The organism is Streptomyces sp. NPDC005898 (assembly GCF_040629635.1).
Classification (GTDB): Bacteria; Actinomycetota; Actinomycetes; order Streptomycetales; family Streptomycetaceae; genus Streptomyces.
This window is the reverse complement of record NZ_JBEXWC010000003.1, coordinates 168,926-223,433: the sequence shown is the minus strand read 5'-3', so window position 1 is coordinate 223,433 and position 54,508 is coordinate 168,926. Positions and strand designations below refer to the sequence as shown.

56 protein-coding genes, 1 pseudogene and 1 riboswitch (2 of these 58 cut by a window edge) are annotated in these 54,508 nt (G+C 72.3%); of the genes and pseudogenes, 23 read left to right on the top strand and 34 right to left on the bottom strand.

The window, feature by feature from the left end:
• Positions 1-788: the 3' portion of a diaminopimelate decarboxylase gene (gene lysA, locus ABZ385_RS06285; protein ID WP_358909960.1), read on the top strand. Its footprint begins 628 nt before the window's first position; only the last 788 of its 1,416 coding nucleotides appear in the window; its start codon lies beyond the left edge, outside the window; it ends in the stop codon at positions 786-788.
• 63 nt (positions 789-851) lie between these two features.
• Here the strand turns inward: lysA and purB are convergent, their stop codons facing one another.
• The 7 genes from purB to ABZ385_RS06250 all read right to left on the bottom strand — a co-directional run bounded on the left by purB (position 852) and on the right by ABZ385_RS06250 (position 9,774).
• Positions 852-2,294, bottom strand: a complete 1,443-nt coding sequence (gene purB, locus ABZ385_RS06280) for an adenylosuccinate lyase (protein WP_358584660.1) — start codon at positions 2,292-2,294, stop codon at positions 852-854.
• A 102-nt stretch (positions 2,295-2,396) separates the two neighbouring features.
• Entirely contained in the window at positions 2,397-3,176 is a 780-nt protein-coding gene (locus ABZ385_RS06275) for an SGNH/GDSL hydrolase family protein (RefSeq protein WP_358909958.1), read from the bottom strand.
• A gap of 56 nt (positions 3,177-3,232) precedes the next feature.
• On the bottom strand, positions 3,233-4,246 hold the full coding sequence (locus ABZ385_RS06270) for a hemolysin family protein (RefSeq protein ID WP_358584664.1): 1,014 nt from the start codon (positions 4,244-4,246) through the stop codon (positions 3,233-3,235).
• A complete protein-coding gene (locus tag ABZ385_RS06265; protein ID WP_358584666.1) occupies positions 4,243-5,574 on the bottom strand; it encodes a hemolysin family protein in 1,332 nt (443 codons plus the stop codon). Before ABZ385_RS06265 ends, ABZ385_RS06270 begins: the two co-directional genes overlap by 4 nt.
• A gap of 186 nt (positions 5,575-5,760) precedes the next feature.
• Positions 5,761-6,186: a GNAT family N-acetyltransferase gene (locus ABZ385_RS06260; RefSeq protein WP_358584668.1), complete on the bottom strand. Its 426-nt coding sequence runs from the start codon at positions 6,184-6,186 to the stop codon at positions 5,761-5,763.
• 137 nt (positions 6,187-6,323) lie between these two features.
• Positions 6,324-8,888, bottom strand: coding sequence for an ABC transporter permease (locus ABZ385_RS06255; protein WP_358909956.1), 2,565 nt, complete (start codon positions 8,886-8,888; stop codon positions 6,324-6,326).
• A 13-nt stretch (positions 8,889-8,901) separates the two neighbouring features.
• Positions 8,902-9,774 carry an ABC transporter ATP-binding protein gene (locus ABZ385_RS06250; RefSeq protein ID WP_358909954.1) on the bottom strand — a complete coding sequence of 291 codons (873 nt, stop codon included), beginning with the start codon at positions 9,772-9,774 and terminating at the stop codon, positions 8,902-8,904.
• A 164-nt stretch (positions 9,775-9,938) separates the two neighbouring features.
• On the opposite strand from ABZ385_RS06250, the gene ABZ385_RS06245 reads away from it, so the two are divergent.
• Both ABZ385_RS06245 and ABZ385_RS06240 read left to right on the top strand, forming a co-directional pair.
• The gene (locus ABZ385_RS06245) at positions 9,939-10,238 is read left to right on the top strand and encodes an antitoxin (protein WP_358584674.1); all 300 of its coding nucleotides are present in this window, start codon (positions 9,939-9,941) and stop codon (positions 10,236-10,238) included.
• Positions 10,239-10,242: 4 nt separating this feature from the next.
• Positions 10,243-10,614 carry a fic family toxin-antitoxin system, toxin component gene (locus tag ABZ385_RS06240; RefSeq protein ID WP_358584676.1) on the top strand — a complete coding sequence of 124 codons (372 nt, stop codon included), beginning with the start codon at positions 10,243-10,245 and terminating at the stop codon, positions 10,612-10,614.
• Between the two features lie 37 nt (positions 10,615-10,651).
• Here ABZ385_RS06240 and ABZ385_RS06235 read toward each other — a convergent pair.
• From ABZ385_RS06235 to bioB, 4 genes and pseudogenes are all read right to left on the bottom strand, one after another.
• Positions 10,652-10,774 (bottom strand): annotated as a pseudogene (locus ABZ385_RS06235) (SAM-dependent methyltransferase); the annotation flags it as partial.
• Positions 10,775-10,873: 99 nt separating this feature from the next.
• On the bottom strand, positions 10,874-11,614 hold the full coding sequence (bioD, locus tag ABZ385_RS06230; RefSeq protein WP_358909952.1) for a dethiobiotin synthase: 741 nt from the start codon (positions 11,612-11,614) through the stop codon (positions 10,874-10,876).
• 1 nt (position 11,615) lies between these two features.
• The gene (locus ABZ385_RS06225) at positions 11,616-12,896 is read right to left on the bottom strand and encodes an adenosylmethionine--8-amino-7-oxononanoate transaminase (RefSeq protein ID WP_358701116.1); all 1,281 of its coding nucleotides are present in this window, start codon (positions 12,894-12,896) and stop codon (positions 11,616-11,618) included.
• Entirely contained in the window at positions 12,889-14,109 is a 1,221-nt protein-coding gene (gene bioB, locus ABZ385_RS06220) for a biotin synthase BioB (protein ID WP_358909950.1), read from the bottom strand. Before bioB ends, ABZ385_RS06225 begins: the two co-directional genes overlap by 8 nt.
• A gap of 120 nt (positions 14,110-14,229) precedes the next feature.
• Between bioB and ABZ385_RS06215 the strand changes: the two genes are divergently transcribed.
• Entirely contained in the window at positions 14,230-15,447 is a 1,218-nt protein-coding gene (locus ABZ385_RS06215; protein WP_358909948.1) for an 8-amino-7-oxononanoate synthase, read from the top strand.
• A gap of 34 nt (positions 15,448-15,481) precedes the next feature.
• Here the strand turns inward: ABZ385_RS06215 and ABZ385_RS06210 are convergent, their stop codons facing one another.
• Both ABZ385_RS06210 and ABZ385_RS06205 read right to left on the bottom strand, forming a co-directional pair.
• Positions 15,482-15,706: a DUF397 domain-containing protein gene (locus ABZ385_RS06210; protein WP_358589419.1), complete on the bottom strand. Its 225-nt coding sequence runs from the start codon at positions 15,704-15,706 to the stop codon at positions 15,482-15,484.
• A gap of 9 nt (positions 15,707-15,715) precedes the next feature.
• Positions 15,716-16,582, bottom strand: a complete 867-nt coding sequence (locus tag ABZ385_RS06205; protein WP_358698849.1) for a helix-turn-helix transcriptional regulator — start codon at positions 16,580-16,582, stop codon at positions 15,716-15,718.
• A gap of 273 nt (positions 16,583-16,855) precedes the next feature.
• On the opposite strand from ABZ385_RS06205, the gene ABZ385_RS06200 reads away from it, so the two are divergent.
• Entirely contained in the window at positions 16,856-17,308 is a 453-nt protein-coding gene (locus tag ABZ385_RS06200; RefSeq protein ID WP_358589417.1) for an ATP-binding protein, read from the top strand.
• Positions 17,309-17,343: 35 nt separating this feature from the next.
• Here the strand turns inward: ABZ385_RS06200 and ABZ385_RS06195 are convergent, their stop codons facing one another.
• The gene (locus tag ABZ385_RS06195; protein ID WP_358909946.1) at positions 17,344-18,261 is read right to left on the bottom strand and encodes a LysR family transcriptional regulator; all 918 of its coding nucleotides are present in this window, start codon (positions 18,259-18,261) and stop codon (positions 17,344-17,346) included.
• A 117-nt stretch (positions 18,262-18,378) separates the two neighbouring features.
• Between ABZ385_RS06195 and ABZ385_RS06190 the strand changes: the two genes are divergently transcribed.
• A complete protein-coding gene (locus ABZ385_RS06190) occupies positions 18,379-18,996 on the top strand; it encodes a LysE family translocator (protein ID WP_358909944.1) in 618 nt (205 codons plus the stop codon).
• Positions 18,997-19,066: 70 nt separating this feature from the next.
• On the opposite strand, the gene ABZ385_RS06185 is transcribed toward ABZ385_RS06190, so the two are convergent.
• The 3 genes from ABZ385_RS06185 to ABZ385_RS06175 form a co-directional block, all read right to left on the bottom strand.
• Positions 19,067-19,540, bottom strand: a complete 474-nt coding sequence (locus ABZ385_RS06185; protein ID WP_358589410.1) for a C40 family peptidase — start codon at positions 19,538-19,540, stop codon at positions 19,067-19,069.
• Positions 19,541-19,543: 3 nt separating this feature from the next.
• Positions 19,544-19,720, bottom strand: a riboswitch (cyclic di-AMP (ydaO/yuaA leader).
• A 342-nt stretch (positions 19,721-20,062) separates the two neighbouring features.
• Positions 20,063-20,377, bottom strand: coding sequence for a hypothetical protein (locus ABZ385_RS06180; RefSeq protein WP_358589408.1), 315 nt, complete (start codon positions 20,375-20,377; stop codon positions 20,063-20,065).
• Between the two features lie 7 nt (positions 20,378-20,384).
• A complete protein-coding gene (locus ABZ385_RS06175; protein ID WP_358589406.1) occupies positions 20,385-21,020 on the bottom strand; it encodes an ATP-dependent Clp protease proteolytic subunit in 636 nt (211 codons plus the stop codon).
• Between the two features lie 183 nt (positions 21,021-21,203).
• Here ABZ385_RS06175 and ABZ385_RS06170 point away from each other — a divergent pair, with 183 nt between their 5' ends.
• From ABZ385_RS06170 to ABZ385_RS06140, 7 genes are all read left to right on the top strand, one after another.
• Positions 21,204-21,488 carry a type II toxin-antitoxin system Phd/YefM family antitoxin gene (locus ABZ385_RS06170; RefSeq protein ID WP_358589404.1) on the top strand — a complete coding sequence of 95 codons (285 nt, stop codon included), beginning with the start codon at positions 21,204-21,206 and terminating at the stop codon, positions 21,486-21,488.
• Positions 21,489-21,837: 349 nt separating this feature from the next.
• Entirely contained in the window at positions 21,838-22,140 is a 303-nt protein-coding gene (locus tag ABZ385_RS06165; RefSeq protein WP_358589402.1) for an urease subunit gamma, read from the top strand.
• A gap of 17 nt (positions 22,141-22,157) precedes the next feature.
• Positions 22,158-22,502: an urease subunit beta gene (locus tag ABZ385_RS06160; RefSeq protein WP_358589399.1), complete on the top strand. Its 345-nt coding sequence runs from the start codon at positions 22,158-22,160 to the stop codon at positions 22,500-22,502.
• The gene (locus tag ABZ385_RS06155) at positions 22,495-24,216 is read left to right on the top strand and encodes an urease subunit alpha (protein WP_358589397.1); all 1,722 of its coding nucleotides are present in this window, start codon (positions 22,495-22,497) and stop codon (positions 24,214-24,216) included. The genes ABZ385_RS06160 and ABZ385_RS06155 overlap by 8 nt, the downstream gene beginning before the upstream one ends.
• Before the next feature lie 31 nt (positions 24,217-24,247).
• Positions 24,248-24,922 (top strand): urease accessory UreF family protein, encoded by a 675-nt coding sequence (locus ABZ385_RS06150; RefSeq protein WP_358909943.1) that lies wholly within the window; start codon positions 24,248-24,250, stop codon positions 24,920-24,922.
• 211 nt (positions 24,923-25,133) lie between these two features.
• Positions 25,134-25,817, top strand: a complete 684-nt coding sequence (gene ureG / locus ABZ385_RS06145) for an urease accessory protein UreG (protein ID WP_358909941.1) — start codon at positions 25,134-25,136, stop codon at positions 25,815-25,817.
• Complete coding sequence (locus ABZ385_RS06140) at positions 25,799-26,611, top strand: urease accessory protein UreD (protein ID WP_358909939.1); 813 nt, start codon at positions 25,799-25,801, stop codon at positions 26,609-26,611. Before ureG ends, ABZ385_RS06140 begins: the two co-directional genes overlap by 19 nt.
• A gap of 21 nt (positions 26,612-26,632) precedes the next feature.
• On the opposite strand, the gene ABZ385_RS06135 is transcribed toward ABZ385_RS06140, so the two are convergent.
• The gene (locus tag ABZ385_RS06135; RefSeq protein WP_358589879.1) at positions 26,633-27,121 is read right to left on the bottom strand and encodes a YbaK/EbsC family protein; all 489 of its coding nucleotides are present in this window, start codon (positions 27,119-27,121) and stop codon (positions 26,633-26,635) included.
• On the bottom strand, positions 27,118-27,936 hold the full coding sequence (locus ABZ385_RS06130) for a lysophospholipid acyltransferase family protein (RefSeq protein WP_358698169.1): 819 nt from the start codon (positions 27,934-27,936) through the stop codon (positions 27,118-27,120). Before ABZ385_RS06130 ends, ABZ385_RS06135 begins: the two co-directional genes overlap by 4 nt.
• A gap of 222 nt (positions 27,937-28,158) precedes the next feature.
• Here ABZ385_RS06130 and ABZ385_RS06125 point away from each other — a divergent pair, with 222 nt between their 5' ends.
• Positions 28,159-28,557, top strand: a complete 399-nt coding sequence (locus ABZ385_RS06125) for an SSI family serine proteinase inhibitor (protein WP_358698170.1) — start codon at positions 28,159-28,161, stop codon at positions 28,555-28,557.
• A 55-nt stretch (positions 28,558-28,612) separates the two neighbouring features.
• Here ABZ385_RS06125 and ABZ385_RS06120 read toward each other — a convergent pair whose 3' ends face one another.
• The 5 genes from ABZ385_RS06120 to ABZ385_RS06100 all read right to left on the bottom strand — a co-directional run bounded on the left by ABZ385_RS06120 (position 28,613) and on the right by ABZ385_RS06100 (position 33,131).
• A complete protein-coding gene (locus ABZ385_RS06120; RefSeq protein WP_358589874.1) occupies positions 28,613-28,771 on the bottom strand; it encodes a hypothetical protein in 159 nt (52 codons plus the stop codon).
• Between the two features lie 87 nt (positions 28,772-28,858).
• Complete coding sequence (locus ABZ385_RS06115) at positions 28,859-29,809, bottom strand: cytochrome c oxidase assembly protein (protein WP_358909937.1); 951 nt, start codon at positions 29,807-29,809, stop codon at positions 28,859-28,861.
• Positions 29,810-29,915: 106 nt separating this feature from the next.
• Positions 29,916-30,941, bottom strand: coding sequence for a 6-phosphofructokinase (locus ABZ385_RS06110; RefSeq protein WP_358589870.1), 1,026 nt, complete (start codon positions 30,939-30,941; stop codon positions 29,916-29,918).
• Positions 30,942-31,121: 180 nt separating this feature from the next.
• Positions 31,122-31,850: a glutamine amidotransferase gene (locus ABZ385_RS06105; RefSeq protein WP_358589867.1), complete on the bottom strand. Its 729-nt coding sequence runs from the start codon at positions 31,848-31,850 to the stop codon at positions 31,122-31,124.
• Positions 31,851-31,892: 42 nt separating this feature from the next.
• On the bottom strand, positions 31,893-33,131 hold the full coding sequence (locus tag ABZ385_RS06100; protein WP_358589865.1) for a MurT ligase domain-containing protein: 1,239 nt from the start codon (positions 33,129-33,131) through the stop codon (positions 31,893-31,895).
• A 140-nt stretch (positions 33,132-33,271) separates the two neighbouring features.
• On the opposite strand from ABZ385_RS06100, the gene def reads away from it, so the two are divergent.
• The gene (gene def, locus ABZ385_RS06095; RefSeq protein ID WP_358909935.1) at positions 33,272-33,811 is read left to right on the top strand and encodes a peptide deformylase; all 540 of its coding nucleotides are present in this window, start codon (positions 33,272-33,274) and stop codon (positions 33,809-33,811) included.
• A 64-nt stretch (positions 33,812-33,875) separates the two neighbouring features.
• Here the strand turns inward: def and ABZ385_RS06090 are convergent, their stop codons facing one another.
• Complete coding sequence (locus ABZ385_RS06090; RefSeq protein ID WP_358587348.1) at positions 33,876-34,520, bottom strand: TetR family transcriptional regulator; 645 nt, start codon at positions 34,518-34,520, stop codon at positions 33,876-33,878.
• 166 nt (positions 34,521-34,686) lie between these two features.
• Here ABZ385_RS06090 and ABZ385_RS06085 point away from each other — a divergent pair, with 166 nt between their 5' ends.
• The gene (locus ABZ385_RS06085; protein WP_358587350.1) at positions 34,687-35,913 is read left to right on the top strand and encodes an acyl-CoA dehydrogenase family protein; all 1,227 of its coding nucleotides are present in this window, start codon (positions 34,687-34,689) and stop codon (positions 35,911-35,913) included.
• Between the two features lie 111 nt (positions 35,914-36,024).
• Here the strand turns inward: ABZ385_RS06085 and ABZ385_RS06080 are convergent, their stop codons facing one another.
• The 4 genes from ABZ385_RS06080 to ABZ385_RS06065 form a co-directional block, all read right to left on the bottom strand.
• The gene (locus tag ABZ385_RS06080; protein WP_358909933.1) at positions 36,025-36,813 is read right to left on the bottom strand and encodes a GNAT family N-acetyltransferase; all 789 of its coding nucleotides are present in this window, start codon (positions 36,811-36,813) and stop codon (positions 36,025-36,027) included.
• Positions 36,814-36,875: 62 nt separating this feature from the next.
• Entirely contained in the window at positions 36,876-37,916 is a 1,041-nt protein-coding gene (locus ABZ385_RS06075) for a PhlD (protein ID WP_358587355.1), read from the bottom strand.
• A 150-nt stretch (positions 37,917-38,066) separates the two neighbouring features.
• A complete protein-coding gene (locus ABZ385_RS06070) occupies positions 38,067-38,888 on the bottom strand; it encodes a helix-turn-helix domain-containing protein (RefSeq protein WP_358587358.1) in 822 nt (273 codons plus the stop codon).
• A 433-nt stretch (positions 38,889-39,321) separates the two neighbouring features.
• Entirely contained in the window at positions 39,322-40,209 is an 888-nt protein-coding gene (locus ABZ385_RS06065) for a Gfo/Idh/MocA family oxidoreductase (protein ID WP_358909931.1), read from the bottom strand.
• Between the two features lie 331 nt (positions 40,210-40,540).
• Between ABZ385_RS06065 and ABZ385_RS06060 the strand changes: the two genes are divergently transcribed.
• Together ABZ385_RS06060 and asnB are read left to right on the top strand one after the other, a co-directional pair.
• Positions 40,541-41,170, top strand: a complete 630-nt coding sequence (locus ABZ385_RS06060; protein WP_358910283.1) for a TetR family transcriptional regulator — start codon at positions 40,541-40,543, stop codon at positions 41,168-41,170.
• Positions 41,171-41,439: 269 nt separating this feature from the next.
• On the top strand, positions 41,440-43,281 hold the full coding sequence (gene asnB, locus ABZ385_RS06055) for an asparagine synthase (glutamine-hydrolyzing) (RefSeq protein WP_358587362.1): 1,842 nt from the start codon (positions 41,440-41,442) through the stop codon (positions 43,279-43,281).
• Positions 43,282-43,291: 10 nt separating this feature from the next.
• Here asnB and ABZ385_RS06050 read toward each other — a convergent pair whose 3' ends face one another.
• Together ABZ385_RS06050 and ABZ385_RS06045 are read right to left on the bottom strand one after the other, a co-directional pair.
• Positions 43,292-43,561, bottom strand: a complete 270-nt coding sequence (locus tag ABZ385_RS06050; RefSeq protein ID WP_358909929.1) for a hypothetical protein — start codon at positions 43,559-43,561, stop codon at positions 43,292-43,294.
• A gap of 257 nt (positions 43,562-43,818) precedes the next feature.
• Complete coding sequence (locus ABZ385_RS06045) at positions 43,819-44,574, bottom strand: sulfite exporter TauE/SafE family protein (RefSeq protein ID WP_358587366.1); 756 nt, start codon at positions 44,572-44,574, stop codon at positions 43,819-43,821.
• 197 nt (positions 44,575-44,771) lie between these two features.
• Between ABZ385_RS06045 and ABZ385_RS06040 the strand changes: the two genes are divergently transcribed.
• Positions 44,772-45,710, top strand: coding sequence for a LysR family transcriptional regulator (locus ABZ385_RS06040; RefSeq protein ID WP_358587368.1), 939 nt, complete (start codon positions 44,772-44,774; stop codon positions 45,708-45,710).
• A gap of 153 nt (positions 45,711-45,863) precedes the next feature.
• Positions 45,864-47,930, top strand: a complete 2,067-nt coding sequence (locus ABZ385_RS06035; RefSeq protein ID WP_358909927.1) for a pectinesterase family protein — start codon at positions 45,864-45,866, stop codon at positions 47,928-47,930.
• A gap of 89 nt (positions 47,931-48,019) precedes the next feature.
• Here ABZ385_RS06035 and lpdA read toward each other — a convergent pair whose 3' ends face one another.
• A complete protein-coding gene (gene lpdA, locus ABZ385_RS06030) occupies positions 48,020-49,423 on the bottom strand; it encodes a dihydrolipoyl dehydrogenase (protein ID WP_358698419.1) in 1,404 nt (467 codons plus the stop codon).
• A gap of 280 nt (positions 49,424-49,703) precedes the next feature.
• Here lpdA and ABZ385_RS06025 point away from each other — a divergent pair, with 280 nt between their 5' ends.
• The 3 genes from ABZ385_RS06025 (at position 49,704) to ABZ385_RS06015 (ending at position 53,086) form a co-directional block, all read left to right on the top strand.
• Positions 49,704-50,585 (top strand): SAM-dependent methyltransferase, encoded by an 882-nt coding sequence (locus tag ABZ385_RS06025; RefSeq protein ID WP_358909925.1) that lies wholly within the window; start codon positions 49,704-49,706, stop codon positions 50,583-50,585.
• Between the two features lie 262 nt (positions 50,586-50,847).
• Positions 50,848-51,723: a TauD/TfdA family dioxygenase gene (locus tag ABZ385_RS06020; RefSeq protein WP_358910282.1), complete on the top strand. Its 876-nt coding sequence runs from the start codon at positions 50,848-50,850 to the stop codon at positions 51,721-51,723.
• A 112-nt stretch (positions 51,724-51,835) separates the two neighbouring features.
• Complete coding sequence (locus ABZ385_RS06015; RefSeq protein ID WP_358909923.1) at positions 51,836-53,086, top strand: CoA transferase; 1,251 nt, start codon at positions 51,836-51,838, stop codon at positions 53,084-53,086.
• Positions 53,087-53,213: 127 nt separating this feature from the next.
• Here ABZ385_RS06015 and ABZ385_RS06010 read toward each other — a convergent pair whose 3' ends face one another.
• Both ABZ385_RS06010 and ABZ385_RS06005 read right to left on the bottom strand, forming a co-directional pair.
• A complete protein-coding gene (locus ABZ385_RS06010) occupies positions 53,214-53,654 on the bottom strand; it encodes an SSI family serine proteinase inhibitor (RefSeq protein WP_358587380.1) in 441 nt (146 codons plus the stop codon).
• A gap of 364 nt (positions 53,655-54,018) precedes the next feature.
• On the bottom strand, positions 54,019-54,508 hold the 3' end of the coding sequence (locus ABZ385_RS06005) for a diaminopropionate ammonia-lyase (RefSeq protein ID WP_358909921.1). It continues 641 nt past the right edge of the window; only the last 490 of its 1,131 coding nucleotides appear in the window; its start codon lies beyond the right edge, outside the window; the stop codon is at positions 54,019-54,021.

Below are 54,508 nucleotides of genomic sequence, written 5' to 3'. Positions count from 1 at the left end.
CGGACGACCAGAAGTTCGGCCTGTCCCTCACCGACGGCTCGGCGCAGCACGCCATCGCCCGCATAGTCGGCCAGCCCACGTTGGACCTGGTGGGCCTGCACTGCCATCTCGGCTCGCAGATCACCACGGAGAAGCCCTACCTGTGCGCGGTCCGCCGGCTGGTCGGGCTGATGGCGCGCATCAAGGACCAGCACGGCCTGACCCTCCCCGAACTGGACCTCGGCGGCGGCCACGGCATCGCCTACCGCCCGGGGGAGGAGTCGCTCGACATCGCCTCCCTCGCCCGCAAGGTCCGCGCCGAGCTGGTGGAGAGCTGCGCGGCGGCGGGCCTGCCCGTGCCGCGGCTCGTCGTGGAACCGGGGCGGGCGATCGCCGGGCCCGCCGGGGTGGTGCTCTACCGGGTGCTCGCGGTCAAGCGGACCGGCGGGCAGACCTTCGTCGCCGTCGACGGCGGCATGAGCGACAACCCGCGGCCCGCGCTGTACGGGGTGCGGTACGCGCCCCGCCTGGTCGGCCGGCGCACCGCGGCCGGACCGGAGGCGATGACGGTGGTCGGGCGGCACTGCGAGGCGGGCGACATCCTCGCCTCGGGCGTACCGCTCCCGGGCGACACACGGCCCGGGGACCTGCTCGCCCTGCCGGTGGCCGGGGCGTACCACCTGTCGATGGCGTCCGGCTACAACCTCGTCGGCCGGCCGCCCGTGGTCGCGGTGGCCGACGGCCACGCCCGGCTGCTCGTCCGCCGCGAATCACTGGAGGATTTCCGCAGGAGGGACGTGGGGCTGTAGCTCCCGCGAACGCGGGCGGCCCCGGGGCAGCGCACCCCGGGGCCGCCCGCGACGGTACGAGCCTCAGAGAATCGCGCCCGGCGTGTACGCCGCCGCCTCCGGGTGCTCCTTGAGCAGCGCTTCGATCTGCGCGAGGACCGCGGCGACCTGGTCGCTCGCCGCCCCCGTGAAGGACAGCTTGTCGGCCATCAGCTCGTCGAGCCGCGCGCGGTCCAGCGGGATGCGGGAGTCCGCGGCGAGCTTGTCGAGCAGTTCGTTGCGCTCGGCGCCCTGCTCGCGCATGGCGAGCGCGGCGGCGACCGCGTTCTCCTTGATGGCCTCGTGGGCCTCCTCGCGGCCGACGCCGGCGCGCACCGAGGCCATCAGGACCTTGGTGGTGGCGAGGAAGGGGAGGTAGCGGTCCAGCTCACGCGCGACGACCGCCGGGAAGGCACCGAACTCGTCGAGCACGGTCAGGAAGGTCTCCAGGAGGCCGTCGAGCGCGAAGAACGCGTCGGGCAGCGCGACCCGGCGCACGACGGAACAGGAGACGTCGCCCTCGTTCCACTGGTCGCCCGCCAGCTCGCCGGTCATCGAGGCGTAGCCGCGCAGGATGACGGTGAGGCCGTTGACGCGCTCGCAGGAGCGGGTGTTCATCTTGTGCGGCATCGCGGACGAGCCGACCTGGCCCGGCTTGAAGCCCTCGGTGACCAGCTCGTGCCCGGCCATCAGCCGGATCGTCTTGGCGAGCGAGGACGGCGCCGAGGCGACCTGCACCAGGGCGGTGACGACCTCGTAGTCCAGGGACCGCGGGTAGACCTGGCCCACCGAGGTGAACGCGCGCTCGAAGCCGAGGTGCCCGGCGATGCGGTCCTCCAGCTCGGTCAGCTTGCCCGCGTCGCCGCCGAGCAGGTCCAGCATGTCCTGGGCGGTGCCGACCGGGCCCTTGATGCCGCGCAGCGGGTAGCGGCCGAGCAGGTCGTCGAGGCGGCGGTAGGCGACGAGCAGCTCGTCGGCGCCGGTCGCGAAGCGCTTGCCCAGCGTGGTCGCCTGCGCGGCGACGTTGTGGGAGCGGCCGGCCATGACCAGCTCGGCGTACTCGCCGGCGAGCTTGCCGAGCCGCGCGAGGACCGCGACGGTGCGCGAGCGGATCAGCTCCAGGGAGAGCCGGATCTGGAGCTGCTCGACGTTCTCGGTGAGGTCGCGCGAGGTCATGCCCTTGTGCACGTGCTCGTGCCCGGCGAGGGCGTTGAACTCCTCGATGCGGGCCTTCACGTCGTGGCGCGTGACCTTCTCGCGCTCGGCGATGGAGGCCAGGTCGACCTGGTCCAGGACGCGCTCGTAGTCGGCGATGGCGGCGTCCGGGACGTCGATCCCGAGGTCCTTCTGCGCCCGCAGCACGGCGAGCCAGAGCTGACGCTCCAGCCTCACCTTCTGCTCGGGCGACCAGAGGATGGCGAGCTCGGCGGAGGCATAACGTCCCGCGAGGACGTTCGGGATACGGGGCTTTGCAGGCGCGGCAGTCACGTGTACGGATTCTACTGGGCGTTCATGCAGGCCAGCGCCACGCCCCCGTTCGTCGGAAGCTACGAGAGCCGACGGGGCAGGGCCGGGACGCGACGGGATGCGCTAGAAGAGCGGGCCGTCGTAGGGGAGCAGCTCGGGACGCTTGGGCGGGCGGCCGTCGCCGGAGGAGCGGCCGGTGAGGCGGCGGCCGATCCACGGCACGAGGTGCTGCTTGGCGAACCGCGCGTCGGCGATGCGGCGCCTGGCCCAGGTGAGCGGCACGGCGGCCGCCAGCGGCGTACGCCAGTCCTCCTCGGGCGGGTGGCCGAGGGCCTGCCACACGGCTTCGGCGACCCTGCGGTGCCCCTCGGCCGTCAGGTGCAGCCGGTCCACGTCCCACATGCGCTGGTCGCCGAGTGCCGCGGCGCCGTAGAGATCGACGACCAGCGCGTCGTGGCGGGAGGCCAGGTCGTCGATGTGGGCGAACAGCTCCTCCATGCGCGGACGGAACCGCTCCAGCACGGGGCCGTTCCGGCCGGGGCTGCGCATCAGGACGAGCTGCTTGCACGACGGGGCGAGGCGTTCGACGGCCTCCTCCAGGAGGTCGCGCACGCGGTGCATGTCGCACTTGGGGCGCAGCGTGTCGTTGAGCCCGCCCACCAGGGTCACCACGTCGGCCCGCATCGCGGCCGCCACGTCCACCTGCTCGGCGACGATCTGGCCGATCAGCTTGCCGCGCACCGCGAGGTTCGCGTACCGGAAGCCGGGGCTGTGCGCCGCCATCCGGCCGGCGAGGAGATCGGCCCAGCCGCGGTAGGTGCCGTCGGGCTGCAGGTCCGACATGCCCTCGGTGAAGGAGTCGCCGACCGCGACAAGACTGGTGTAGTTGGCATTCATCTGCATGGCGAGAGAGATCGTATCCCGCCTCCGCGGGCCGGGGCCCCGGAGGCGGGAGCGGATCAGACGGGCTGGCCGAACAGCTCCCGCAGGACGTCCTCCATGGTGACCATCCCGGCGAGCCTGCCGTCCGAGCCGAGCACCGCGGCGACATGCGTACGGCTGCCCCGCATCGCGGTCAGCACGTCGTCGAGCGGCGTGGTCTCGCGGACCTGGGCGATCTTCCGCATGTCGGGCACCCGGAACGGCAGATCCCGCGGCGCCCGGTCCAGGGCGTCCTTGACGTGCAGATAGCCGACGATGCGCCGGCCCTCGTCGACGACCGGGAAGCGGGAGAAGCCGGACTCGGCCGACAGGCTCTCCAGCTTCTCCGGAGTGACGCCCACGCGCGCGTAGACGACGTCCTCCAGCGGCAGGACCACGTCCTTGACCGGGCGGCGGCCCAGCTCCAGCGCGTCGTGCAGGCGCTCCTGCGCGCGGCCGTCGATCAGGCCCGCGTCCCCGGAGTCCTTGACCATGCGGGCCAGGTCGTCGTCCGAGAAGCTCGCCGAGACCTCGTCCTTCGCCTCGACCCGCAACAGCTTCAGCAGACCGTTGGCGAACGCGTTGATCGCGAAGATCACCGGGCGCAGCGCCCGGGCGAGCGCCACGAGCGGCGGACCGAGCAGCAGCGCGGTGCGCACCGGCTCGGCGAGCGCGATGTTCTTCGGGATCATCTCGCCGAGCAGCATGTGCAGGTACGTCGCCAGCGCCAGCGCGATGACGAACGAGATGGGGTGCACCAGGCCGTGCGGCACGCCGACCGCGTTGAACACGGGCTCCAGGAGGTGTGCGATCGCCGGCTCGGCGACGACGCCGAGGACGAGCGTGCACAGCGTGATGCCCAGCTGGGCCGCGGCCAGCAGCGCCGAGACGTGCTGAAGGCCCCACATCACGCTCTTGGCGCGCCGGTCGCCCTCCTCGGCGTGCGGTTCGATCTGGCTGCGGCGTACGGAGATCAGGGCGAACTCGGCGCCCACGAAGAAGGCGTTGACGACGAGTGTCGCGAAGCCGATCAGCAGTTGGATGACGGTCATCGGGCGTCCTCCGCCTCGTCCTCGGTCAGCGGGGCGTGCAGCAGCACGCGGGCGGCGCGGTGTCCGGCGGCGTCCGTGACGTCGAGCCGCCAGCCGCCGACCTCCACGCTGTCGCCGACGGCCGGGATGCGGCCCAACTCCGTCGCGACGAGTCCGGCGAGCGTCTCGTAGGGCCCGTCGGGCGCCCGCAGGCCGACGCGCGCGAGCTGGTCGGTGCGGGCGGCGCCGTCCGCGGAGTAGAGCGTCCTGCCGTCCTCGTCGGCCCCCGCGGTGGCGATGTCGGGCGTCTCGTGCGGATCGTGCTCGTCCCGCACCTCGCCGACGACCTCCTCGACGATGTCCTCCAGGGTGGCGACGCCGGCGGTGCCGCCGTACTCGTCGATGACCACGGCCATCGTCCGCTTGCCCGAGAGCCGGTCGAGGAGCCGGTCCACGGTCAGCGACTCCGGCACCAGCAGGGGCTCGCGCATCAGTTCGGCGACCGATACCCGCGGCCTGCGTTCGGCGGGCACGGCGAGCACGTCCTTGATGTGCGCGACGCCCACGACCGAGTCGAGGTTGCCGCGGTAGACGGGGAAGCGGGACAGGCCGGTCGCCCGGGTGGCGTTCGCGACGTCCTCGCAGGTGGCGTGGACGTCGAGGGCCATGACCTGCACGCGCGGCGTCATCACGTTCTCCGCGCTGAGGTCGGCGAGGTTCAGTGTGCGCACGAACAGCTCGGCGGTGTCCGCCTCCAGCGCGCCCTCCCGCGCCGAGTGCCGGGCCAGGGCCACCAGCTCCTTGGGGCCGCGCGCGGAGGCCAGCTCCTCGGCGGGCTCGATGCCGAAGCGGCGCACGGAACGGTTAGCCGTGTTGTTCAGATGCGCGATGAACGGCCGGAAGGCGGCGCTGAACAGCCGCTGCGGCGTCGCCACGCGCTTGGCGACGGCGAGCGGCGAGGAGATCGCCCAGTTCTTGGGGACCAGCTCGCCGATGACCATCAAGAAGACCGTCGACAGCGCCGTGCCGATGACGAGGGCCACCGAGGACGCCGCCGAGGCGGGCAGACCGAGGTCGCGCAGCGGACCCGCGATCAGCTTGGCGATCGAGGGCTCGGAGAGCATGCCGACCACGAGATTGGTGACGGTGATGCCGAGCTGGGCGCCGGAGAGCTGGAACGTCAGGTTCTTGACGGCCTTGAGCGCGCCGGCGGCGCCGCGCTCGCCACGCTCGGCGGCCCGTTCGAGTTCGCTGCGCTCGACCGTGGTGAGGGAGAACTCCGCCGCGACGAAGACACCGCATGCCACACAGAGCAGCACCGCCACGAGGAGCAGGAGCACTTCGGTCATCGGGTCACCTCCGTCCCATGATCGGGCAGGGGCGGGAGGAATGCGCGATGTCGGGTACTGGGAGGCTCGCCCATGGGCGGACGCTCACACCTTTCAGTGGAATACGAGTGATGCGCCCATGGTAAAGGATCAGCAAAGGCGCTTGCAAAGGCCGGGTGAGGCGCCTGGGGTGCCGCATGGCGGTGCTCAGTCCGTGAGGGGCTTCACCCAGCGGCTCCACTGCGGCTCGGGGGCGTAGCCGGCCGCGCGCCAGGTGTGGTGGGCGAGTGCGTTGCCGTCCAGGACCATCGCGTCGCCGCGCCGCCCGCCGAGGCGCACGAACCGCTCCTCGGCGGCGGCCAGCAGCGCCGAGCCCACGCCTTGGCGGCGGTGCTCCGGGTGCACGGCGAGGCGGTAGAGGTGGCAGCGCCAGCCGTCGAAGCCCGCGATGACCGTGCCGGCGAGCTCCCCGCCGCGTTCGGCGAGGATCAGTGCCTCGGGGTCACGGGCCACGAGGCGCTCCACTCCGGTGCTGTCGTCACTGATGCTCGTGCCCTCGGCGGCCACCTTCCAGAAGGCGAGCACCGCGTCCAGGTCCTCGGGCGCGGCAGCCCGTATGCGCAGATCGTTCATGGCTCCATCTCATCATCGGCCCCGGGACGGCGGGCACGGCTTTCCAGGATGCGGACCGAGGCGTGCTCGGTGGCGTCCTGGTACCCCCTCGACCCCGGAACTCACGCGAAACAGACCCGCGCCCGCCCCCTCGCCCCTCACTCGTGCGCGATGGCCGCCAGCACGTTCATGCGGGAGGCCCGCAGCGCGGGCAGCAGCGCCGCCACCAGGCCCACGACCACGGAGCCGACCACCACCGCGACGATCGTCGTCCACGGGAAGGCGAGTTCCGCCATGCCCTGGAGGGCGAGCACCTGCTGCGCGGCGACGCCCCAGACGAGGCCCAGCGCGAGACCGAGCAGGGCGCCGAACACCGCGATCACCACCGACTCCAGGCGGATCATCCGACGCAGCTGGCGCCGCCCGAGCCCGATGGCACGCAGCAGCCCGATCTCGCGGGTGCGCTCCACGACCGACAGCGCGAGGGTGTTGACCACGCCCAGCACCGCGATGACGATCGCGAGGCCCAGCAGCGCGTAGACGAGGTAGAGCATGACGGCGATCTGCTGGCGGACCAGCTCCTTGTAGTCGGCCTGGTCACGCACCTGGACCTGCGGATACGGGTCGAGGGTCTTCTCCAGGCGTGCGCGCAGGGTGCCGGCGTCCGTGCCGGCGGCCGTGTTGACGTACACCGCGGAGTCCTGCCCGTCGGGCACGTACTTCTCGAGCGTGCCGAGCCCGAGGAACAGTCCTCCCTCCACGCCGAACCCCTCGGGCGAGCCCTGGTCGGTGAACGCCCCCACGGTCAGCTTCGCCTCGCGCCTGCCGGGGAACGTCGCCGTCAGCACGTCACCGACGCGCACCCGGTGTTTGTGCGCGAATTCCCTGTCCATGCCGAGGTGTCCGGGCGCCAGCGCGGCCCGCGAGTTCCCCGTCGTGTAGGTGACGTGGGCGATGTCGTCGAGCCGTGGGTCGTAGCCCGCCGCGGTCGACTCGACGTGCCTGCCGTCGGGCAGCGCCAGTTCCAGGGGGCTGAAGCGCTGGCGTACGACGAGGCCCGCGCCGTCGGTGTCCTCGATCTTCCCCGTGACCTCCGGCGAGAACGGCATGAAGTTGCTGTTCTGCACCACGAAGTCCGCGCCGAGCGTCTCGTCGATCCGCCGGTCGAACGACGCGGTCATCGACGCGCTCGCCACCGAGAGGCCGCCGACCAGCGCCAGCCCCACCATCAGGGCGGCCGCCGTGGCCCCCGTTCGCCGCGGATTGCGCAGCGCGTTGCGCTGGCTCATCCGGCCGACCGAACCGAACACGGCGGGGAAGGCGCCGCCCAGCACCCGGATCACCGGGCGCACAAGGAGAGGGCCCGCGACGACGGTCGCGACCAGGGTCAAGACGATGCCGAGCCCGAGGAAGGACGCCGCCGAGGACGTCCCGTCGGCGGCCGCGCAGCCGGCCAGCGCGGCGGCCCCGGCCACCCCGACCACGCAACCGGCCACCGCCCGCACCTTCAGCGGCCGCCCCACCCCGGCGATCTCGGCGTCCGCGAGCGCCGCCATCGGCGAGACGTGGGCGGCCCGGCGCGCCGGGAGGTACGCCGCGACGAAGGTGACGCCGACCCCGACGACGTACGAGGCCACAGGGGTCGCCCAGGTGACGACCATCTCCGTCGACTTGAGGTTCATCCCGAGCAGGCCCATCAGCTCGATGAGGCCGAGGGCCAGGCCGATGCCGGCGGCCAGCCCCAGTGTCGAGCCGAGCAGTCCGAGCAGCAGCGCCTCGATGAGCACGGAACGCCGCACCTGCCTGCGGTCGGCGCCCAGCGCGCGCAGCAGGCCCAGCTCCCGGGTGCGCTGCGCGATCAGCATCGAGAAGGTGTTGACGATGAGGAAGACGCCCACGAGCACCGCGACCCCGGCGAAGCCGAGCATCACGTACTTGACGACGTCCAGGAAGCCGCCGAGCGAGGCGGCGGCGGAGTCGGCGTGCTCGTCGGCGGTCTCCAGCTCATAGCCCGAGCCGATCTCGGCGGCGATCCTGCGCTTGAGGACGTCGTCGTCGACGCCCTCGGCGGCGGTCACCGAGACGCTCGTCGCCGTGTCCGCCGTGCCGAGGAGCCGGCGTTGGGCCGTCGGGGTGTCCAGGAAGACGAGGGCGGCGCCCGGGTTGGTGGTGGTGAAGGTGGCGATGCCGACGACCTCGACCTCGAACGAGCCGGGGCGGGCGAGGATCGTGAGGGTGTCGCCGATCCCGACGCCCTTCCGGTCGGCCGTGTCCGCGTCGAGCATCGCCTGGCCGGCGCCGCGCGGGGCATGGCCCGAGGTCAGCTCCACGGGGCTGCGGTCGGTGGGGTACCAGTTGGTGGCGACGGTCGGCGCGCCGGTGGTCGAGCCCACCGATTCGTTGTCGCGGTCGACGACGGTGACGTTCTGGACGGACACGTCGATGTGGGCGTCCGCGACACCGCTGACCTTCGCGACCTTCTCCTTCAGGCCGGCCGGGACGGTCGGCGTCCGCCCGGAGGGCAGCGCCTCTTCGAGTTCGTCCTTCGGCGCGACCATCACGTCCGCCGACGTGGAGGCGAACAGCCGGTCGAAGGTACGGCTCACCGTGTCCGAGAAGATCAGGCTGCCCGCCACGAACGCGACCGACAGGATCACGGCCAGCGCGGACAGCACGAGCCGGCCCTTGTGGGCGAGGAAGCTTCTGAGCGTCGCCTTCAGCATCGCGTCCCCCGCCTCAACTCGGCCCGGACGAACCGTCGGTGGGCGCCTGCCGGGCGGCTCTGTCGTGCGCCGCGCGACTTCGCCGGCCGCCGAGGGGATCGGGCGCCTTCGCGTGCAGGGTGTCGAACCGCTTCATGCGTTCGAGCACGGCGTCGGCCGTCGGCCGCTCCATGTCGTCCACGATCCGCCCGTCGCCGAGGAAGAGCACCAGATCGGAGTGGGCCGCGGCGCCCGGGTCGTGCGTCACCATGACGACGGTCTGCCCGAGCTGGTCGACCGCCTCGCGCAGGAAGCCGAGGACCTCCAGACCGGCCCGCGAGTCGAGGTTGCCCGTCGGCTCGTCGGCGAAGATCAGCTCGGGCTTCGACGCCAGCGCCCGCGCGCAGGCCACCCGCTGCTGCTGCCCCCCGGACAGCTGCGCGGGGCGGTGCCGCAGCCGGTCGCGCAGACCCAGCGTGTCGATCACGTGCTCCAGCCACTGCCGGTCGGGCCGCTGCCCCGCGATGTCCATCGGGAGCGTCATGTTCTCCAGCGCGTCGAGCGTGGGAATGAGGTTGAACGACTGGAACATGAAGCCGACGCGGTCGCGCCGCAGCCGCGTCAGCTCCCGCTCCTTGAGCCCGGTGATCTCCGTGTCGCCGAGCCAGACCTGGCCCGCCGAGACGCTGTCGAGCCCGGCCAGGCAGTGCATCAGCGTGGACTTGCCCGAACCCGAGGGGCCCATGACGGCGGTGAAACGCTCGCGCGCGATGTCCACGTCGACCGAGTCGAGAGCGAGCACGGTCGTCTCGCCCGAGCCGTACGCCTTCGTCAGAGAGCGGGCGCGCGCGGCGGTCCCGGCGGGGCCCGAGCGGCCGGTGGACGGTGCCGAAGCAGGTGTGGACAAGGCCGCCTCCTGGGTTGTGCCCGTGCCAACTCCCTTGATTTCGCAGAGAGTAGTGGGACGGACCGGCCTCACGGTATCCCTCCGGGGTCGGGGTCCGAGACGGTTGTAGGGAGCATGGTCCCGGCGCCCTTGTCGCGCTAGCACCCCGGCGCTAGCGTGAAGGCATGGCGAAGACTCAGCTGAACGTGCGGGTGGACGAGGACACCGCCCGGGCCGCGCGCGAGCGCGCCCTGGCCCGAGGCATGAGCGTGAACCGCTACATAGAGGAACTCGTGAAACAGGACGCCGGTGAGATCGGGCACACGTTCGTCGAGGCGGCGGCCGATTTCATGAAGCAGTACGAATCCGTCTTCGCGGAGGAGTTCGGCGCCGAGCGTGAGGGCACCAGGCCGCTCCGCGAGCCCGTCCGCCCCGTGCGCACGCTCCAGGAGAGCGCGCGGCCGTTCGGTGAAGGTCGACGTTGAGCCGTTGAACGTCAGAATCGATCTTGCCTGGCTGCTGATGATCGCCGAACACAAGACGCCCGGAGACCCCCAGGTCACCGACTGGGGCGCCCTCGTCGCCGCCCTCAGCCGGTACGAGGCGGAGATATTCGGCACACCCGTCTACGAGACCCCGCACGACCGGGCCGCGGCACTCCTCCAAGTACTGCTCCACATCCCCGCGTTGGAACGCTCCAACGCCCTCTTCGCCTCCTCCGTCGCCTACGCCTACCTCGTCTCCAGCGGCCTGAAGGTCGTCACCTCGCCCGAGCAGGTGCGCGACCTCGCCCGGCTGGTGAAGGAGGAGGGCGCGAGCGTGCACGCGATCGCGGAGCGGCTGCGCCAGTGGAGCCTGTGACCCGCCCTCCCGCGGGCGCTCCGCCCCGCCCCGGACGTCAGGAGTCCGCCGGGCGGCGCGCCGTGCCGAGCACGCAGTACGAGGTGGGCAGGCGCGGCCCCTTCGCGGGCACCAGGACAGGGCGGTAGGCGCCCAGTTCGAAACCCGCCTCGCGCAGGGCACCATTCCCGTCCGCGACGGCGAGTCCCCGCGGACCTCAGGGTGCCCCCGGCCCCGGCCGACCGACACCGGCTCGACCAGGCCCGGGGCCGCCGACGTCTCAGCTCGCCGCCGCGCCCGCCCCCGGCCCCTCACGGCGGGTGAAGGACTCCGCGTCCCACGTGCCGCCCAGCGCGGGGCCGAGCCAGTTCGGTGCCGAGGTGCGGAAGGAGGGGCCGGTCAGGGAGCCGGCGCCCTCCGGGACCGCGCCCAGCAGCGGCACGGTCGCCGACGCGGGGAGGTCCGCGAGGTTGCAGCGGGACGCCAGGTCGGGGTCCGTCGGCCAACTGCCGATGACGACACCCAGGCTCTCCACACCGCGCGCCCGCAGCGCCTCCGCCGTCAGCGTCGTCGTGTTCAGCGTGCCGAGGCCCGCCGTCGTGACCACCAGGACCGGCGCGCCGAGCAGCCTCGCCGCGTCGGCCAGCGTGCCGCCCTCGTCGTCGAGGCGGACGAGCAGCCCGCCCGCCCCCTCGACCAGGACCAGGTCGTACTCGGTGGCCAGCTTCGCCGCGGCGTCCGCCACGTCGTGCGGGCGCACCGGAGCCATCCCGGCCCGCCGCGCCGCGGTGTTCGGCGCCAAGGGCTCGGGGAAACGGGCGAGTTCGAGCGTGGTGACGCCCTCGCCCGCGAGCCGTGTCACCTCTTGGGCGTCGCCGGGCTCGCCGGGCCCGACCCCGGTCTGCGCGGGCTTGAGCACGGCGACTTGGCGCCCCGCGGCCAGCGCGACCGCGGCCACCGCCGCCGTCGTCACCGTCTTGCCGATCTCCGTGCCCGTCCCGGACACCACGATCACCGTCATGTCAGCCCTCCCTGGCCGCCGCGCACACCGCGCGGGCGATCCGTGCCACGTCGTCGTCGCCGGTGATGAACGGCGGCATCGTGTAGATCAGGTCGCGGAACGGCCGCAGCCACACGCCTTCGCGCACCGCGGCCCGTGTCGCCGCCCGCATGTCCACCGCGTGGTCCAGCTGGACGACACCGATCGCCCCGAGGACCCGTACGTCCGCCACCGAGGGGTGCTCGGCGACCTCGGCCAGGCCCTCTCGCAGGCCCGACTCGATGCGCTTGACCTCGCTCTGCCAGTCCTGCCCGAGGAGCAGGTCGATCGAGGCCCCCGCCACCGCGGCGGCCAGCGGGTTGCCCATGAACGTCGGCCCGTGCGCCAGGACCGGCACCTCGCCCCGCGAGATGCCGTCCGCCACCCGCGGGGTGCACAGCGTCGCCGCCAACGACAGATAGCCGCCGGTCAGCGCCTTGCCCACGCACATCACATCGGGCGTGACACTCGCGTGGTCCGCCGCGAACAGCGCGCCCGTACGGCCGAAGCCCGTCGCGATCTCGTCGAACACCAGCAGCACGTCGTGCGCGTCGCACGCCTCGCGCAGCACCCGCAGATAGGCCGGGGAGTGGAACCGCATCCCGCCCGCGCCCTGCACCACGGGCTCGACGATCACGGCCGCCAGTTCATGGGCATGCCGCCCGATCATGTCGTGCAGGTGCGCCGCGTACGTCTCCTCGTACGCCGACGGCGGCGCGTCCGCGAACACCTGGCGGGGCAGGACGCCCTGCCAGAGCTCGTGCATGCCGCCCTCGGGGTCGCAGACGGCCATCGGCTGCCAGGTGTCCCCGTGGTAGCCGCCGCGCCAGGTCAGCACGCGCTGCTTCGCCGGCCGGCCGAGGGAACGCCAGTGCTGGAGGCACATCTTCAGGGCGACCTCGACCGCGACGGAGCCGGAGTCGCAGAGGAAGACGTGCTCCAGGCCCTCGGGAGACATGTCGACAAGGCGCTTGGCGAGCAGGACGGCGGGCTCGTGCGTGAGCCCGCCGAACATGACGTGGCTCATGCGCTCCAGCTGGCCGCGCACCGCGTCGTTGAGCACGGGGTGGTGGTAGCCGTGGATCGCCGACCACCAGGACGACATGCCGTCGACCAGCTCGGTCCCGCCGTCCGCGAGGCGCAGGCGGATGCCGCTCGCGGACTCGACGACCAGGGGCTCCTGACGGCCCGGCATCGGCCCGTAGGGGTGCCAGACGTGCTGCCGGTCGAGGGCGAGCAGCTCCGACGTGGTCAGGTCAGGCATTGGGCGCCAGGTCCGTCCCCGCGCCCCGGCGGCGTACCGCCACCAGATCCGTGCGCACCCCGCCCGGCTCGGCGACCGGCTCGGGAGCCGGCTGCGCCACCTCACCGGTCGCGGGCTCGGCGGACCCGCAGGGACCGCAGCCGCCCCCATGGGAACCGCAGCCGCCGCCCTCGTGGGACCCGCACCCCGCCGCGTCCGCGACGGCGTCCGACCGGTGCTTCGGCAGCGTCACTTCGCCCGCACCCTCGACCTCGAAACCGGCGTCCGCGATCATGTCCAGGTCCGTCTTGCCCGCCTGCCCCTCGCTGGTGAGGTAGTCGCCCAGGAAGATCGAGTTGGCGAGGTGCAGGGCGAGCGGCTGCATCGAGCGCAGATGGACCTCGCGGCCGCCCGCGATGCGCACCTCCACGTCCGGGCACACGAAGCGGACCATCGCGAGGATGCGCAGACAGCGCTGCGGCGTCAGGTGCCACTCCTTGGCCAGCGGGGTGCCCTCCATCGGGATGAGGAAGTTCACCGGCACCGAGTCCGGGTCCAGCTCGCGCAGCGAGAAGACCACGTCCACCAGGTCCTCGTCGCTCTCGCCCATGCCCGCGATCAGCCCCGAGCAGGCGGACAGGCCCGCCGCGTGCGCCTTGCGCACGGTGTCCACGCGGTCGGCGTAGGTGTGCGTCTTCGTGATGTCCGCGTACGTCGCCTCGGACGTGTTGAGGTTGTGGTTGTAGGCGTCCGCCCCCGCGCCCCGCAGCCGCTCGGCCTGACCGTCCGAGAGCAGGCCGAGGCACGCGCACACCTCGACGCCCTCGTTCTCTTCCTTGACGGCCGCGATGGTCTGCGCCACCCGGTCCACGTCCCGGTCGGTGGGCCCGCGCCCGCTGGCCACCAGGCAGACCCGCTTGGCGCCGCCCGCGACCCCGGCCGCCGCGGCCCGCGAGGCCTCGTCCGGCTTCAGCCAGGTGTACTTGAGGATCTCGGCCTTCGACCCGAGCCGCTGCGAGCAGTACGAGCAGTCCTCGGGGCACAGCCCCGACTTGAGGTTGACCAGATAGTTGAGTTTCACCCGTCGCCCGAACCACTGCCGGCGCACCTTGCCGGCGGCGGCCACTACGTCCAGGAGATCGTCGTCGGAGGTGGCCAGCACGGCCAGCGCCTCTTCGCGGGTCGGCAGTTCGCGCCGAAGCCCCTTGTCCACCAGCGTGTTCAGCAGATCCATGGCGCTGATCCTTACCCACGGCAGGCTCCCCGGCCAAGGAGAGTTCACACAACAGAACCGGTTTGAGGTGTGGGTATTGCCACATACTGGCCAGGTGGCAGGACGGCTAGGGTCTGTGCAATGTCTACAAACAGGCACTCTGTGCCGGGCCCGTCGAGTGCGCCCGGACCCGCCCGCCCGCCGCACTCCGGGCCCCCGCAGCGCTCGCCGTTCGACTGGCTCGACGAGCAGGCCAGGCTGCGCGCCGAGGCCGGGCTCGTGCGCGCCTTGCGGCCGCGCGCCGCCGACGCCGGCGGCCTGCTCGACCTGGCGAGCAACGACTATCTGGGCCTGACCCGGCACCCCGAGATCATCGAGGGCGCCGCGGCGGCGGCCAGGCGGTGGGGCGGCGGCGCCACCGGCTCCCGGCTCGTCACCGGATCCACGCAGCTCCACGCCGAGCTGGAGCGGGAACTCGCCGCGTTCTGCGGCTTCGAGGCGGCGCTCGTGCTCTCCTCGGGCTACGCGGCGAACCTCGCGGCGGTCACCGCGCTCGCCCCGCACGGCTCCCTCATCGTCTCCGACGCGAGCAACCACGCCTCCTTGATCGACGGCTGCCGGCTCGCGCGCGGCGTGACGCAGGTGGTGCCGCACGCCGATCCGGCGGCGGTGCGCAAGACCCTGGGCACCCACGACGGACCCGCCGTCATGGTGTCGGACTCGGTGTTCTCGGTGGACGGCGACGCCGCGCCGCTGGCCGAACTGGCCGCCGTGTGCCGGCAGGCGGGCGCGGGGCTCATCGTCGACGACGCCCACGGACTCGGTGTCCTCGGCGACGGCGGCCGGGGCGCCCCGCACGCCGCGGGCCTCGCGGGGGCCGCCGACACGGTGGTCACCCTCACCCTCTCGAAGTCCTTCGGCAGCCAGGGCGGCGCCGTGCTCGGCCCCGCCAAGGTCATCGAGCACCTGGTGAACGCCGCGCGGACGTTCATCTTCGACACGGGGCTCGCGCCCGCCGCGGCGGGCGCGGCGCTCGCGGCCCTGCGGCTGCTGCGCCGGGAGCCCGAACGTGCGGCGCGGGCCCGACACGTCGCCGCGGAGCTGCACGCGCGCCTCACGGCCGAAGGGCTGTCGGCGGTACGTCCCGACGCCGCCGTCGTCTCCGTGCGCGCGCCGTCCCCCGAGTCGGCCGTGCGCTGGGCCGCCGACTGCCGGGCGGCGGGTCTGGCGGTCGGCTGCTTCCGGCCGCCGTCGGTGCCGGACGGTGTCTCCCGGCTGCGGCTGACCGCCCGCGCGGACCTCACCGACGCACAGATCGCCGAGGCCGTACGAGTGATCAGCCGCACCGCTCCCAGGTGAGCGGAAGCCGGCCCACTGCGCGGCCGGCCCCCTCTCACCGGAGGCTGTCGACGAACGTCTCCCAGGGGCCGGGGGAGAAGAGCAGGGCGGGCCCCGCGGTGTTCTTCGAGTCGCGCACGGCCAGCAGGGCGGCCGGTGTGCCGGAGTCGAGCGTGGCCGTCTCGACGCAGTTGTTCGTTCCGTTGCTGCGGCTGCTGCGCCGCCACCGCGCGCCCTTGAGGGTCGTGCTTGAAGGTACGTACCGAGGCAGTGCGGTCATGGTGCCTCCTTACGCGCCGTCGCTTAGCCCGGCGATGAATTCCTTTGAGTCCTCGGGTGAAAGCGCCTGTTCCTGAAGGGAGTTGAAGGCCTCCGTGTACGCCTGGAGGTCGTCCTTCCCCTCCAGATAGAGGCTACTCGTCAAGTGGTCGAGAACGACCACATCCAGATCAGCAATGCTCGGAAATGACAAAATAACGAAAGGTCCGATGAGCCCCGCATGCTCGCCGCGACCGAACGGCAGCACCTGGAGACGCACCTGGGGCAACAGCGCCACCTCCCGTAACCGTGCGAGCTGTTGTGCGAAGACCAGCGGCCCGCCCACGGGACGGCGCAAAACCGCCTCGTCCACGATCGCGCTCAGGCGCAGCGGCGGCTGGGCGCGCAGCACCTCCTGACGGGCCAGGCGCACCTCCACCAGGGCGTCGACCTGCGGCTCGGGCAGCTTGCCGAGCGCGGCCCGGGTCACCGCGCGCGCGTACGCGGGAGTCTGCAGCAGCCCGGGCACCACGGAGGTCTCCAGCGTGCGCACCCAGCCCGCCTGGGCCTCGAGGCTGATGAAGTCGCGGTAGGTGGCGGGCAGCAGGTCACGATAGGCCCGCCACCAGTGGTGACGTCCGGCCGTGCCCTGGTCGTCGGTCCCGGCCAGTGCCACGAGCAGCTCGCACAGACGGCGGTCCGCCACCTCGTAGGCCTCCAGCAGGAGGCGCACGTCCCCGGCCCTCACACCGCTGCGGCCCGTCTCGATCCGGCTCACCTTCGACTGGTGCCAGCCGACCTCGGCGGCGGCCTGGCTGCTGGTCAGTCCCGCGGCGGCGCGTAGTGTACGCAGTTCGGCGCCGAGCCGGCGGCGGCGCACCGCGGGGCCGTACTGCATGTCCGTCTCCTTCGGGACCGGGCCGTCGGATTCCCGGCGGCGGAGCGGGGGACAGGGGCGACAGTAGAGGAAGCACGGTCCCGGCGGCCAAATACGGTCGGCCGTAGCAGAGTTCACCGCTTCGAGCGACAGATATATGCACATCTCGGTGGATCGCCACCCGGGACCGGTCAAGGAGTGGGAGGCTGGCGCGAAGCACCGGTCCGGGGCCGTCCTCGAGTCATCCGCTCCGAGTCGTAGGACCGACCCCGGTGGGAAAGGGACAGCGTCGCCATGGCAGACCATCAGGAAGCATCCGTCACTCTGCCGAGCGATCCCGCCTCGGTCTCCGCCGCCCGCACCTACGTGGCGAAGGTCCTCACGGAATGGGGCCTGCCGGAGGGTGCCGAGGTGGGGGACACCATCCGGCTCATCGTCTCCGAACTCGCCACCAACGCCGTGCAGCACACCCTCGGCCAGTCCCCGACCTTCACCGTGGACGTCCGGCTCGACCGGGACGAGCAGCTGCGGATCGGTGTCACCGACAGCCATCCGCGCCATCCGCGGCGGCTGCCCGCGGCCGTCCAGCAGGACAACGGCCGGGGCATGGTCATCATTCGCTGGCTGACCGCCGAGTGCGGCGGCAGGCTCTCGGTCAGCCCCACCGAGGAGGGCGGCAAGACCGTGTGGATCGCCCTGCCCTGGACCCTCCCCGCCCAGCACCGGCACCGCGACGCGGCGCACTGAGCGCGCGAGCCGGCCCGGCGCCGCGCGCGAAGGACTCAGCCCGTGCCCGCCGACCGCCCGAAGGCGCCCCGCAGCAGCGCCCGGAAGGAGTCCGCCGCGGCGTTCGACTCGTCGGCCCGGTGGACGACGGAGATGGTCCGCCGCAGATCACCCGGGTCGAGGAGCCGCATGCCGACGGGCGTCGCGGCGGTGCGCGCCACCATCTCCGGCACCACGGCCACCCCGAGCCCCGCGCTGACCAGGGCGCAGACCAGGGCGTAGCCCGGCGTCCCGACCACCACGGCGGGCGTCGCCCCGGCCCGGGCGAGGGCCCGCTCCACGGCCCGTCGCGGCGGATGGTCGGGGGCCATGCTGATCAACGGCTGCCCGGCCAGTGCCGACGGCGGCAGGCGGGACGTGCCGCTCGTCAGGGCGTGCCCCGGCTGGGTCACCAGGACCAGCTCCTCCACGAGCACCGGCTCGGCCGACACGGCGGCGGGCAGCGGCACCGGGTCGGCGGGCTCGTACGCGTGGGTGAGGGCCAGATCGACCTCACCCGACGCGACCGCCTCGACGCCGGAGGGCGGTTCGTGCGCCGTCACCGTCAGTTCCACCGCCGGGTGGGCCCTGCGGAAGGCGGTCAGGACCGGCGGCAGCAGATGGATGCCCGCCGTCTGGAAGGTGCCCACGCGCAGCCGCCCGCCGGACAGCCCGGCGAGCCGGGCCAGTTCGTGCCGGGCCCGCTCCAACTCGTCGAGCACCCGGCGGGCGTGCCCCACCAGCAGCTCGCCGGCGCCGGTCAGCCGGGCCCCGCGGTGATGGCGCACGAGCAGCGCGCTGCCCGTCTCCCGCTCCAGCTTGGCCAGCTGCTGGGAGAGCGCGGGCACGGTGTAGCCGAGGCGCTCGGCGGCCCGGGTGATCGAACCCGCCTCGGAGACCGCGACGAGCGCGGCGAGCCGCGTGGGGTCGTACACGGGGACACCCTCTCTGCGCCGCGCGTCGAACGCGCCCACGGGGTAAACGTCTGCTTAAGGCAGACCCAGGATATTGCACATACCCGTTGAAGGCCCGCGCACGGCAGGCTGGCCGGCATGGACGCACAACTGGTCGCCTTCACGGGAGTCGCCGCGGGCATGGTCGCCGTGCCGGGCGCCGACTTCACCGTCGTCGTACGCAATGCCCTCGTCTCGCGGCGTACGGGGGTGGCCTGCGCGATGGGGGTCGCCGCGGGCCTCTTGGTGCACACGGCGCTGGCGGTCACGGGTGTGGCGGCGGTGCTCGCGGCGGCGCCCGCGCTCTTCAGGGCGCTGCAGCTCGTCGGCGCCTGCTACGTGCTGTACCTCGCCGCGCGCGCCCTGCGGTCGGCCTTGCGGGCGTGCATCGGGGTGGGCGACGAGCCGGTGGTGCGGGGCGGTGGTCTGCGCGAGGGGTTCCTCACCAACGCGCTGAACCCGAAGGCGGCCATCACCTTCCTGAGCGTGCTGCCGCAGTTCGTGCCCGACGGAAGTCCGGTGCTGCCGAGAACGCTGCTGCTCGGGGCCGTCGTCGTGGTGTTCGCCCTGCTGTGGTTCCCCGTCGTGGCGCTCCTGGTGGACCGGCTCGGCCCGTGGCTGCGCAGGCCGCGGGTCGCCCGTGCGGTCGAGGGCGTCACCGGCGCCGCTCTCGGCGCCCTGGGTCTCGTGCTCCTCCTCGAACCGCTCCTCGCGTGAGGACCGCGGCGTGCGCACCGAGCACCGGGGGAGTGCTCGGGGCGCGTGCGGACGTGCCGGCCGGGTGAGGTCAGCGCACCCGGCCGTACCAGACGCTGCCGGACCAGATCTTCTCCAGGCGCACCACGGCCCCCTTCTTCGGCGCGTGCCAGATACGGCCGTTACCGGCGTAGATCCCGACGTGGTAGACGTTGCGGCCCGAGTGGAAGAACACGAGGTCGCCCCGCGTGCGCTGGGACTTCGCGATGTGCCGGGTCTTGTTGTACTGCGCGGCGGCGGTGCGCGGCAGCTTCTTGCCCGTGCGCTTGAACGAGTACAGCGTCAGGCCCGAGCAGTCGAACCGGTGCGGCCCCACGGCCCCGTAGCTGTACGGGGCGCCCTTCTTGGACGCCGCGATCTTGAGCGCCTTCGTCCCGTGAGTGGCGGCCTCGGCCTCGGATGTGAGCCCAGGGGCCACGACGGTGCCGCCCACGACGGCGAGCGTGAGAGCCGAAGCGGCTCCCGCCCGACTGAGCAGCGGCGGAACGTGATTCAGCGCGGTCATGCGTAACCCTTCGTCAGCCGCCTGTGAAGGATGACCTGTCGGGTTCGGGCAGGCGAAGATGCCCGGCCGCGTCGTGCTCTGCGGCTTCACCCCAAGGGCGTCGTCCGGACCTTCCGGACGGGCCCGCCATGCTTGGGTCCTCCACTCCTGCCGGTGCACCGATGTCGACCGGTCATCCGGGCGGCGGCAGGACTCGGCGTCCGCCCGGATCGCCCCGCCGCTGTGGCGGGGGCTTGTCGTCGGAAGGGATCTTGACCCGAAAAGGGTTCGAAAACCGAGCCGAAACGGTGTTTTGTGAACCTACTCACGACTGACCTGTTCGAGTGGACACGGTGAAAATCACCCCCTGGCCGCCGGGTCCGAGGGCGGTTCGACCAGCAGCGGAAGGGTTCATTCCGCCCTCTTGGCGCGCGTCGGGCGCAACTCCCGACCGCACGACAAAGGACGCCCGCGTACGCCGACCGGGGTAGCCCGTCTGGTCCGTTTCGAAAGGGAGCCGGACGTTCCGAAGAGCGGAAGGGCTCATTCGCCCTGACGCGGGGCCGGCGGCAGGCCCACCCGGCCGGCCCGCCGCTCGCCGTCGAGGACGCGTAACGCCTGGGCGAGCGTGGCGGCGTGCACCTCGCTCTCCCCGCGCTGGTGCATGAGCGTCAGCGCCTCCAGCAGGGCGTTCGCCCGGCCCACCAGCGCCTGGGCGGCGCGCAGCCCGCCGTAGGTGTGTTCCGCGCGGGCGGGATTGATCTTACCGAGCAGGTCGACGACTTCGAGGTAACGGTCGACCAGGTCCGCCTCGGCCCGGGTCAGTGCGGGCAGCGGGGGGAGTTCGGGGGGAAGCATCCTCGGATCACCTCGCGTCGCGCGCGGCGAGCGAGGACTTGCGGGACGGGATGATCCGGTCCACGAGTCCGTACTCCACTGCGGCCGGGGCGTCGAGGATCTTGTCCCGCTCGATGTCCGCGGCGATCCGCTCCTTGCTCTGTCCCGTGTGCCGCGCCAGCAGGTCCTCGAGGAGCTCCCGGGTGCGCAGCATCTCGTCGGCCTGGATCACCAGATCGCTGGCCTGGCCCCGCACCGGCTCCGTCATGGCGGGCTGGCGGATCAGCAATCGCGCCCCCGGCAGCATGTACCGCTTGCCGGGCGTGCCCGCCGCCAGGAGTACGGCGGCGGCCGAGGAGGCCTGCCCGAGGCAGGTGGTCTCCACGTCGCAGGTGACGAACTGCATGGTGTCGTAGATCGCGGTCATCGCGGTCAGCGAGCCGCCCGGGGAGTTGATGTAGAGCGAGATGTCACGGTCCGGCGCCACGTGTTCCAGGTGCATGAACTGCGCCATGACGTCGTTCGCCGAGGTGTCGTCCACGGGAGTGCCGAGGAAGACGATGCGCTCGTCGAGGAGTCGTGAGTACGGATCCATGGTCCGCGTCCCCGAGCTGGTGCGCTCGGTGAACTGGGGCAGGACGTAACGGGCGGACGGACGGTTCATGGCGCGCCTCTCTTCTTCCGGTCGGCGGGGCGACCCTCGGATCTGTACAGAAAGTACAGGATGTACGTGCCCTGCGGGAGGCTTTCCGGAGCATGGGCCGGGGCGGGCCGTGACACCGGTAGGGCCCGTAGGGGATCGCTCACGCCCGGGGCCCGTGAGGGCCGGGCGTCTAAGCTGGGGGGCATGGCCTACGAGATTCCGGTGACGCAAGCCCGCGCAGAGCTCGCCGAACTGATCAACCGTGTCGTCTACGGCGGCGAGCGCGTCGTCGTCACGCGGCACGGCAAACCGCTCGTGGCACTGGTCTCCGCCGCCGACCTGGAGCGCCTGGAGGCGCTCGCGGAGGCCTCGCAGGAGCGGGCGGTCAGCTCCGTCACCTCGATCGGCCCCGCGCCGGCGGCCACCGCCGGGCCGGAGCGCCACCGATTCGGCATCGCGGCCGAGCACCGGGGACCCAACCCCACGTAGCGCGGGGACCGTTGCCGCCCGTATGGCACCGCCCGGCCGGGGCGTCGCCCACGCGCGCCCGGCGGCCCGCCGAGCGCCGCGCCCGGGAGGCGCGGGCCGTCGGCGGCGCGAGGGGCCTTGTGGCAAGGATCGGTATGGCGCGGCCCAGCTGTCGGTCATGCGCCGGTCAACGTCTGGTTAACCTCGTTGAAACTCCTCCCAACTACCCTCCCGTGCCACGCCACCAGGGGTTTTGGTAACCGGAGTGCGCAAGATCGCGCGCATTCGTTGTGTGTTACATCTATACCCGCCGCGGTGGCCGCGGCAGCCGGACCCCGCACGGTTCGGAGCGAGACGTGAGGTGGGACCGGTGCGACTGACCCCGCACGAGCAGGAGAGACTGCTCATCCATGTGGCCGCGGATGTGGCCGAGAAGCGAAGGGCGCGAGGGCTGCGGCTCAACCACCCCGAGTCGATCGCCCTCATCACCTCCCACATCCTCGAAGGCGCCCGGGACGGCCGCACCGTCGCCGAGCTGATGTCGTCGGGCCGCAGGGTCCTCACCCGGGACGACGTCATGGAGGGCATCCCCGAGATGATCCACGACGTCCAGGTCGAGGCCACCTTCCCGGACGGCACCAAGCTCGTCACCGTCCACGACCCGATCGTCTGACGGGAGTCACGCGCCTCATGCATGCCGCGACGCACGGCACGGACCACGGCCCGGTCCCCGGTGAGATCCTCTTCGCCGACGAGCCCGTCCCCTACAACGAGGGCCGGGACGTCACCCGCCTCACCGTCCTCAACGCCGCCGACCGCCCCGTGCAGGTCGGCTCCCACTACCACTTCGCCGAGGCCAACCCGGGGCTCGACTTCGACCGCGGCGCCGCGCACGGCCTGCGGCTCAACATCCCCGCCGGAACCGCCGTGCGCTTCGAGCCCGGCATCCCCGTCGACGTCGAACTCGTACCCCTCGCCGGCCGGCGCGTCGTGCCCGGCCTGCGCGGTGAGACCGGAGGTGCCCTCGATGCCTGAACTGTCCCGTGCCGCGTACGCCGACCTGTTCGGCCCCACCACCGGCGACCGGATCCGGCTCGCCGACACCGACCTCCTCGTCGAGATCGAGGAGGACCGCTCCGGCGGCCCCGGACGCTCCGGGGACGAGGCGGTGTTCGGCGGCGGCAAGGTCATCCGCGAGTCGATGGGCCAGTCCCGCACGACCCGCGCCGAGGGCGCCCCCGACACCGTGATCACCGGCGCGGTGATCATCGACCACTGGGGGATCGTCAAGGCCGACGTCGGAATCCGCGACGGCCGTCTCACCGGCATCGGCAAGTCCGGCAACCCCGACACCATGGACGGGGTCCACCCCGACCTCGTCATCGGCCCCGAGACCGAGGTCATCGCCGGCAACGGCAGGATCCTCACCGCGGGCGGCATCGACACCCACATCCACTTCATCTCGCCGACCATCGTCGACGAGGCCCTCGCCTCGGGCGTCACCACGCTCTTCGGCGGCGGCACGGGGCCCGCCGAGGGCAGCAAGGCGACCACGATCACCCCGGGCGCCTGGCACCTGGCCCGGATGTTCGCGGCCCTGGAGGCGAGCCCGGTCAACATCGGCCTCCTCGGCAAGGGCAACACCGTCAACGCCGAGTCGATGCACGCCCAGCTCCGCGCCGGCGCCGTCAGCTTCAAGATCCATGAGGACTGGGGCGCGACCCCCGCCGCCATCGACGCCTGCCTGAACGTGTGCGAGGAGACCGGCGCCCAACTCGCCGTGCACACGGACACGTTGAACGAAGCGGGCTTCATCGACGCCACGTTCGACGCCGTCGCGGGCCGCACCCTGCACGCCTTCCACGTCGAGGGCGCGGGCGGCGGGCACGCCCCCGACATGATCACGGCGGTGTCGCTGCCCAACATGCTGCCCAGCTCGACCAACCCGACCCGGCCGCACACCGTCAACACCGTCGAGGAGCACCTCGACATGCTGATGGTCTGCCACCACCTCAACCCCGCCGTCCCCGAGGACCTCGCCTTCGCCGAGTCCCGCATCCGCCCCACCACCATCGGGGCGGAGGACATCCTCCACGACCTCGGCGCCATCTCGATCATGTCGTCGGACTCCCAGGCGATGGGGCGCGTCGGCGAGGTGATCATGCGTACGTGGCAGACCGCCCACGTCATGAAGCGACGCCGCGGTTTCCTGCCGGGCGACACCCGCGCGGACAACCACCGCGCCCGTCGCTATGTCGCCAAATACACGATCAACGCGGCCGTCGCCCAGGGCATCGACCACGAGGTCGGCTCGGTCGAGCCCGGCAAACTCGCCGACCTGGTGCTGTGGGAACCGGCGTTCTTCGGCGTCAAGCCGCAGCTCGTCCTCAAGGGCGGACAGATCGCCTACGCGCAGATGGGCGACGCCAACGCCTCCATCCCCACCCCGCAGCCAGTGCTGCCGCGCCGCATGTTCGGCGCCCACGGCAGGGCGCCGGGCCTCAACTCGATCAACTTCGTCACCCAGTCGGCCCTGGACGACGCACTGCCCGAACGCCTCGGCCTGGCCAAGCCGTTCCTGCCCATCCGCTCCACCCGCGGGCGCTCCAAGGCGGACATGCGGCAGAACGACGCGCTGCCCCGCGTGGAGGTCGCCGCCGACAGTTTCGCCGTCACCATCGACGGCGAACTCGTCGAGCCGTCGCCCGCGGCGGAACTGCCGCTCGCCCAGCGGTACTTCCTCTTCTGACGGCCCTCACGACACCACTGGCGACGATCACATGTCACGCGCAGCACTTCTCGTCCTCGCCGACGGCCGCTTTCCCGCCGGTGGGCACGCCCACTCCGGCGGGGCCGAAGCGGCCGCCAAGGCGGGCCGCGTCACCGGGGCCGAGAGCCTGGAGGCCTTCTGCCGGGGGCGACTGCACACCAGCGGTCTGGTTGCGGCCGCCCTCGCGGCGGCCGCCGCCCTCGGCGTCGACCCGGCCGCCCTGGACGAAGCGGCCGATGCCCGCACGCCCTCGCCCGCCCTGCGCACGGCGGCGCGACGGCTCGGGCGGCAGCTGATGCGGGCCGCCCGCGCCACCTGGCCCCACCCCGAACTCGACGCGCTTGCGCGGCGGTTCCCCAAGGGCGCCCACCAGCCGGTCGTCCTCGGGCTCACCGCCCGCGCCGCCGGACTCGGGCCGCGGGACGCCGCGTACTGCTCCGCGTACGAAGGTGTCAGTGGTCCGGCGACCGCCACGGTGCGGCTGCTGAGCCTCGACCCCTTCGACGCCACGGCGGTCCTGGCGCGGCTCGCCCCCGACCTGGACCGTGTCGCCCAGGAGGCGGTCGAGGCGGCCGGGCGCGTCGCCGCCGACGGCGTGGAGGCGCTGCCCGCCGCGTCGGCTCCGCTGCTGGAGATCGGGGCGGAGGCGCATGCGGGGTGGCCTGTGCGGTTGTTCGCGTCCTAGCTCGGCGCCGCCCCGGGGGCTGTGCCCCCGGACCCCCCTCATCGGCCTGGACGGCCTCGTCCTCAAACGCCGGACGGGCTGAGTTGTCCGGCCTCGTCCTCACGCTCGGGACGGGCCCTCAAACGCCGGGCGGGCTGGAGATGCTCGGCCTCGCCCTCAAACGCCGGGTGGGCCGGAGATTCGCGGCTCGCCTCGACCATTGGAGAAAATCATGCACCTCGACCACTCCCACGACGGGGCCGTCGCCGTCAGTGCCGACGCCGTGCGGCCCGACGGGCGGCGCCGTGCGCTGCGCATCGGGCTCGGCGGGCCCGTCGGCTCCGGCAAGACCGCGACCGTCGCCGCCCTGTGCCACGCGCTGCGCGACCAGCTGTCCCTGGCCGTCGTCACCAACGACATCTACACCCGCGAGGACGCGGAGTTCCTGCTCCGCGAGGCCGTCCTGCCGCCCGAGCGGATCACCGCCGTGGAGACCGGCGCCTGCCCGCACACCGCCATCCGCGACGACATCTCCGCCAACCTGGAGGCCGTCGAGGACCTGGAGGACGAGGTCGGCCCGCTCGACCTGATCCTCGTCGAGTCCGGTGGCGACAACCTCACCGCCACCTTCTCCAAGGGCCTCGTCGACGCCCAGATCTTCGTCATCGACGTCGCGGGCGGCGACGACATCCCGCGCAAGGGCGGCCCCGGCGTCACCACGGCCGACCTGCTCGTGGTCAACAAGACCGACCTCGCCCCGCACGTCGGCTCCGACCTCGCCCGGATGGCGGCCGACGCCAAGACGCAGCGCGCCGAACTCCCCGTCATCTTCCAGTCGTTGCGCTCCGCGGAGGGCGTCGGCCCGGTCGCCGCCTGGGTGCGCGCGCAGTACGCCGCATGGACCGCGTCGGCGTGAGGGCCGACCTCGCCCCGGCGGGCGGCGCCCGTGCGCGCGGCGGCGCGGGCCTGCGGGCCACCGCCCGCGTCGTGGCCCGCGCCGACGGCCGGGGCGGCACCGCGCTGCCCGTGCTCGACGGCGAAGGACCGCTGGCGCTGCGCCGCACCCGCTCGACCGGGCCGGCCGCACGCGTCACGCTGGTCGGCGCCATGAGCGGCCCCCTCGGCGGCGACCACCTCACCGTGGAGGCCACCGCGGACGAAGGGGCGAGGCTGCACATCGGCTCCGCGGCGGCGACCCTCGCCCTGCCCGGCCAGACCCGGGAGGCGGCGCGCTACGACGTACGCCTCACCGTCGCCGACGACGCCGAACTGCACTGGCTGCCCGAGCAGTTGATCTCGGTGCGCGAGAGCGACCTGCGGATCACCACGCGCGCGGAGCTGGCCCGCGGCGCCCGGCTGGTCCTGCGCGAGGAGCAGGTGCTCGGCCGCACCGGCGAATCCTGCGGCCGCCTGACCAGCCGGCTCACCGTGCGCCGCGCTGGGGCGACCCTGCTCGACCAGGAACTCTCCTGCGGCCCGGGCGCCCCCGGTGGCTGGGACGGCCCCGCCGTCCTCGCCGGCCACCGCGCCGTCGGCCAGCTCGTCGTCGTGCGCCCGCAGTACGAGCGGCACAAGCCGCCCGCGACGACCCTGGGGGAGTGGGCCGCGCTCACCCCCCTGGCCGGACCCGGCGTCCTCGTCACCGCCGTCGCACCGGACGCCCTGCGGGTGCGCCGCGTACTGGACCACGCCTTGCGCGACCTGGGCTGACCGTCGGCCGCGGCGTTCGGCCTACTGGGAGATCGCCTCGATCCGAGGGGCGGCGATCTCCCGGTAGTCCGCCGTCCGCAGCGCCAGCGACCGGTCGAGGCGCGCCGCGTTGAAGAAGATCTCCTCGTGGTCCAACAACGCCGGATCCACGACCAGTTCCAGCTCCGGGTCGAACGAGAACGGCAGGATGGTCCCGCTGACGCTCCCCGAGAGCCGCTCCGCCACCTCCTGCGTCGCGAACCCGGCATACGTGCCGCCGAGCAGCGCCTTCAGCGCGTTCAGGTCGACGCGCCGGTCACCCGGCACCACGGCGAGGGCGTACCGCTTCGTCTTCTTGCCGGTCTTCACCATCACCACGATGCACTTGGCCGCCTGCTCCAGGGTGTTGCCCCGCAGCGCGCTCACCGCCTCCGTGGCGCCCTCCGGCTCGTGCTCGATGACCCGGTACGCCGCCCCCCGCTCGTCCAGCAGTCCCACCAGCTTGGTGTACTGGGCGTGCTGCTCGCTCACTTGGCCTCCCCGCCGCGCCCCTCGGGCGCCTTCCGCCGTGCAGTCGACGCATTCGACTCCGGGATCATAGTTCGGGGGCGCGGGCCCAGCGGCCTCCGCGGCAGCCCGCGCGGCTCCTTGCCGCGCGTCGCGGCGCGTTCGGCCTCCTCCGCCTTCACGACCGCCGCGTACTTGTCGACGTACTCCTGACCGGAGAGGCCGAGGATCGCGTACATGATCTCGTCGGTGACGGCCCGCAGGACCGCCTTCTCGTTGTCCATGCCGGCGTACCGGGAGAAGTCGAGCGGCTCACCGAAGCGGATCGTCACCCGCCGGATGCGCGGCACCTTCTTCCCCGGCGGCTGCGCCTCGAAGGTGCCGATCATCGCGCAGGGGATCACCGGCGCCTCCCCCTTGAGCGCCATCGCGGCCACCCCGACCTTGCCCTTGTACAGCCGCCCGTCGTGCGAGCGCGTGCCCTCGGGATAGATGCCGAGCAGCTCCCCCTTGCGCAGCACCCCGAGCCCCTCCCGGATCGCGGCCTGGCCCGCTTCCTTGCCGGAGCGGTCGACCGGGATCTGCCCCGCGCTGCGGAAGAACGCGGCCGTCAGCCGGCCCTTGACGCCGGGCCCCGTGAAGTACTCGGCCTTGGCGAGGAAGGTGATGCGCCGCTTGATGATCGCCGGCATCAGGAAGTGGTCGGAGAACGACAGATGATTTCCGGCGACGATCGCGGCACCGGACTCGGGCACATGCTCCAGACCCTCGATCCTCGGCCGGAACAGCAGCCGTAGCAGCGGACCGAGGATCACGTACTTGAGCAGCAGATAGAACATGACGGCCACCTTCCCTGATCCGGGTGCCGACGCACCGTAGCCAATCGGCGACGCGTACGCGAGAGCCCGTTCGGGCTCTTACCCGCCGCCGCGCGGGCGACTCACCGGCGAGGCGGCTCGACGCACGGCCCGGACGGAGGATGCGCTGGTTGCCTCCCGGCGTCCCCGACGCCACGCACCGACGCCACCGCACGTCACCGTCACTCCCCCCGGAGGTTTCGCATGCGCCCCTTCACCGTCGCAGCCGCCGCTCTGATCGCGCTCGGCGCCGCCGTCCCCGCCCAGGCGGCGGACGAGGCCCCCGCCCCACGCCAGCGCGGCCTCTTCCTCACCGTCTCGGGCTCCGACAACACCTGGGTCCGCGGCGTCCTGCTGCGCTGCCACCCCCGGCCCGACGGGCACGGCCACCACCCGCACGCCGCCAAGGCGTGCGCGGCCATCGGCCGGGCCAAGGGAAACTTCGACAAGCTGGCCGACGAGCCGCACGCGTGCACCAAGCAGTACGACCCGGTGACCGTCACGGCGACCGGCACCTACCGGGGCCGGAGCGTCAACTGGCACAAGAAGTACCCCAACGCCTGCGCGATGGACGTGGACACCGCTCACGTCTTCCGCTTCTGACGTACGGGGCGGGCCGAAGCGGCACTCCCGGCCCCCGGCTGTCGCGCGGCGCGCCTCACGCGGCGCGCGACAGCACCATCGCCAGCGTGATCAGTCCAAGGACGACCCAGCCGAACCACAGCCAGCCGTTGCTCCCGAGCGTCACCGAATAGGCCGTCACCATGACCAGGCCTCCGATGGTGAACCCACCCATGGTCTTCGTGGAACCGGGCATCGCTCAGCCTCCTCCCGGCAGTCCCGGGCGCCTGCGCGCCAAGACCGCGGTCCGAAGACCATCGTGACCCGTGGAGGGCCTCCCGCGCTAGCGGCCGCGTGCGGCCAGTGAGGCCAGATAGGCGTTGTACGCCTCCAGCTCCTTGTCCCCGTCGCGGTCCGCGGCGCGGTCCTTGCGGCGGGCCTCACGGTCCTCCGAGCGCCGCCACTGGAAGAGCAGGGCCACCAGGACCACCACGGAGGGGATCTCGCTGAAGGCCCAGGCGATGCCGCCCGCCGCCTCCTGATCGGCCAGCGGATCGATGCCCAGCGAGGCCGGCGGGTGCAGGTACGTGCCGATCATCGGCTGGGTCGCCATCATCAGCGCGATGCCGAAGAACGCGTGGAAGGGCATGCCGGCGAACAGCTCCAGCATCCGCATCACGTAGCCGGGGCGGTGCGGCCCCGGGTCGACGCCCATGATCGGCCAGAAGAAGACCAGGCCGACGGCGAGGAAGTGCACCATCATCCCGATGTGGCCCGCCTTGGAGCCCATCAGGGTGTCGAAGATCGGCGTGAAGTAGAGCGCGTACAGGCTCGCGATGAACAGCGGGATCGTGAACGCGGGGTGCGTGATGATCCGCGTGTACCGGCTGTGCAGCAGCCACAGCAGCCACTCGCGCGGCCCCTTGTGACCGCGCGCCGCGGCCGGCAGGCCGCGCAGGGCCAGGGTGATCGGCGCGCCGAGCAGCAGCAGGATCGGCGACAGCATGCTGATCACCATGTGCTGGACCATGTGCACGCTGAACATGACCATGCCGTAGTCGTTGAGCTTGGTGCACATCACGAGCAGGACGGTGAGGATGCCGGTCACGAAGGAGATCGTGCGGCCCACCGGCCACTTGTCGCCGCGCCGCACGAGCCGCGTCACGCCCCACCCGTACAGGGCGAGGGCCACCAGGCAGCCGATGAGGAAGAAGGGGTCGGCGGAGAGTTCCAGGCCTCGCCCCAGCGTGAACGGCGGCAGATCCATGTTCATGCCGTGCCCGCTGTGATCCATCCGGTGGCTCCTGATTCGTGCGGATTGTGCGACGTGCGTCGGCACCAGAGTAGAACCGCCCCCGGCCGCTGACGTGACCGGGGGCGGATAGTGCAACGGGCAACGACTAGAGCACGCACTCCGCCTCGGCGTACCGCTCGTCCGGCACGGTCTTCAGCGTCTCGACGGCCTCGGCGAGCGGCACCATCGTGATGTCCGTGCCGCGCAGGGCCGTCATCCGGCCGAACTCGCCGCGGTGCACGGCCTCCACCGCGTGCCAGCCGAAGCGGGTCGCGAGGACGCGGTCGTACGCGGTCGGGGTGCCGCCGCGCTGGACGTGGCCGAGGATGACGGGCCGCGCCTCCTTGCCGAGGCGCTGCTCCAGTTCGAGGGAGAGCTGACGGGCGATGCCGGCGAACCGCTCGTGGCCGTAGACGTCCTTGGCGCCCTCGTCGAAGTCCATGGACCCGGCCCGGGGCTTGGCGCCCTCGGCGGCCACGACGATCGCGAACTTCTTGCCCGCCGAGAACCGCTCGCCGACCTTCGCGGCCAGCTCCTCGATGTCGAAGGGGCGCTCGGGCACCACGATGGCGTGCGCGCCGGCCGCCATGCCGGAGTGCAGGGCGATCCAGCCCGTGTGCCGGCCCATGACCTCGACGATCAGCACTCGCTGGTGCGACTCGGCGGTGGTCTTGAGGCGGTCGAGCGCCTCCGTCGCTACGCCCACCGCGGTGTCGAAGCCGAAGGTGACGTCGGTGACGGCGATGTCGTTGTCGATCGTCTTGGGCACGCCGACGATCGGCAGGCCCGCGTCGGACAGCAGCCGGGCCGCCTTCAGCGTGCCCTCACCGCCGATCGGGATGATCGCGTCGAGGCCGAGATCGGCGACATGGCCCCGGGCGCGCTCCACACCGTCCCGCAGATGGGCGGGCTGCACGCGCGAGGAGCCGAGGATCGTGCCGCCGCGGGCGAGGATGCCGCCCACCGCGTCCAGGTCGAGCTTGCGGTAGTCGCACTCCAGGAGGCCTTTCCAGCCGTCGTGGAAGCCGATGACCTCGTCGCCGTGGTCCACGACCGCGCGGTGCACGACGGAGCGGATGACGGCGTTCAGGCCGGGGCAGTCGCCGCCGGAGGTCAGGACACCAATGCGCATAGCCCGGGAAACCTTTGCAACGTGGGCCGAAAGGGCCGGACCACGTCGTCCGGCTGGATCCCCGCCACCCTATAGGCGCCGGGGGGCGGGCCCGCATCAGGCGTCCGAGGGCTGGACGCCCCCGCTCACATGTGCGGGCGGGGCGTCAAGCGGGCCACCGCGCGGCCGGCGGGGCGGGTGCTACGCGGGCTGCTGTGCGGCGTTGATGCGCTCGGCACGCAGCGCCTCGTACCAGCGGTCGTCCGTGGGCGGCAGCGCGTTCACGTCGAGGGCCAGCTTGAGCAGCAGGTCCGCGATCAGCGGGTTGCGGGCCAGGACCGGGCCGTGCATGTACGTCCCGAAGACCGTGCCGTTGTACGCGCCCTCGGTGCCGTCGCCCGTGCCGTTGCCCCGGCCGAGCGTGACGCGGGCGAAGGGGCGCGCGGAGGGACCGATGTGCGTGATGCCCTGGTGGTTCTCGAAGCCGGTCAGCGGGGGCAGGCCCAGCTGCGGGTCGATGTCGCCGAGGACGTCACCGACGCAGCGCTCGCCCTCGCCGCGGGTGGAGACCACGTCGAGCAGGCCGAGGCCCGGCTCGCGCTGACCGAGGTCGTTGATGAACTCGGTGCCGAGGATCTGGTAGCCGGCGCAGACCGAGAAGACGATCGCGCCGTTGCCCACGGCGCGCTCGAGGCCGCCGTCGCGGCGCAGCCGCTCCGCTGCGAGCCGCTGGGGGCGGTCCTCGCCACCGCCGATGAGGTAGATGTCACCGGAGGTGGGGATCGGCTGGTCGCTGCGCACGTCGTACCGCTCGACCTGGAGGCCGCGCTGGCGGGCGCGGCGCTCCACGACCAGGGCGTTGCCCTGGTCTCCGTACGTGCTGAGCAGGTCGGGGTAGACCCACACCAGCCGCAGGCTGTTGTCGCTCATGCTCATGTGTCCCTACGAAAAGGTCTAGAGGGGCCGGTGGGGTCAGTTGCCGACGCGGCGGCGCAGGTCCTGGAACGCGGTGTAGTTCGCGATCGTCTCGATGCGTCCCGGCGGGGCGAGCTGCACCGCTTCGTCGAGGCTCTCGCAGACCCGGAAGTCCAGGTTCGCGACCTCCAGGCGCACCGCCAGGTCCAGCTTGCGGTCGCCGAGCACGAAGATCGGGTGACCGGCGAGACGGGTGTAGTCGACGTCCCACAGCCAGGAGGTGTCGGTGCCGTCGGCACCCCGGGCGTTGACGGAGAGGATCACCGGGGTCGGCGGCGGGTCGATCAGCGAGAACGTCTCCAGCCAGCCCGCGGGGTTCTTCGCGAGGAGCAGCCGCAGGTCGCGGCCCTGGAACTGCACGACGTCATAGCGTCCGGCGACCGCCTGCACCTGGTACATGCGCTCCAGGGCGACCTGCGGCGGGACACCGAAGACGGCGGCGACGGCGGCCGAGGAGGCGGCGTTGGCCTTGTTGGCGCGGCCGGGCAGCTGCAGGTGGATCGGCCAGGCGGAGCCGTGCGGGTCCAGGACGTGGTCGCCGGAGAGCACCCAGCTGGGCGCGGGGCGGCGGAAGCCGCACTCGCCGCAGAACCAGTCGTCCCCGGGGCGCTGCATGACGCCACCGCAGGACGGGCACGACCAGGCGTCGTCCTTCCACTCCTGGCCCGCGGCCACCCACACCACGTTCGGCGAGGAGGAGGCGGCCCAGACGACCAGCGGGTCGTCGGCGTTGGCGACGACGACGGCCTTGGTGCCGGCCAGGCCCTCGCGCCACTTCTCGGCGAGCATGCGGGTCTCGGCGGCGCGGTCCAGCTGGTCGCGCGAGAGGTTCAGCAGCGCGATGGCCTTGGGGTCCACGTCACGGGCGACGCCCGCGAGGTACTTCTCGTCGACCTCGATCACGCCGTACCGGGCGTCGGAGCCGCCGGCGAGCGCCGAGGTGATCCCGGCGGGCATGTTGGCGCCGAGGGCGTTGGAGACCACCGGGCCGCTGGCGCGCAGGGCCTCCGCGATCAGACGCGTGGTGGTCGTCTTGCCGTTGGTGGCCGACACGAGGACGACGTCCAGGTGTGTGGCGAGCCGTCCGAGCAGCTCGGGGTCGAGCCTGAGCGCGACCTTGCCGCCGATCACCGATCCGCTGCCGCGGCCCGCGGCGCGCGACACCGCGGCGGCCGCCTTGCCCGCCGTCACGGCCAGCTTGGCCCGCGGCGAGAGCGGGTCCGTGTTGCCTGACATCTGTCGAGATCCTCCTTGCGTACGGCGCCGCGCCTGCCCCCGGCATCGTTTCTCTGCTCAGCCTATCGAGATCCGCCGACAAGCCCGAACCACGGCACCACCTCGGCGCCGCTCCACTTCAGGACCGTACTCTTGCCGCCATGCGACACGGCTCGATCCCGGGCGCCTCGGGGCGCGTACGACCTCTGACCCTGCTCGGTGACCCCGTGCTCCACACGGCCTGCGCGGAGGTGAGCGACTTCGGGCCCGAACTGGCGCGGCTGGTCGAGGACATGTTCGCGACGATGTACGCGGCGCAGGGCGTGGGGCTGGCCGCGAATCAGATCGGCGTGGCCAAGCGGGTGTTCGTCTACGACTGCCCGGACGACGAGGACGTCCGCCACCTCGGGCACGTGGTCAATCCGACACTCGTCACGGCGGACGGGGTCACCGTGCGCGGCCCCGAGGGCTGTCTGTCGCTGCCGGGTCTCGAAGCGGGCACGCCCCGTTTCGACCACGCCGTGGTCGAAGGGTTCGACCTGCGGGGGGAGCCCGTGCGGGTGCACGGGACGGGCTGGTTCGCGCGCTGCCTCCAGCACGAGTGCGACCACCTGGAGGGCGGGGTCTACACCGACCGCGTCAGCGGCTGGCGGCGCCGCAGGGTGCTGCGGGCCGCCGCCAGGGCCTCCTGGAACAGCTGAGGGGGCCGCCCGCGACGGCTGAGGTCCGCCGCGGGCCGGCGCGAGCGCCGGGGCGGACGCCCGCTCAGAATCCCGGCCCGCCGACGCGGTTGCCCGCGGCGGCCAGGCGCCCCCAGAGCAGATCCGCCAGGCTGCGCACCAACTGCTCGCGCGAGCAGGGCCGTTCGCCGAGCCACCAGTCGCCGGCCGCGTGCATCATGCCGACGATGCCGTGTCCCCACACCCGGGCCAGCTGGGCGCCGTCGGGGCCGAGGTCGACGCGCTCCTCGATGACCTCCGCCAGCTCCTCGCCGAGGCGGCGCAGGACGGGGGCGGAGTGCAGACCGACGTCGAAGCCCTGCTCGCCGGGGGAGGGGGCCTCGGAGGGGTGCATCAGGAAGCGGTACACCTGCGGGCGGGCCTCGATCGCCGCGAGGTAGGTGTCGAGCGTCGCCTCGACGCGCTCCCTGCGTTCGGCGGGGGCGTCCAGGGCGGCGCGCAGGGCTTCGAGGAGCGCGTCCGTGTGCCGCTTGGCGAGGGCGGCGTACAGGCCGCCCTTGTCGCCGAAGTGGCGGTAGAGGATGGGCTTGGTGATGCCCGCCTCCGCGGCGATGGCGTTCATGGAGGCGCCGGGGCCGTCACGGAGCACCACCCGGTCCGCGGCCTCCAGCAGCTCGCGCCGCCGGTGCTCGGCGGACTTGTGCTGATCGTTCCGCTGTGTGGTCTCCATAGCGTTTCTCCCCGCCCCGTGCGATTGCGTCCCGCACGCGCAACGTAACACCTGGCGGGCGGCGGGCATCGAACGGGCTGCCGGAGGTTGACACGGACTACTGGCCGGTAACAGACTTTCGTTACCGCTAGTAACGCCGCAGTTGATCGCTGGTCCTGGAGGGGTCATGGCCGAGTTCACCATGGAGCTCAACGACGAACAGAAGGAGGTCCGGGACTGGCTCCACGGGTTCGCCGCCGAGGTGATCCGCCCCGCGGCCGCCGAGTGGGACGAGCGCGAGGAGACTCCCTGGCCCATCATCCAGGAGGCGGCGAAGCTCGGCATCTACTCCCTGGATTTCTACGCCCAGCAGTTCTTCGACCCGACGGGCCTCGGCATCCCGATGGCCACCGAGGAGATCTTCTGGGGCGACGCGGGCATCGGCCTGTCCATCATGGGCACGGGCCTGGCCGCCGTCGGGGTGCTCGCCAACGGCACCGAGGAGCAGATCGGCACCTGGATCCCGCAGATGTACGGCGACGCCGACGACGTCAAGGTCGCCGCCTTCTGCTCCTCCGAGCCGGACGCGGGGTCCGACGTGGCCGCCATGCGCACCCGTGCCGTCTACGACGAGGCCAAGGACGAGTGGGTCCTGAACGGCACGAAGACCTGGGCGACCAACGGCGGCATAGCCAACGTCCACGTCGTCGTCGCGGTCGTCGACCCCGAGCTGGGCTCCAAGGGGCACGCCTCCTTCATCGTCCCGCCCCGGACCCCGGGACTGTCCCAGGGCCAGAAGTTCAAGAAGCACGGCATCCGCGCCTCGCACACCGCCGAGGTGGTCCTGGAGGACGTACGCGTCCCCGGACACTGCCTGCTGGGCGGCAAGGAGAAACTGGACGAGCGCCTCGCCCGCGCCCGGGAGCGCGCCAAGTCCGGCGGCGAGCGCGTGAAGAACGCGGCGATGGCCACCTTCGAGGCGTCCCGCCCGGCCGTCGGCGCGATGGCGGTGGGCACGGCCCGCGCCGCGTACGAAGAGGCCCTGGAGTACGCCAAGACGCGCACGCAGTTCGGCCGCCCGATCATCGACAACCAGGGCGTGGCCTTCCAGCTCGCCGACATGCGCACCCAGATCGACGCGGCACGCCTCCTGGTGTGGCGCGCCTCGTGGATGGCGAGCACGGGCAAGAAGTTCGAGTCCGCCGAGGGCTCGATGTCGAAGCTCTACGCGAGCGAGGTCGCCAAGAAGGTCACCGCGCAGGCCGTGCAGATCCTCGGCGGCAACGGCTTCACCCGCGAGTACCCGGTGGAGCGCATGCACCGCGACGCCGCGATCTACACCATCTTCGAGGGCACGAGCGAGATCCAGCGCCTGGTCATCGCGCGGACCCTCTCGGGCATGCCGATCCGCTGAGGCAACCGGCAACCGGCAACCGGCAACCGGCAACCGGCAACCGGCATCCGGCACCCCGTGTGCCCCGCGTGCCCCGCCTCCCGTCCGCCGCGGCGGGAGGCGGGGTCCGTCTCACGGCTGGTACACGTATGGGGTGGTCGTGCACAGCGTCGCGAAGCCCAGCCGGTCCAGGATCGGGCGGCTGTCGTCGGAGGCGTCGACCTGGAGGTAGCGGTAGCCGCGCTCGGCGGCGATCCGGGCGCGGTGGGCCACCGTCGCGCGGTAGATGCCGCTGCCGCGCCACCCGGGTGCGGTGCCGCCGCCCCAGAGTCCGGCGAAGTCGGAGCCGGGGCGCAACTCCATCCGGGCGCCGCACACCGGACGGTCACCGGCCATCGCGACCACCGCGATGATCTCGTCGGGCGTTTCGGCCAGCTGGGCGAGCACCCGCTGGGCGAGCCGCTCGCTCAGCGCGGCGTCGCCCTCGCCGAACGCCGCCAGATGGGCCTCGGCCATGAGCCGGACGCCGGCCGCGTCCGTCACCGGCAGCAGCCGCACGCCCTCGGGCAGCTCGGGCCCGGCCGGCAGCCCCTGCGCCTCGGCGACCATCACGGTCTCCGTGGGCTCGGCCACGAACCCCGCGGTGAGGAGCCGCCCGGCCAGATCGGCGGGGCGGTCGTAGGAGTGGAGCTTCCATTCGAACGCGCGGCGGGCGGCGGTGTAGTGCCGTACCTGCTCCGCGATCACGGCGTCCGCCGTCGTCGCGTCGATGTCCGCCCACAGGACGCCGTTCCAGTCGTGCTCGGACCCTGTCTGGCGGACGATGCCGCCGACCCGCTCGACGCGCGTACCAGGACTGTCGCTTCGCGCGTCGCGCCTGATCTGCCGGTCGTACGCGGCCAGCGCCGCTGCGTGATCCATTCCGTCACTTCAACAGGGGCGGTCAAGGGGCGGCAAGCGAATATCGGCGGGCGCGGCGAGGGTCAGGAGCGCCAGCGGCAGCGCAGCGCCGCCATGGAGAAGCCGGGGCCGAAGGCCACCGCGATGCCGGGAGCGCCGTCGGCGGGCGGCCCGCCGTGGGTGCGTTCGAGGACGCGCAGGATGCTCACCCCGCCGAGGTTCCCCTCGTCGGTGAGGGTGTCCGTGGAGTGCCGCGCCGCGTGGGCGTCCAGGCCGAGCGAGGCGGCGGTGTCGGTGATGATGCGCGGGCTGCCGGGGTGGATGACGGCGAAGTCCACCGGCCGCGCGCCGACCCATGCGGTGAGCGCGGGCAGTACGTCGTCGGCGGCGGTGAGGGCCTGCTTGGTCGAGTCGAAGTGGAAGCCGTCCGGGGAGATCCGGCCGCGCTGCCGGTCGAGGCTGTCCGGCAGGACGTACTCGAAGGAGTCCTCGATCGCGAGCCCCGGACCCAGCGGGACATCGGTGACGACCGCGGCGGCCGCGGAGTCCCCGAAGAGGGCTTTGTAGATCATCGCTTCGATGCCGGTGTCGGCGTGGTGATAGACGCTGGAGATGACCTCGGCCGCCACGACGAGGACCTTGCTGCCGGGGCGCGCCGCGACGAGTTCGGCCGCCCGCATGAGGCAGTGGGTGCCGCCCGGGCAGGCCAGCGTGGTCAGCGCGATGCGCCGGACCGTGGGGCGCAGGCCGAGCCGTGCGATGAGGTTGACGTCGAGGTTCGGGACGGACCAGCCGGTGCTGTGGGTCGTGACGATCGCGTCGATGTCGCGGGCCTCAAGGCCCGCGGTGTCCAGCGCGGCGGAAGCGGCGCGTTCGGCCATCGTGAGCGCGTCGGTGAACGCGGCGCGGGCGCGCTCGCCGATGTCGGCCGCACCCGACACGGTGGGGGCGGCCAGGGGGCGGCTGAAATTACGGGTCCGTACGCCGCAGTTCTCCACCACGCGCAGGATCGCCCGCAGGCGGGGGTGGCCGGCGTGGTGGGCGCGTATGTCGTCGGCTATCTCCGCTGTGGTGACCTTGTGGTCACCGACGACGGTCTGCGGTCTGGAGACGTAAGCGGGCACAGGGCGGCTCCGACAGGGCTCGTGAGGACGTACGGGTGCGGCACAACGTACTTCACCGTCACGAAGCCGTCTTGCGACGAATGTGAGGGGAAGACCCTCAAGGACCTGCGGAGTTTGTGGGGGCAGTGAAGCCTGTGGGGCCTGTGGGGCTCACAGGGCGCGGAGCATCGGCGAGCGCCGGTGGGAGCGCAGTTCGCCGGGGTGGAACACCAGGATCATCAGCCGCGCGCCGGGCGCGGTCATGGGCTGCGCCGTGCACATGGTGACCCAGCCGGGCCCCAGTTCGGGATGGAGCAAGGGGCGCTCGTCCCCGTCGGGGTGGGGGTAGGAGACGCCCGTGCGGTACAGGTCGGCGGTCTCGGGTTCCGCGAGCACCTCCTTCTCGATCTGCAGGAGGGTGTCGTCCTCGGGTCTGGAGGCGAGGGCGGCGCGCAGCTGGGGGAGGACCATCGGGGCCCAGGCGCCGTGCCAGTCCATGAGGGCGCGGCGGCCGTCGGGGTCGAGAACCATCCAACGCATCACGTTGCCGGGGACGTTGCCCGCGGGGAACATGGCGTTGAGGGGCTCGTTGTAGGCGAGCATGTCCCAGGACGCGTCGGTGACGTAGGCCATGTGGGATATGCCGTCGACCGCCTCCTGCCATACGCCGGGGACCTCTTTGCCCGAGGAGAGATGGAGCGGGCCGGGCGGGTCCTGGAGCAGCGCGTAACGGTTGAGGGAGACCCACTCCTGTTCGTTGAGCCCGAAGAGGCGCGCCACGTCCCGCAGCAGGGAGGTCGGCGGATTGGGGTAGTTGCCGGATTCGAGACGGTGGTACGTCCCGAACGTGCGGTGCAGCAACTGGTCGACCTGGTGCTGCGACAGACCGGGAGCCCGCCGCCCCTGACCGCTCGGCCGGGAGAAGCCATGCGATTCGGGGGCAATGAGGGCGCGTCGTTCGCGGAGCAGAGCGCGGAGCGCCGTCTTGTTCATGGTGGGTAATCCCTCTTGGTGCACGCCGAGTTGGAGCGTGATCAGTCTAAATATTCACAGCTTCTTTGGTAGTAAACATTGCCCGAAGAAAACGATCAGACACTGCGGCATCATGGAGTGCGCGACCTCGTCGGCCTGCAGGTTTGATCGTCGGCGAGTGCGCGGGCACAACAGTGGGGCATCTTGTCCGGGGAGCCTGAGAATGGCTGAAATTCCCCGGCATTGGGTTCCCCCCAGGCCCCTCGGGCCGATGTGGGAAGCGTGTGGGACGGTTGTTCGTATTCCGATCCGTGTGGTTGGAAACAGGGCGACGCGGGACCGCGCGGAGCTCCTTCCCCGGTCGGTCTGGTGGGTCCACCGGCTGCGGTCGGTGCCGTCACTCGCCATTACGTAGCGGCCACGGTACCGACCGCCCGCGGTCGTCCCGGGTCGCTCACGCGGCGGCGATACGCTCCTGTGCCCGTGCCAGGATCTGGGTGACCCGCAGCCCGAACCGGACGTCGCACGGGTGTGCCGTGCCGGTGCGCACGGCCGCGACCAGGGCGTCGATCGCGTTGCGGAACGCCTCGTCCGCGCCCTCCCAGGACGGCAGCGCCGCGATGCCGTGCTCGCCCCGCAGCTCCATCGCGAGGCCCGCGCACTTCTCCGGTGCCGTCAGGCTCAGCGCCGCCGTGCTGGACGCGCCGCCGGTGTGCCGCAGGATGAGGTGGGCCGTGTCGCCGGGCCCCGGCGCCGCCGTCACGTCGGTGACGTCCCCGAGGACCGGCAGCAGCATCGACAGGGCGTGCGGGCCCACGTCCCACAGGCCGCCGCGGCTCGCCCGCCACGGGGAGTCGAACGCGGCGCCCCCGTCGGGGGTGTAGAAGGAGCCGTACCAGTCGGCGCGCCCGGTGAACCAGCCGCCGAGGGCGACCTGTTCGGCCAGCCAGGCGGAGCTGTCCGGGGCGAAGCGCAGCGTGAAGAACACCACCGACGCCACCTGGGCGCGTTCGGCGGCCCGTGCGAGGTGGTGCGCGGCGTCCGGCGTGGTGGCCACCGGCTTGTCGAGCAGCAGATGGCATCCCGCCGCCGCGGCCCGCGCGGCCAGCGGCGCCTGCACATCGGGCGGCACCGCGAACGCCACGGCGTCACTGGCCGCGAACAGTTCGTCCGCGTCCGCGTACGCCGTCGTCGCGCGTGCGGAGGCGAGCGTGGCGGCGGCCTCCGGGCGGCGGCCCCACACACCGCTGAAGTCGACGTCGGGGTGCGCGGCCAGGGCGGGGGCGTGCGTGGTGGTGGCCCAGGGCCCGGTGCCCACCAGGCCGATGCGGAGTCGGTTCATGGGCGGCAGTATGACCGAAGCCGTCCGAAGCGGGCCTCCCGCGGCAGAAACGGTCCTCCGCAATGGCCGGTTGCGCACGGCACGCATTCCCGGGGAACGGCAGGCATGCGCTCCCGGCACATGCCAACTTCCGGGCGGTGGACACCCCTTCACCCGCTATGGTGAATTTCCATTCACCTCGTGGTGGCGGGGGAGCTTCATGGCGGCCATCCCGATTTCCGGCGATTCGCGCGCCCCGGGCAAGCGGTTTCGTCCAGGAGGGGACCGTGGAAGGAATGTGTCCGTGGGGAGAAGACACGTCATCGCGGAGAGTGTGGAAAGTGTGGAGAGTGTGCGGGGGGAGGCGTCCGGGGCAGGTGCGCGCGCCGGGGCCGCGGAGGCGCCGCGTGCCCTCGCGCCCCCGCCGGCCGGCTGCCGCAGGGGCTCCGAGGAAACCAAAGAGGCGATCACCCGCGCCGCGCGGTACCTCCTCGCGCGTCACGCGTACGGTGACATCACCCTCAAGGCGGTGGCCGACCGCGCCGGGGTGAGCGCGCCGCTGGTCCTGAAGTACTTCGGCAACAAGGACGCCCTGTTCGCGCACGTCATGTCCTTCGCGGCGGACGCCGAGGCGTTCTTGGACGCGCCCCTTCCGGGTCTCGGGCGGCACATGGTCCACCACCTGCTGACCGGCCAGGCCGAGCGGGGCGCCGACCCCATCTTGCGCATCGTCTTCGCCCCGCTCCACGGTGAGCGCGGCGACATCCTGCGCGCCGACTTCCGCGCCCAGGTGGTCCAGCGGCTGACCGATCGGCTCTCCGGACCGGACGCGGGGCTGCGGGCGGAGCTGGCCGCGGGCATGCTGCTCGGGCTCGGTGTCATGTACGGCATCGCGCGCGGCCCGCGGCTGCGGGCCGCGGCGATCACCGAGATCACCGACCGGTACGCGCCCGCGGTGCAGGCCTTCCTGACTCCTCGCTGACGTGTCCGGCCGGCAGCCGGGCGGCCGTTGACAAGACTTTGCCCGTGGCCGGAATTCTTCCTTCCGTGCCCGTCCGAGCCTCCCTGCTCGGGGGAGCCGGGGAGTCGGAACGAGCCATGAGGCACCCTCTGGCCTTGGCAAAGTCCGGCCGAAACCATGCGGGTCGAGCCGTCGCGAGACCCCCGGTGTGTTGACCGCACGCCTTCGGGGGGCACAGGATCCCTATGTAGGTGCTAGATACAACTAATTCACCGACCGGGAGGAAAGACATGTGTGGCATCACCGGCTGGGTCTCCTTCGACCGTGACCTGACGGCCGCGTCCACCACCCTGGACGCCATGACGGAGACGATGTCCTGCCGGGGACCAGACGACCGCGGCACGTGGACGGAGGGTCCCGCCGCGCTCGGCCACCGCCGGCTCGCCATCATCGACCTGCCCGGCGGCCGCCAGCCCATGACGGCCGAGACACCGACCGGCACCGTCGCCCTCGTCTACTCCGGGGAGACCTACAACTTCACCGAGCTGCGGCGCGAACTGGCGCGCCGCGGCCACCCCTTCGCCACCGACTCCGACACCGAAGTCGTCCTGCGCGGCTACCTGGAGTGGGGCGAGGCCCTCGCCGAGCGGCTCAACGGGATGTACGCGTTCGCGGTCTGGGACGCCCGGCACGACAAGCTCGTCATGGTCCGCGACCGCATGGGCATCAAGCCCTTCTACTACTACGAGACGCCGGACGGCGTCCTGTTCGGCTCCGAGCCCAAGGCGATCCTCGCCAATCCGCTGGCCCGGCGCCGCGTCACCAGGGACGGACTGCGCGAGCTGTTCACCGTCGTCAAGACCCCCGGCCACGCCGTGTGGGACGGCATGCGCGAGGTCGAGCCCGGCACCGTGGTGACCGTCGATCGCGCGGGGCTGCGCCGGCACGTGTACTGGTCCCTGGAGACCAGGCCGCACACCGACGACCGTGACACGACCATCGCCAAGGTGCGCGAACTCCTGGAGGACATCGTCCGCCGCCAGCTCGTCTCGGACGTGCCGCGCTGCACGCTGCTCTCCGGCGGCCTCGACTCGTCGGCGATGACGGCCCTCGCCGCGCGGCAGCTGGCCGAGTCGGGCGAGACGGTGCGCAGCTTCGCCGTCGACTTCGTCGGCCAGGCGGACAACTTCGTCGCCGACGAACTGCGCGGCACGCCCGACACCCCCTTCGTGCACGACGTGGCGAAGGCGGCGGGCACCGAGCACCGCGACATCGTCCTGGACTCGGACGCGCTCGCCGACCCCGAGGTGCGCGCCAAGATGATCCGGGCGCGGGACCTCCCCATGGGCTTCGGTGACATGGACGCCTCCCTCTACCTCCTCTTCCGTGCCATCCGCGAGCACTCCACCGTCGCGCTCTCCGGGGAGTCCGCGGACGAGGTCTTCGGCGGCTATCTGCAGTTCTTCGACGAAACGGCGCGCACGGCCGACACGTTCCCCTGGCTGGTGCGGTTCACGGACCACTTCGGCGACGACTCCGACGTGCTGCGCCCCGACCTGACTGCGGCGCTCGATCTGTCCGCGTACGTCAAGGACAGCTACGCGGGCGCCGTGGAGGGCGTCCGCCGCCTGGACGGCGAGAGCGACTTCGAGTACCGGATGCGCACGATCTGCCATCTGCACCTGACCCGCTTCGTCCGCGTCCTGCTCGACCGCAAGGACCGCGCGAGCATGGCCGTGGGGCTCGAAGTGCGCGTGCCGTTCTGCGACCACCGCCTCGTCGAGTACGTGTACAACACGCCCTGGGCGCTGAAGTCCTTCGACGGCAGGGAGAAGAGCCTGCTGCGCGAGGCGACCGCCGATGTGCTGCCCAGGTCGGTGTACGACCGGGTGAAGAGCCCGTACCCCTCCACGCAGGACCCCAAGTACGCCACGGCGCTCCAGGGGCACGTCAAGGATCTGCTCGCCGGGCCGGACCACCCGGTCTTCGGGCTCGTGGACCGGGAGCGGGCGGCGCGGGCCGCCGAGCGGGAGGCGCCGCAGATCACCCAGGCGTCGCGACGCGGCCTGGAGCGCACCCTGGACCTCGCGCTCTGGCTCGACCTCTACCGGCCCGAACTGGACCTGTCCTGATCCCGGGCGCTCACTCCTTGGGCTCGGCCGTCGCGGCCAGGGTGTCGAGGAACCGCTGGAGCGCGACCTTGCGCCCGGCCCCCAGGCCCCGCTGCACGGGCGGCACGCCGGCCCCGCGCCGGGCCTCGGGGGCCGGGGTGTCGGGGTGGTTCTCGATGTGGACGGTCGCCGCGTGGCGTACGAACTCCGCGACCGGCATCCCGAGCCGGTCCGCGTGGTCCACGATCGCGGCGTACTCCTCGGGCGTGAACAAGACCTGCACAGGCTTGGCACCGTCCATGGACGCATGATGCCGCCCGGCCGGGTGCCACGAGGTGCGCTCGGCATATTCGCCCACGAAGGCGTGAAAGAGGGGAGGACGGCTACGGCGGGGCAGCGAAGCGGCCCCGGCCGGACGGGGGAATCTCAGCCGGGGCCGCTTCATGTTCAACGATAAACCATCGGGGGTGCCGGCGTGGTGCGGGGGGCGGCCGGAAGGAGCGGGCCGCACGCGGGCCCGGCACCCGCGCGCTGTCCGGGACCTCGCGGCACGCCCCCCTAGTTCAAGATCATGGCCGTCGAGGCCGTGACGCCCACGACGACGATGAAGCCGCGCAGGGCGGCCGGCGGCAGGCGGCGGCCGTAGCGCGCGCCCACGAGCCCGCCCACCGTGGAGCCGGCGGCGATGAGACCCGCCGCCGTCCAGTCGATGTCGGCGACCACGACGAAGACGACCGCCGCGACGCCGTTGACGAGCGAGGCGAGGACGTTCTTCACGGCGTTCAGGCGCTGCAGGTCGTCCAGGAGGAAGGCGCCGAACAGGCCCATGAGCAGCACGCCCTGGGCCGCGCCGAAGTAACCGCCGTAGACGCCGGCGCCGAGGACGCCGCACCACAGCGGCACGCCGCCGTCCCGCCTGCCCCGGCCCTCGCGCTCCTTGAGCCGCCGGCCGAGCCGGGGCTGGAGCAGCACCAGCACGCAGGCCGTCAGGATCAGCACCGGCACCACCGCCTGGAAGGCGTCGGCGGGCAGCTTCAGGAGCAGCAGCGCGCCGATCAGGCCGCCGATGAGGGAGGCCGCGCCGAACCGCAGCAGACGCCCGCGCTGCCCCTTCATCTCGCGGCGGTAGCCGTACGCGGCGCTGAGGGTGCCCGGCACGAGGCCGAGGTTGTTCGACACGTTGGCCAGCACGGGGGGCAGGCCGAAGGCCAGCAGGGTGGGGAAGGTGATGAGCGTGCCGGACCCCACCACCGCGTTGATCCCGCCGGCCGCGACACCGGCGGCCGCGACGGCCACCATTTCGAGCGCTTCCACACATCACCTTCCGCAGAGGGGCACGGCCCGGGCCCCGGAGCCCGGCGGACCCCGGGTCGACGCCCGTCACCGGGTCGCCGCCCGGGCCGACAACGATCTTGGGCCCGGCACATACCCAAGTCAATCCTCGGGTTTTCTTGCATCTTCCCAAGCAATGGCTTCACTTGGGGTCCGGCCAGGCGGTAGCTTCGGTCCCCGTGACTCTCGATGATCTCCGTGTCTTCGTGGCCGTGTGCCGCGCGGGCAGCCTCAGCGCGGTGGCCCGCGACCTCACCTGTACGCAGTCGGCCGTGAGCCAGCACGTCAAACGGCTGGAGAAGGAGCTGGGCGTCAGCCTCCTGGAGCGGCACGCGCGGGGCGTGGTGCCCACCTCGGCCGGCCGGGTCCTGCGGGCCGCCGCCGCCGAGGGCATCGGCGGCATCGACCTCGCGGTGCGGCGCCTTCGGGAGCAGGCGCGCGGGGACGGCGGCGCGGTGCGGATCACCACCGGGGCCACCTCCGTGCGCCACTTCATGGCCGAAGGCGTCGTCGACTTCCGCCGGCGCTACCCACGCGTGGGCCTGGAGTTCCAGACGGTCAGCTCCAGCAGCGGCTGTTTCGACGCGCTCGCCGCCGGCGACCTCGACCTCGCCTGGATCACGCTCGGGGAGCCCGTGCGCGGCATCGAACAGCGGCCCGTCGTGGACCTGCCGTGGGTCCTCGCCGTCCGCGCCGACGACCCGCTCGCCGGGCGGCCCTGCGTCGAACCCGCCGACCTGGCCGCCTGCCGGCTCATCACGCCGCCGGTGAACTCGACCTCGCGTGCCCATCTCGACGCCCGTCTCGGCGAGTTGGGCGTGGTGCTGCCGGCCGGGACCAGTGTCGCCGACTGGGACACGGCCGTGCTCCTCGCGGAGCTGGGCCTCGGGCAGGCGGTCGTGCCCGCGCTGCCCGACTCGCGGGGCCCCGCCCCCGCGGGCCTGCGCATGATCCCGGTGCCGGGTCTGCCGCCGCTCTCGGTCGGCTGGGCGGTACGCCGCTGGGACGCGCTCGGCCCGCTGGCCCGCGCCTTCGCCGACACCGTGGCCGAGCACTGCGCGCCGACCGGCTCCGTCCCGGCCCAGGGCGGTGCCGCCGTCCCCGCCCCTCCTCGCTGAGCGGCCACCCGTCTTGGGGGAGAGGCGAACCGTCCGCGGCGAAAGATCAGGCGAAAGATCAAAAGGAGCGGCAACCTTTGTGCGCCCCGCGGCGACTGCTCAGCGGCCCGTGATCCACGGGCGCCCCACGTACGTACAGACGGGAAGCGACCCATGACTGAGCAGCACGGCCGCGGCAAGGCGCGGCACCGCAGAAAGAAGAAGGCGCTCCTGGTGGGCGCCCCGACGGTGCTGGCGGCCGCAGGGGTCCTCGCCTATGGCACGGCCTTCGGGGTGTTCGGCGAGGACGCGCGGCCCAAGGCGGCGGCCGCCCCGGCACCGGCCTGGGCCGACGACACCGCCGACGGCTTCGCGTCGGTCCACGCGCTCGGCCAGAAGGGGACCTACGGCGGGCGGGACGGGAGGACGGTCACCGTACGCAACCTCACCGACCTGGAGAAGTACGCGACCGCCCCCGAGCCCTACGTCATCGTGGTGGCCGCCACGATCCCGATGGACCCCAAGGGCAAGGAGATCAAGGTCGCCTCCGACAAGACGATCGTGGGCGCGGGCACCTCGGGGCAGATCGTCGGCGGCGGCTTCTTCCTCGGCCAGGGCGTGCACAACGTGATCATCCGGAACCTCACGATCCGTGACGCGTACCACGGCATCTGGAACGACAAGGAGCACGACTGGGACGCCATCCAGATGGACGGCGCGCACCATGTCTGGATCGACCACAACGACCTGCGGCACATGGCCGACGGGCTGATCGACAGCCGCAAGGACACCACGTACGTGACGGTGTCGTGGAACAGGCTCAGCGACAACAACAAGACGTTCGGCATCGGCTGGACCGAGCGCACGACCGCGGACCTGACGATCCACCACAACTGGTTCCGCGAGACCGAGCAGCGCAACCCCTCGACCGACAACGTCGCGCACGCGCACCTCTACAACAACTACCTCCAGGACGACCCGGGCACCCGCATCACCTCGTCCTACGGCAACTACGCGCGCGGCAGCACGAAGATGGTCCTGGAGAACAGCTACTTCGAGGGCATGAACAACCCCGTCATCAAGGACGGCACCGCCGCCCTCGTCCAGCGGGGCAACGTCTTCTCCCGCACCAGCGGCCGCAACGAGAGCGGCGGCACCGCGTTCGACCCGAAGCGGTACTACTCCTACCGCCTGGACAAGGCCGCCGCGCTGCCCGCCCTCCTGAAGTCCGGTACCGGGCCAAGGAGTTCGCTCGGCACCGACGACAGCGGCAGGGCCACCGCGGCCGGCACCCTCACCGTGGCCAAGGACGGCAGCGGCCAGTACACGAGCGTCCAGAAGGCCGTCGACGCCGTTCCCGCCGGCAACACCTCGCGGGTCGTGATCCGGATCGCCCCCGGCACCTACCGCGAGACGGTGAAGGTCCCCGCGAACAAGCCGCACGTCACGTTCGAGGGCACCGGCCGCAGCCGCAAGGACACCGTCATCGTCGAGGGCCACGCCGCCGGCATGGCCAAACCCGACGGATCGGGTACGTACGGCACCGGCGGCAGCGCCACGGTCGCCGTCGAGGCCGACGACTTCCAGGCCCGCAACCTCACCGTCTCCAACGACTTCGACGAGGCGCGCAACCAGCACCTGGACGGCCAGCAGGCCGTCGCGCTGCGCACCGCCGCCGACCGGATCCGCCTGGACGACCTCATCGTCAGCGGCGACCAGGACACCCTGCTGCTCGACACGGCGGCCAAGGACAAAACGGGCCGGGTCCTGCTCACCGACTCCTACGTCATCGGCAACACCGACTTCGTCTTCGGCCGCGCCACCGCGGTCATCGACAAGTCCATCCTCACCCTGAAGAAGCGCTGGAACGGGACCTCGGCCGGATACGTCACCGCGCCCAGCACCCCGGCCGGACGCAAGGGCTTCCTCGTCACCCGCACCACCGTCGACGGTGACGTCACCGCCCGCAGCTTCCACCTCGGCCGCCCCTGGCACGCCGGGGGCGACGCGAGCCTCGACCCGCAGGCCACCATCCGCGACAGCAAGCTGGGCGCGGCCGTCAAGACGGCCCCGTGGACCGACATGGGCGGCTTCTCGTGGAAGGACGACCGTTTCGCCGAGTACAAGAACACCGGCCCCGGCGCGGGCGGGCCCAGCGGGGAGCGCCCGCACCTGACCGACGCCCAGGCCGCCGCGCAGGAACGGGCCGACTGGCTCGGCGACTGGCGGCCCACCGACTGACCTGACGGACGTGCACGGGCGGGGGTTTGGGGCCGGTCCCCGCCCGCCCGTGCCGGGCCCGCTTCCGGCGGCGCGGGCCCCCGGTACCGTCAGAAGTTGATCATGTGTCCGGCCAGGCCGTGCACCGCTTCCTTGACGGCCTCGCCCAGCGTCGGGTGCGCGTGGACGTTGCGCGCCACCTCGTGGACGGTCAGGTCCCACTGCTGGGCCAGGGTCAGTTCCGGCAGCAGTTCGGTCACGTCGGGGCCGATCAGGTGGGCGCCGATGATCTCGCCGTACTTCGCGTCACTGACGATCTTGACGAAGCCGACGGTGTCACCGAGGCCGTGCGCCTTGCCGTTGGCCTGGAAGGGGAACTTGGCGACCTTGACGTCGAAGCCCTTCTCCTTGGCCTGCGCCTCGGTCCAGCCGAAGCTCGCGATCTGCGGCTGCGAGTAGGTGGCGCGCGGGATCATCGGGTAGTCGAGTTCCATCGTCTCGGCGTCCCCGATCGTCTCGGCGGCGACCACGCCCATGGCCTCGGCGGTGTGCGCCAGCATCAGCTTCGCCGTGACGTCACCGATGGCGTAGATGTGCGGGACGTTCGTGCGGCAGCGGCCGTCCACGTCGATCGCGCCGCGCTCGGTGAGCGCCACGCCCGTCGCCTCCAGGCCGTAGCCGGTGACGTTCGGCGCGAAACCGATGGCCTGAAGGACCTTGTCGGCCTCCAGGACCTGCTCCTTGCCGTCCTTGCCGGTGACGGTCACCCGGACCTGCTCGCCCGACTCGTCGATGGACTCCACGCGCGTGGAGGTCAGCACGTCGATGCCGAGCCTGCGGTACTGCTTCGCCAGCTCCTTGGACACATCGGCGTCCTCCAGCGGCGCGACGCGGTCCAGGAACTCGACGATCGTCACCTTCACGCCGTAGTTGTGCAGCACATACGCGAACTCGATGCCGATCGCGCCCGCGCCCGCGATCACGATGGAGCGCGGCAGGGAATCGGCGAGGATCTGCTCCTCGTAGGTGACCACGCGCTCGCTGCGCGAGGTGCCGGGCAGCAGCCGGGGCGTGGCACCGGTGGCGATGACGCAGTTCTCGAAGCCGATCGTGGCGGTCGTGCCGTCGGACTTCGCCACCTGGAGCGTGTTCGCGTCCAGGAAGGTGCCGCGGCCGTCGAACTCCGTGATGCCGTTCTTCTTCATCAGGAAGTGGACGCCCTTGACGCGGCCGTCCGCGACCGTGCGGCTGCGGCTGAACGCCGCGCCGTAGTCGAAGGACACCTGGCCATCGACCTCGATGCCGTACGTCTTCTGCTCGTGCGTGAAGAGGTGGGCCAGCTCGGCATTGCGCAGCAGCGCCTTCGTCGGGATGCAGCCGACGTTCAGGCAGACACCGCCCCAGTACTTCTCCTCGACGACGGCCACCCGCTTGCCCAGCTGGGCGGCGCGGATGGCGGCCACATAGCCGCCGGGTCCTGCTCCGAGCACGACGACGTCGAAGCGGTCTTCCATGGGGAGGTCCTCTCTGGGGTGGAACGGGATCCAGTGGTGCGGATGGCTCACTGCCACGATCATGCGCCATGCGGCGGCCCGGAGGGCGGGCGGGTGGCGCACACCACGGCACACCCCGGCCGCCGCCCGCCGGGGATGCGGTCACCCGCGTCCCCAACCACCGCTCGACACGCCTCCGTTGGAGTTCTCGTGAGCAGTTCACCCGAACGTGGATCACCGGATAGTGTCACGCCGACGGCACACGTTCCGCGAACCCCGCGGGAGAGGTGGAGAGCGCGCTGTGGACAGTGACAACCGGTCCGGGACGGCGGCCACGCCGCCGAGCCCGTCCATCCCCTACGACATCCCGACCTCGGCCCGCGCCTACGGCTGGATGCTGGGCGGCAAGGACAACTACGAGGTGGACCGCGACTTCCTGCTCTCCACCCTGCCGTCGTTCCCCGAGTGCGTCGACATCGCCCGGCAGAACCGCCAGTTCCTCTTCCGTGCCGTGCGGTACCTGACCCGCGAGGCGGGCATCCGCCAGTTCATCGACCTGGGCTGCGGTCTGCCCACCGACGCCAACGTCCACCAGGTCGCCCGGCGCTTCGCCCCCGACGCCCGCGTCGTCTACGTCGACGTCGACCCGATCGTCCTCGCGCACGGCCGCGCGCTGCTCGCCGACGACTCCTCCACCACCGTGATCCACGGGGACATGCGCGATCAGGAGGCGATCCTGGACCACCCCGACGTGCGGCGCCTGATCGACTTCGACGAGCCGGTCGCGGTGCTCTTCCTCTCCGTCGGCCACCACCTCACCGACGCCGACGAACCCTCCCGCGTCCTGCGGACCGTCATCGACCGGGCGGCTCCCGGCAGCCTCGTCGGCTTCTCCCAGGTCGTCGCCGACGACCCGGCCCGGGGCGCGGCGATGACCGCGCACATCTCCGGCGGCGGCGTCCCCTGGCAGACCCGCACCCCCGCGGAGGTCGACGCGCTGCTCGACGGCCTCGAACCCCTGGAGCCGGGCCTCGTCAACCTCGTCGACTGGCGCCCGGACGCCACCCAGCCGCCCCTCGCGCCGGTCGACTCGGACCTCGTGCCCTATCTCGGCGCCACCGCACTCAACAAGGGCATCTACGAGTACGGGGGAGTGCTCGGGGTGCCGCGCCGGCACGGCTGAAGCGCCGCTCGCGATCGGTTGACCCGGGACGCCACGCGGCCCACAATGACGACCATGATCCAGCACCTGACCGCCGCGGCACGGACGTTCGGCGTCCCGTGGCGGCGCGGGTGCGAGCGCTCGGGCCGCTAGCCGTACGGAACCGCTCCGTCACCCCCGTCCGGCACCGCGCCCCGAAGGATCACACCCCATGGCCGTCACCGACCGCGCCCCCCAGCCCCCGACCGCCGTCCTGCGCGAGGCCCGCGTGCCCGCCGACGGCATGTACGAAGGCCGCCGCACCCTGCGCCGCCTGCCGAAGGGGTGGCAGGAGCGGCCGTACGAACTGATCGACGTCACGCCCCTCGGCCGGCTCATCGGCGCCGAGATCCGCGGCGCCGACCTCGCGCAGGCCCTCGCGCCCGCCCTGCGCGACGAGCTGAACCGCGCCCTCCTGGAGTGGAAGGTGCTCTTCTTCCGGGGCGCCCACCTCACCACCGGGCAGCAGCGCGCCTTCGCCCGCAACTGGGGCGAACTGGAGACCAACCCGTTGCTCGCCGGCGGCTCCGCCGAGGACGTCGTCCGCTTCGACAAGGGAGCCGGCGCCGTCCCCACGTACGAGAACGTCTGGCACGCGGACGTCACCTTCCGCCGGTGCCCGGCCCTCGGCGCGGTGTTGCAGCTGCGCGAGGTGCCGCCGTTCGGCGGGGACACGATGTGGGCCGACATGGCGGCCGCGTACGACAATCTCGCCGATGACGTCAAGGAGCGCATCGAAGGGGCGCGGGCCGTGCACGACTTCATCCCCGGCTTCGCCCGCTTCTACGGCCCCGAACGGCTGGCCCCGCTCCAGGACCGCTTCCCGCCCGTCACCCACCCCGTGGTGCGCACCCACCCGGAGACCGGGCGCCGGACGCTCTTCGTGAACACGTCCTTCACCACCCACATCGTCGGCATGGAGCGCGCGGAGAGCGACCGGCTCCTCGGCCACCTCGTACGACAGGCCCATGTGCCGGAGTACCAGGTGCGGTTCCACTGGCAGGCCGGCGACGTCGCCTTCTGGGACAACCGCGCGACCCAGCACTACGCCGTCGACGACTACGCGCCGCACCGCCGGGTCGCGGAGCGGGTCGCGATCGCCGGGGACCGCCCGTACTGACGGGGCGATCCGCCCGGCCGGCGGCGGCCCGCTCTTGACCCGCCGACCTGCCGACTCCTAGCCTCGCGGCATTCCGACCGGCCGTCGAACGCACGAACTGGGGCAGTGATCCATGGACTTCGCGTCGACCGAGGAGCGGGAGGAGCCGGGCCACGGCGCCCTCGCCGGGCTCAAGGTGCTCGATCTGTCCCGGGTCCTGGCCGGGCCGTACTGCGCGCAGATGCTCGCCGACCACGGCGCCGACGTCACGAAGGTCGAACCGCCGGCGGGCGACGAGACCCGGGGCTGGGGGCCGCCGTTCGTCGCTCCTGGCACCTCCGCCTACTACCAGAACCTCAACCGGGCCAAGAAGAACATCGTCGTCGACCTGTCGCTGCCCGCGGGGCGCGAGATCCTCGACACCCTGCTGCGCGACACGGACGTCCTCGTGGAGAATTTCAAGGCGGGCACGCTCGCCAAGTGGGGCTACCCCGACGAGGAACTGCGCCGCCGTTTCCCCGCCCTCGTCCACTGCCGCGTCACCGGCTTCGGGGCCGACGGCCCGCTCGGCGGGCAGCCCGGCTACGACGCGGTGCTCCAGGCGTACGGCGGTCTGATGAGCGTCAACGGCGAGCCGGACGGGCCGCCCCTGCGCGTCGGGGTGCCGGTCGTCGACCAGGTCACCGGCATCCTCGCCTTCTCCGGCATCCTGCTCGCCCTGCACGAACGCCACCGCTCGGGCCTCGGCCAACTCGTGGACTGCACCCTCCTGGACACGGCCGTCAGCCTCCTGCACCCGCACTCGGCCTCCTGGCTCGCGGGCGGCGCCGTGCCCCGCCGCACCGGCTCGGCACATCCCACCATCGCCCCCTACGACTCCTTCACCGCCGCCGACGGGCCGGTCTTCATCGCGGTCGGCAACGACCGGCAGTTCGCCGCGCTCACCGACGTACTCGGTGTTCCCGGCCTCGCGGACGACCCCCGCTTTCGCACCAACCCGGACCGCGTGCGGCACCAGGGGGAGCTGCGGGCCGCGCTGGAGGGGCCCGTCGCGGCCCACCCCCGGGCCGAGCTGGCCGCCCTGCTCACCGCGCGGGGCGTGCCGGCCTCGCCGGTGCACGACGTGGCGCAGGCGCTGACCGCGCCGCAGGTGCGCCACCGCGGTCTGGTGGTCGAGGACGGCGGCCACCGCGGGATCGCCTCCCCGGTGTCCCTCTCCCGTACGCCGGCGCGGGTGCGGCCCGAGGTGCGGGGCGCGGGAGCGGATACCCGAGAGGTACTCGGCGCGGCGGGCTACGACGACCAAGCCATCGCCCGGGCGGAGGCGGACGGCGTCGTACGCGCCGCCCAGGCGCCGCCGCCGAGCGGGCGGAGCTCGACCTGACGCGCCGCCCGCCGCACACTACGGCCCCCGGTGTCCTCGGACACCGGGGGCCGCCCCGCATCCCGGCTGCCTTCCCCCACGAAAGGTCACCGGGACTCCCCTGAGTGTGGATCAGGGTCGGATCTCGTCAGAAGGTCAATGCGGCACCCTCCCCGAGTCCGGCCTTCATCATGCACCGGTTGGCGAAGGTGCTGGACCAGCCGACGTGCTTGCCGTTCCAGACCCCGCTGACGGTCACCGTGACGGGCCGCCACTCCTTGGTGCAGACAGCATCGGACGTGTTGTTCACCAGGAGGCCGAACTGGCCCTCCGCCTTGGCGAGTTCGGCACACGCGGCCGCCGGCGAAGGGTGGGTGCCGGTGGGACGCGGTGCACAGGTGAGCGTCACGGCGCGTTCGACCGCCGCGGAGGTGGCGTCCTCGCCCTGACCGACCGTGAGCACCAGGACCGAGGGCGCGAAGAGGCTCGTCGGCTTGGGAGCCCCGGCCTGCGCGGTACCTGATGTCGCGGCGAGGACGCAGGTGGCCGCCGCGGCGGCTGCTCCCATCGTCCTGAGGGTGCGACGCATGGTGATCTCTCCTTCACTCGTTGCGGTTGGTGACTGCGGTGGGGAGTCTTGCCGGTGCGCAGAGTGAGTGCCAATACGGATGGTCGATTTCCGGATGTGTGCGTTCGGTGGGCGGTTCCCGCACGGGCGTTCGGGCAGCTCAGGGGCGGTGGATCGGCGCCGTGCCGCCTGTCCAGCATATGGACCAACGTCACTGGTATAAACGCCAACTACCCTTTGACCTGGGGGAACGTGAAATTGGTTCTTTTTTCGACCACTCGCATCGTCCGGAAATCGCCGCTGGATCATCGGTGACCGCCCATCAGGCCACGACCGAGGCCCCGGACTTCCGGATCGGCGACCGCGGAAGGAGCCAGGTGCCGTGTCAGTCGGCGGGGTTGGCGGCCGCGCCCTCGGTGCTGATCAGTACGACGGTGCCGGCGGGCCCGAGCCCCAGCGCGGCCCGGCGGGCGGCACCGCCCTCGCCGCCGAGGGCGGCGCGCACCCCGGCGAGGGAGGCCGCGCCGCAGGGCCCGGACGAGACCCCGAGCCGCGCGAGGTCCCGCACGGCCGTCGCGCTGTCGGCGTCGGTGACGGCGACCGCCGCGTCGAGACCGTCGCGCAGCACGGGCCAGGCGAGCGCCGAGGGCGTGCCGCAGTTGAGGCCGGCCATCGCCGTCGCGCCGGTCGTCACGCCGGTGAGCCGCCCCTCGCGCAGGCTCGCCAGCACGCAGGCGGCCGTCTGCGGCTCCACCGACAGGAGGGCGGGGGAGGTCCCGGGTAGGGGGCGTCGGCCGCGATAGTGCGTCACGGCGGCCTGGGCGAGCGATCCCACCCCCACCGGGACGGCGACGAGGGAGGGCGCCCCGCCGCCC

Excerpts from the sequence above, each read along its gene's own strand:
- ABZ385_RS06275 (WP_358909958.1), bottom strand. The coding sequence starts at position 3,176 with ATGCAGATGAATGCCAACTACACCAGTCTTGTCGCGGTCGGCGACTCC.
- ABZ385_RS06270 (WP_358584664.1), bottom strand. The coding sequence starts at position 4,246 with ATGACCGTCATCCAACTGCTGATCGGCTTCGCGACACTCGTCGTCAAC.
- ABZ385_RS06265 (WP_358584666.1), bottom strand. The coding sequence starts at position 5,574 with ATGACCGAAGTGCTCCTGCTCCTCGTGGCGGTGCTGCTCTGTGTGGCA.
- ABZ385_RS06260 (WP_358584668.1), bottom strand. The coding sequence starts at position 6,186 with ATGAACGATCTGCGCATACGGGCTGCCGCGCCCGAGGACCTGGACGCG.
- ABZ385_RS06255 (WP_358909956.1), bottom strand. The coding sequence starts at position 8,888 with ATGCTGAAGGCGACGCTCAGAAGCTTCCTCGCCCACAAGGGCCGGCTC.
- ABZ385_RS06245 (WP_358584674.1), top strand. The coding sequence starts at position 9,939 with ATGGCGAAGACTCAGCTGAACGTGCGGGTGGACGAGGACACCGCCCGG.
- bioD (WP_358909952.1), bottom strand. The coding sequence starts at position 11,614 with ATGACGGTGATCGTGGTGTCCGGGACGGGCACGGAGATCGGCAAGACG.
- ABZ385_RS06225 (WP_358701116.1), bottom strand. The coding sequence starts at position 12,896 with ATGCCTGACCTGACCACGTCGGAGCTGCTCGCCCTCGACCGGCAGCAC.
- bioB (WP_358909950.1), bottom strand. The coding sequence starts at position 14,109 with ATGGATCTGCTGAACACGCTGGTGGACAAGGGGCTTCGGCGCGAACTG.
- ABZ385_RS06215 (WP_358909948.1), top strand. The coding sequence starts at position 14,230 with ATGTCTACAAACAGGCACTCTGTGCCGGGCCCGTCGAGTGCGCCCGGA.
- ABZ385_RS06210 (WP_358589419.1), bottom strand. The coding sequence starts at position 15,706 with ATGACCGCACTGCCTCGGTACGTACCTTCAAGCACGACCCTCAAGGGC.
- ABZ385_RS06205 (WP_358698849.1), bottom strand. The coding sequence starts at position 16,582 with ATGCAGTACGGCCCCGCGGTGCGCCGCCGCCGGCTCGGCGCCGAACTG.
- ABZ385_RS06200 (WP_358589417.1), top strand. The coding sequence starts at position 16,856 with ATGGCAGACCATCAGGAAGCATCCGTCACTCTGCCGAGCGATCCCGCC.
- ABZ385_RS06190 (WP_358909944.1), top strand. The coding sequence starts at position 18,379 with ATGGACGCACAACTGGTCGCCTTCACGGGAGTCGCCGCGGGCATGGTC.
- ABZ385_RS06185 (WP_358589410.1), bottom strand. The coding sequence starts at position 19,540 with ATGACCGCGCTGAATCACGTTCCGCCGCTGCTCAGTCGGGCGGGAGCC.
- ABZ385_RS06180 (WP_358589408.1), bottom strand. The coding sequence starts at position 20,377 with ATGCTTCCCCCCGAACTCCCCCCGCTGCCCGCACTGACCCGGGCCGAG.
- ABZ385_RS06175 (WP_358589406.1), bottom strand. The coding sequence starts at position 21,020 with ATGAACCGTCCGTCCGCCCGTTACGTCCTGCCCCAGTTCACCGAGCGC.
- ABZ385_RS06170 (WP_358589404.1), top strand. The coding sequence starts at position 21,204 with ATGGCCTACGAGATTCCGGTGACGCAAGCCCGCGCAGAGCTCGCCGAA.
- ABZ385_RS06160 (WP_358589399.1), top strand. The coding sequence starts at position 22,158 with ATGCATGCCGCGACGCACGGCACGGACCACGGCCCGGTCCCCGGTGAG.
- ABZ385_RS06155 (WP_358589397.1), top strand. The coding sequence starts at position 22,495 with ATGCCTGAACTGTCCCGTGCCGCGTACGCCGACCTGTTCGGCCCCACC.
- ABZ385_RS06150 (WP_358909943.1), top strand. The coding sequence starts at position 24,248 with ATGTCACGCGCAGCACTTCTCGTCCTCGCCGACGGCCGCTTTCCCGCC.
- ureG (WP_358909941.1), top strand. The coding sequence starts at position 25,134 with ATGCACCTCGACCACTCCCACGACGGGGCCGTCGCCGTCAGTGCCGAC.
- ABZ385_RS06140 (WP_358909939.1), top strand. The coding sequence starts at position 25,799 with ATGGACCGCGTCGGCGTGAGGGCCGACCTCGCCCCGGCGGGCGGCGCC.
- ABZ385_RS06130 (WP_358698169.1), bottom strand. The coding sequence starts at position 27,936 with ATGTTCTATCTGCTGCTCAAGTACGTGATCCTCGGTCCGCTGCTACGG.
- ABZ385_RS06125 (WP_358698170.1), top strand. The coding sequence starts at position 28,159 with ATGCGCCCCTTCACCGTCGCAGCCGCCGCTCTGATCGCGCTCGGCGCC.
- ABZ385_RS06120 (WP_358589874.1), bottom strand. The coding sequence starts at position 28,771 with ATGCCCGGTTCCACGAAGACCATGGGTGGGTTCACCATCGGAGGCCTG.
- ABZ385_RS06115 (WP_358909937.1), bottom strand. The coding sequence starts at position 29,809 with ATGGATCACAGCGGGCACGGCATGAACATGGATCTGCCGCCGTTCACG.
- ABZ385_RS06110 (WP_358589870.1), bottom strand. The coding sequence starts at position 30,941 with ATGCGCATTGGTGTCCTGACCTCCGGCGGCGACTGCCCCGGCCTGAAC.
- ABZ385_RS06105 (WP_358589867.1), bottom strand. The coding sequence starts at position 31,850 with ATGAGCGACAACAGCCTGCGGCTGGTGTGGGTCTACCCCGACCTGCTC.
- ABZ385_RS06100 (WP_358589865.1), bottom strand. The coding sequence starts at position 33,131 with ATGTCAGGCAACACGGACCCGCTCTCGCCGCGGGCCAAGCTGGCCGTG.
- def (WP_358909935.1), top strand. The coding sequence starts at position 33,272 with ATGCGACACGGCTCGATCCCGGGCGCCTCGGGGCGCGTACGACCTCTG.
- ABZ385_RS06090 (WP_358587348.1), bottom strand. The coding sequence starts at position 34,520 with ATGGAGACCACACAGCGGAACGATCAGCACAAGTCCGCCGAGCACCGG.
- ABZ385_RS06085 (WP_358587350.1), top strand. The coding sequence starts at position 34,687 with ATGGCCGAGTTCACCATGGAGCTCAACGACGAACAGAAGGAGGTCCGG.
- ABZ385_RS06080 (WP_358909933.1), bottom strand. The coding sequence starts at position 36,813 with ATGGATCACGCAGCGGCGCTGGCCGCGTACGACCGGCAGATCAGGCGC.
- ABZ385_RS06070 (WP_358587358.1), bottom strand. The coding sequence starts at position 38,888 with ATGAACAAGACGGCGCTCCGCGCTCTGCTCCGCGAACGACGCGCCCTC.
- ABZ385_RS06065 (WP_358909931.1), bottom strand. The coding sequence starts at position 40,209 with ATGAACCGACTCCGCATCGGCCTGGTGGGCACCGGGCCCTGGGCCACC.
- asnB (WP_358587362.1), top strand. The coding sequence starts at position 41,440 with ATGTGTGGCATCACCGGCTGGGTCTCCTTCGACCGTGACCTGACGGCC.
- ABZ385_RS06050 (WP_358909929.1), bottom strand. The coding sequence starts at position 43,561 with ATGGACGGTGCCAAGCCTGTGCAGGTCTTGTTCACGCCCGAGGAGTAC.
- ABZ385_RS06035 (WP_358909927.1), top strand. The coding sequence starts at position 45,864 with ATGACTGAGCAGCACGGCCGCGGCAAGGCGCGGCACCGCAGAAAGAAG.
- lpdA (WP_358698419.1), bottom strand. The coding sequence starts at position 49,423 with ATGGAAGACCGCTTCGACGTCGTCGTGCTCGGAGCAGGACCCGGCGGC.
- ABZ385_RS06020 (WP_358910282.1), top strand. The coding sequence starts at position 50,848 with ATGTACGAAGGCCGCCGCACCCTGCGCCGCCTGCCGAAGGGGTGGCAG.
- ABZ385_RS06015 (WP_358909923.1), top strand. The coding sequence starts at position 51,836 with ATGGACTTCGCGTCGACCGAGGAGCGGGAGGAGCCGGGCCACGGCGCC.
- ABZ385_RS06010 (WP_358587380.1), bottom strand. The coding sequence starts at position 53,654 with ATGCGTCGCACCCTCAGGACGATGGGAGCAGCCGCCGCGGCGGCCACC.